32 protein-coding genes are annotated in these 57,671 nt (G+C 35.3%); 29 read left to right on the top strand and 3 right to left on the bottom strand.

Going from position 1 to position 57,671, the window contains the following annotated elements; translation table 11 throughout:
• Positions 1-76: 76 nt before the first annotated feature.
• From B0A75_RS13400 to B0A75_RS13420, 5 genes are all read left to right on the top strand, one after another.
• On the top strand, positions 77-841 hold the full coding sequence (locus B0A75_RS13400; protein ID WP_089054785.1) for an SDR family NAD(P)-dependent oxidoreductase: 765 nt from the start codon (positions 77-79) through the stop codon (positions 839-841).
• A 144-nt stretch (positions 842-985) separates the two neighbouring features.
• The gene (locus B0A75_RS13405; RefSeq protein WP_089054786.1) at positions 986-1,840 is read left to right on the top strand and encodes a fumarylacetoacetate hydrolase family protein; all 855 of its coding nucleotides are present in this window, start codon (positions 986-988) and stop codon (positions 1,838-1,840) included.
• 222 nt (positions 1,841-2,062) lie between these two features.
• Complete coding sequence (locus B0A75_RS13410; RefSeq protein WP_089054787.1) at positions 2,063-3,076, top strand: zinc-binding alcohol dehydrogenase family protein; 1,014 nt, start codon at positions 2,063-2,065, stop codon at positions 3,074-3,076.
• A 285-nt stretch (positions 3,077-3,361) separates the two neighbouring features.
• The gene (locus B0A75_RS13415) at positions 3,362-4,159 is read left to right on the top strand and encodes an SDR family oxidoreductase (protein ID WP_089054788.1); all 798 of its coding nucleotides are present in this window, start codon (positions 3,362-3,364) and stop codon (positions 4,157-4,159) included.
• Between the two features lie 6 nt (positions 4,160-4,165).
• Positions 4,166-4,996, top strand: coding sequence for an amidohydrolase family protein (locus B0A75_RS13420; RefSeq protein WP_089054789.1), 831 nt, complete (start codon positions 4,166-4,168; stop codon positions 4,994-4,996).
• A 95-nt stretch (positions 4,997-5,091) separates the two neighbouring features.
• Here the strand turns inward: B0A75_RS13420 and pelA are convergent, their stop codons facing one another.
• Both pelA and B0A75_RS13430 read right to left on the bottom strand, forming a co-directional pair.
• On the bottom strand, positions 5,092-6,279 hold the full coding sequence (gene pelA, locus B0A75_RS13425; RefSeq protein WP_089054790.1) for a pectate lyase: 1,188 nt from the start codon (positions 6,277-6,279) through the stop codon (positions 5,092-5,094).
• Positions 6,280-6,292: 13 nt separating this feature from the next.
• Positions 6,293-7,975, bottom strand: coding sequence for a glycoside hydrolase family 28 protein (locus tag B0A75_RS13430; protein ID WP_089054791.1), 1,683 nt, complete (start codon positions 7,973-7,975; stop codon positions 6,293-6,295).
• A 431-nt stretch (positions 7,976-8,406) separates the two neighbouring features.
• Here B0A75_RS13430 and B0A75_RS13435 point away from each other — a divergent pair, with 431 nt between their 5' ends.
• From B0A75_RS13435 to B0A75_RS13445, 3 genes are all read left to right on the top strand, one after another.
• Complete coding sequence (locus B0A75_RS13435) at positions 8,407-10,920, top strand: right-handed parallel beta-helix repeat-containing protein (protein WP_089054792.1); 2,514 nt, start codon at positions 8,407-8,409, stop codon at positions 10,918-10,920.
• A 129-nt stretch (positions 10,921-11,049) separates the two neighbouring features.
• On the top strand, positions 11,050-12,114 hold the full coding sequence (locus tag B0A75_RS13440) for a Gfo/Idh/MocA family protein (RefSeq protein WP_089054793.1): 1,065 nt from the start codon (positions 11,050-11,052) through the stop codon (positions 12,112-12,114).
• On the top strand, positions 12,111-13,691 hold the full coding sequence (locus tag B0A75_RS13445; RefSeq protein WP_089054794.1) for a sodium:solute symporter: 1,581 nt from the start codon (positions 12,111-12,113) through the stop codon (positions 13,689-13,691). The genes B0A75_RS13440 and B0A75_RS13445 overlap by 4 nt, the downstream gene beginning before the upstream one ends.
• 331 nt (positions 13,692-14,022) lie before the next feature.
• Here the strand turns inward: B0A75_RS13445 and B0A75_RS13450 are convergent, their stop codons facing one another.
• The gene (locus tag B0A75_RS13450) at positions 14,023-15,234 is read right to left on the bottom strand and encodes an MFS transporter (protein WP_089054795.1); all 1,212 of its coding nucleotides are present in this window, start codon (positions 15,232-15,234) and stop codon (positions 14,023-14,025) included.
• Between the two features lie 101 nt (positions 15,235-15,335).
• On the opposite strand from B0A75_RS13450, the gene B0A75_RS13455 reads away from it, so the two are divergent.
• The 21 genes from B0A75_RS13455 to B0A75_RS13555 all read left to right on the top strand — a co-directional run bounded on the left by B0A75_RS13455 (position 15,336) and on the right by B0A75_RS13555 (position 57,518).
• Positions 15,336-16,154 carry an AraC family transcriptional regulator gene (locus tag B0A75_RS13455; RefSeq protein WP_244284397.1) on the top strand — a complete coding sequence of 273 codons (819 nt, stop codon included), beginning with the start codon at positions 15,336-15,338 and terminating at the stop codon, positions 16,152-16,154.
• Positions 16,155-16,592: 438 nt separating this feature from the next.
• A complete protein-coding gene (locus B0A75_RS13460) occupies positions 16,593-18,779 on the top strand; it encodes an alpha-L-rhamnosidase-related protein (protein ID WP_089054797.1) in 2,187 nt (728 codons plus the stop codon).
• Positions 18,780-18,983: 204 nt separating this feature from the next.
• Positions 18,984-20,666: a glycoside hydrolase family protein gene (locus B0A75_RS13465; RefSeq protein WP_089054798.1), complete on the top strand. Its 1,683-nt coding sequence runs from the start codon at positions 18,984-18,986 to the stop codon at positions 20,664-20,666.
• A 138-nt stretch (positions 20,667-20,804) separates the two neighbouring features.
• Positions 20,805-21,929, top strand: a complete 1,125-nt coding sequence (locus tag B0A75_RS13470; protein ID WP_089054799.1) for a glycoside hydrolase family protein — start codon at positions 20,805-20,807, stop codon at positions 21,927-21,929.
• A gap of 122 nt (positions 21,930-22,051) precedes the next feature.
• Positions 22,052-25,396: a glycoside hydrolase family 2 TIM barrel-domain containing protein gene (locus B0A75_RS13475; protein ID WP_244284398.1), complete on the top strand. Its 3,345-nt coding sequence runs from the start codon at positions 22,052-22,054 to the stop codon at positions 25,394-25,396.
• A 392-nt stretch (positions 25,397-25,788) separates the two neighbouring features.
• Positions 25,789-29,178 (top strand): glycosyl hydrolase, encoded by a 3,390-nt coding sequence (locus B0A75_RS13480; protein ID WP_089054800.1) that lies wholly within the window; start codon positions 25,789-25,791, stop codon positions 29,176-29,178.
• Between the two features lie 157 nt (positions 29,179-29,335).
• Positions 29,336-30,760: a sialate O-acetylesterase gene (locus B0A75_RS13485; RefSeq protein ID WP_089054801.1), complete on the top strand. Its 1,425-nt coding sequence runs from the start codon at positions 29,336-29,338 to the stop codon at positions 30,758-30,760.
• A 249-nt stretch (positions 30,761-31,009) separates the two neighbouring features.
• On the top strand, positions 31,010-33,340 hold the full coding sequence (locus B0A75_RS13490; protein ID WP_089054802.1) for a DUF5703 domain-containing protein: 2,331 nt from the start codon (positions 31,010-31,012) through the stop codon (positions 33,338-33,340).
• A 15-nt stretch (positions 33,341-33,355) separates the two neighbouring features.
• Positions 33,356-35,815 (top strand): pectate lyase family protein, encoded by a 2,460-nt coding sequence (locus B0A75_RS13495; RefSeq protein ID WP_089054803.1) that lies wholly within the window; start codon positions 33,356-33,358, stop codon positions 35,813-35,815.
• A gap of 235 nt (positions 35,816-36,050) precedes the next feature.
• Positions 36,051-38,069 (top strand): aceric acid hydrolase, encoded by a 2,019-nt coding sequence (locus tag B0A75_RS13500; RefSeq protein ID WP_089054804.1) that lies wholly within the window; start codon positions 36,051-36,053, stop codon positions 38,067-38,069.
• Positions 38,070-38,234: 165 nt separating this feature from the next.
• Positions 38,235-39,221: a pectinesterase family protein gene (locus B0A75_RS13505; RefSeq protein WP_089054805.1), complete on the top strand. Its 987-nt coding sequence runs from the start codon at positions 38,235-38,237 to the stop codon at positions 39,219-39,221.
• 688 nt (positions 39,222-39,909) lie between these two features.
• Positions 39,910-43,128: a SusC/RagA family TonB-linked outer membrane protein gene (locus B0A75_RS13510; RefSeq protein ID WP_089054806.1), complete on the top strand. Its 3,219-nt coding sequence runs from the start codon at positions 39,910-39,912 to the stop codon at positions 43,126-43,128.
• A gap of 21 nt (positions 43,129-43,149) precedes the next feature.
• A complete protein-coding gene (locus tag B0A75_RS20615) occupies positions 43,150-43,359 on the top strand; it encodes a hypothetical protein (protein ID WP_208861270.1) in 210 nt (69 codons plus the stop codon).
• Between the two features lie 144 nt (positions 43,360-43,503).
• Positions 43,504-45,162, top strand: coding sequence for a RagB/SusD family nutrient uptake outer membrane protein (locus B0A75_RS13515; RefSeq protein WP_262490107.1), 1,659 nt, complete (start codon positions 43,504-43,506; stop codon positions 45,160-45,162).
• Positions 45,163-45,247: 85 nt separating this feature from the next.
• The gene (locus tag B0A75_RS13520) at positions 45,248-46,957 is read left to right on the top strand and encodes a polysaccharide lyase (RefSeq protein ID WP_089054807.1); all 1,710 of its coding nucleotides are present in this window, start codon (positions 45,248-45,250) and stop codon (positions 46,955-46,957) included.
• 127 nt (positions 46,958-47,084) lie between these two features.
• Entirely contained in the window at positions 47,085-47,771 is a 687-nt protein-coding gene (locus B0A75_RS13525; protein ID WP_244284399.1) for a DUF3826 domain-containing protein, read from the top strand.
• Positions 47,772-47,826: 55 nt separating this feature from the next.
• A complete protein-coding gene (locus B0A75_RS13530) occupies positions 47,827-49,533 on the top strand; it encodes a polysaccharide lyase (protein ID WP_089054808.1) in 1,707 nt (568 codons plus the stop codon).
• Between the two features lie 275 nt (positions 49,534-49,808).
• On the top strand, positions 49,809-52,961 hold the full coding sequence (locus B0A75_RS13535) for a DUF6298 domain-containing protein (RefSeq protein WP_244284400.1): 3,153 nt from the start codon (positions 49,809-49,811) through the stop codon (positions 52,959-52,961).
• A 266-nt stretch (positions 52,962-53,227) separates the two neighbouring features.
• Positions 53,228-54,631: a glycoside hydrolase family 140 protein gene (locus B0A75_RS13540; RefSeq protein ID WP_089054809.1), complete on the top strand. Its 1,404-nt coding sequence runs from the start codon at positions 53,228-53,230 to the stop codon at positions 54,629-54,631.
• Positions 54,632-54,952: 321 nt separating this feature from the next.
• Positions 54,953-56,521 (top strand): glycoside hydrolase family 28 protein, encoded by a 1,569-nt coding sequence (locus B0A75_RS13550; protein WP_089054811.1) that lies wholly within the window; start codon positions 54,953-54,955, stop codon positions 56,519-56,521.
• Positions 56,522-56,600: 79 nt separating this feature from the next.
• The gene (locus B0A75_RS13555) at positions 56,601-57,518 is read left to right on the top strand and encodes a glycoside hydrolase family 43 protein (RefSeq protein ID WP_089054812.1); all 918 of its coding nucleotides are present in this window, start codon (positions 56,601-56,603) and stop codon (positions 57,516-57,518) included.
• The last annotated feature ends 153 nt before the right edge of the window (positions 57,519-57,671 follow it).

The raw sequence follows: 57,671 nt of genomic DNA on the forward strand, positions 1-57,671 counted from the left end.
TTTTTTACATTTATTATTTTGCGTAAATATTTTTAATAAAAAAATACGGTTTTTATAATACTAAATAATTAAAGAGATGTTTTCATTACAAAATAAAAAAGCTGTCATAACGGGTGGCGGAAGCGGAATTGGAAGAGCAATTGCCGCTTTGTTTGCCAAGCAAGGTGCAGAAGTTCATATTATTGATTTATCTATTGAAAGTGCACAGGATGCTGTTGAAGAAATTAAAAATGCAGGAGGAAACGTATTTTCGTATGCCTGTAATGTTTCTAGTCAGGCTGATGTTAAAGCGACCTTTGAAAAAATTGGAAATATCAATATTTTAATCAATAATGCCGGAATAGCAAATGTTGGGAAAGTAGACACTACTTCTGAGGCTGATTTTGACCGTGTACTGGATGTAAACGTAAAAGGAGTTTACAACTGTTTGTTTGCCGCGATTCCGCAATTCCGACTTTCAAATGGCGGTGTGATTTTAAACATGGCGTCAATTGCGGCATGGGTTGGAATCTCGGACAGATTTGCTTATTCAACAGCAAAAGGAGCTGTAATGGCAATGACTTTATCTGTGGCAAGAGATTATTTAAGTGAAAATATCAGATGCAATTCTATTTCTCCGGCAAGGGTTCACACACCTTTTGTAGATGGATTTATCTCTAAAAATTATGCTGGAAAAGAAGAAGAAATGTTTGATAAACTTTCTAAATCACAACCAATCGGACGTATGGGAAAACCAGACGAAATAGCTGCTTTGGCTTTATACTTATGCAGCGAAGAAGCTGGATTTATCACAGGATGTGATTACCCAATTGATGGAGGATTTATTAAATTAAATAACTAGAAAAGGTACTAAGGTTCTGAGATACTAAGGCGCTAAGGGAAAAAAAACTCAGAACCTTAGAATCTTAGCAGCTTAGTACCTTATGAGAGAAAAACTTAGTACCTCAGAACCTTAGCAACTTAGTAACTTAAAAAAAAGAATACAATGAAATTAATACGTTTTGGAGAAATCGGAAAAGAAAAACCAGGAGTTTTAATTAATGAAAAAAGATATGATGTTTCTTCTATCGTTTCAGATTTTAACGAAAGTTTTTTTGAAGAAAATGGTTTAGAAAAATTACAAAAGGCATTAGACAGCAATCCTTCTTTACCAGAAGTTGATGCGAATGTTCGTTTAGGATCTCCTGTTGCGAGACCTTCAAAAATAATCTGTATTGGATTAAATTATGTAGATCACTGTAAAGAAACAAACGCACCAATTCCAACAGAGCCGATTATCTTTTTTAAATCTACAACTTCTTTGTGCGGCCCAGATGATGATGTAATTATTCCGAAAAACAGCTTGAAAACGGATTGGGAAGTGGAGTTAGCTTTTGTTGTTGGCAAAAAAGCAAGTTATGTTGAAGAAGCTGAAGCTTTAGATTACGTTGCTGGTTATGCTTTATTGAATGATTACAGCGAAAGAGAATTTCAAATTGAGCGCGGCGGACAATGGGCAAAAGGAAAAGGATGTGACACATTTGCACCGCTTGGACCATTTTTGGCTACAAAAGATGAAGTACAAGATGTTGATAATTTATCGATGTGGTTAAGTGTAAACGGTAAGAAATATCAAGACAGCAACACGTTAAATTTGGTTTTTAAAATTCCTTATTTAGTGCATTATTTAAGTCAGTTTATGACTTTGCTTCCGGGCGATATTATTAGTACAGGAACGCCTCCGGGAGTTGGTTTGGGTATTAAACCAGATCCAATTTACTTAAAAGCGGGCGATGTTGTAGAACTTGGAATTGAAGGATTAGGTACAAGTAAACAAACCGCAGTTGCTTATAAAAAGTAATTATTAACTCGTTGAGCATAATTATTTAAACACATAGAAACATAGATTTTTTCCTTTTTAAATAAAACGACTAAAATAAATGATACATCATTTACACATAGCTATGTTTGTTAATGCAAGTGAAACGCCTTTTTTTGAACGTAGAATATCTATGTTTCTATGTGTTTAAATAAAATTTTTACGAATTGTACCCTACGAGTTAGTTAAAAAAAAAAATTAAAGATGAAATATATTGTTTGCGAAAAACCGCAGGAATTTCTATTAAAGGAAACCAGTATTCCAGAACCAAAAGAAGGTGAAGTTCTCTTAAAAATAAAAAGAATCGGAATCTGTGGAACTGATATTCATGCTTTTGGCGGAACTCAGCCGTATTTTGAATATCCTAGAATTTTGGGTCACGAATTGGCTGCAGAATACGTAAAAGGAAATGCTGAAGGTTTTAAACCAGGTGATAAAGTAACTTTTATTCCGTATTTTAATTGTGGAAAATGTGTTGCCTGCCGAAACGGATTAACAAACTGCTGTGTAAATATTAAAGTTTTTGGGGTACACATTGACGGCGGAATGGCTGAATATGTTTCGATTCCAGAACAATATTTACTTCATGGGCAGGGATTAGATTATGATGAATTGGCTTTGGTTGAACCATTAGCAATTGCAGCGCACGGAGTACGGAGAGCGGCTGTGAAGTCAACGGATACGGTTTTGATAATGGGAGCAGGGCCAATTGGAATTGGATTGATTCAGTTTGCTAAAATTGCTGGAGCCAAAGTTATCGTGATGGATATCAATGATTACCGATTAAATTTCTGTAAAACCGAATTGAATGCGGATGAAACGATCAATCCGTTAAATGATGATGTAGCTGTAAAACTAGCTGAATTAACAAATGGAGATATGGCGAATGTTGTGATTGACGCAACTGGAAATCAGAAAGTAATGAACAGTGCTTTCAATTATATCTCGCATGGCGGAAGATTTGTTTTAGTTGGACTTCAAAAAGGAGAATTAAGTTTCAGTCATCCCGATTTCCACAAAAGAGAATCGACTTTAATGAGCAGCAGAAATGCTACTATTGAAGATTTTGAATATGTAATGAAATGCTTGAAAGAAGGTAAAATTGATCCTAAAAAGTACATTACACATAGAACAAGTTTTTCTGAAATGATTACTGATTTCGGACAATTAATCGATCCAAAAAACAATGTCATCAAAGCGTTAATTGAAATAGACTAAGACTAAGACTAAGATTAAGACTAAGACTAAGACTAAGACTAAGACTAAGACTAAGACTAAGACTAAGACTAAGACTAAGACTAAGACTAAGACTAAGAGTATATTGTAAAGTACTGTTTGTCATTTCGATGAAGGAGAAATCTTCGTAAGAAACTCAACAAAGATTGGCGAATTTCTTGGTGGAGCTACTCGTGGAGATTTGCTTCACCAGTTCGCTATTGCTCGGGTCTACTTCGTCGAAATGACAAAAATGAGGAAAAATATAACTTTAAATACCCACAAAGAATGGATTTAAACTTAAAAAATAAAATAGTTGTCGTTTCTGGTTCGGCTGGAAAAGAAGGCAGTATTGGAGAAACAATCATTAACCGAATTGCAGATGAAGGAGCTATTCCGGTTTTGGTTGACAGAAATGCAAGAGGGTTTGCTTATGCAGAAAATCTTCAAAAGAGAGGAATCGATTCGTTGTTTGTACAGACTGATGTTACTGATCCAGTTGAAATTGAAAATGCTGTAAAAACAATCGTGGCAAAATACGGAAGAATCGACGCTGTTATCAACAATGTTGGTGTAAATGACGGTGCAGGTTTAGACGCTTCTTACGAGGAATTTATGAATTCTTTAAAACTAAATGTGGTAAGTTATTTTTTACTGGTTAAATATGCGCTTCCATACTTAAAAGAATCAAAGGGAAATATCCTGAATATTGGTTCAAAAGTAGCTTTAACAGGACAAGGCGGAACTTCAGGTTATGCTGCTGCAAAAGGCGGCGTTTTAGGACTTACAAGAGAATGGGCAGTGGATTTAATTCAATTCGGAATCCGTTCGAATGCTATTATTATTGCTGAAAGTTATACTCCTGCATACGAAGATTGGATTAAAACGTTGGAAGACGGAGAAACTGTTTTAAAGAAAATCAATAAAAGCATTCCGTTTGAAGGCAGAATGACTAAAACAGAAGAAATTGCAGATTCAGCGCTTTTCATTATTTCTGATCGTTCTTCGCATACAACAGGACAATTTGTTTTTGTAGATGGAGGTTATGTGCATTTAGATCGTGCTTTAATCAACGATGTAAACTAATTCAAAATGAATAATCGAATTGATTCTCATCAGCATTTTTGGAAATTTGATCCCGTTAGAGACAGCTGGATTGATGAAAGTATGTCAGAAATTCAAAGAGATTTTCTGCCAGAAGATTTATTGCCATTGCTTGCAGAAAATAAGTTTTCTGGTTGTGTAGCAGTTCAGGCAAGTCAGTCTGAAGACGAAACCAATTTCCTTGTGGATTTGGCATCTAAGAATGATTTTATAAAAGGAATTGTAGGCTGGGTTGATCTTCGTGCAGATAATATTTCAGAACGTTTACGTCATTTTTCTTCGAATAAAACAATTAAAGGATTCCGACACGTTGTACAAGGCGAAGCTGATGATTTTATGTTTAGAGAAGATTTTCGTAACGGAATATTAGCTTTAAAAGAGTTTGATTTTACGTATGATATTCTGATTTTTCATCGTCAATTGCCGGCTGCGATAAGTTTGGTAAAAGATTTTCCGAATCAAAAGTTTGTAATCGATCATATTGCAAAACCAGATATCAAATCAGGAAGTATTGATTCATGGAAAAAAGGAATCGAAGAAATTGCTAAATACGACAATGTATGGTGTAAAATCTCAGGGATGGTCACCGAAGCCGATTGGGAAAACTGGACACCAGAGGATTTAAAGCCGTATTTGGATGTGATTTTTGAAAATTTCTCAACAGATAAAATACTATACGGCTCAGATTGGCCGGTTCTTAATATTGCTTCTGATTATAAAGAGGTTGTAAAAACTTTAGAGGATTATATTTCGAAGTTTTCTATCGAAGATCAAAATAAGATTTGGTTTAAAAATGCGGTTTCATTTTATAATCTGTAATAGATTTTTTGCCACAGATTAAAGGATTAAAATGATTAAAAAATCTGTGAAAATCCTGTAATCTGTGGCTAATATTTTTTATTTTTTGCGGAAAATTATTTAAAAACATCATTTCCTGAGCCCCATTTCTTCTGCCAGGATGTATATTTCTTTAATGCCTTTTCCGGTTTATCCGTATACCATGCGTAACCGCTTCTGCGTTCGCGGCTGACTTCTGCTAAAGAATACAAAAACTGGCTGTCTCTATCGCAGAATAAAGGTTTATGAGTTCCTAATTCATAATATCTCGTCCAGATTGGCGGTGCAGCAGTATCAGTTACGACACGCACATCGTTGGTAATTTTTTTGTATTTAGAATCCATTTCTGGGGCCTGAAAACTTTCAACTCTGGTATTGTATATTTTAGAATCCTGAAACCATTTTACAGCTCCCTGAATAGAGTTTATAATTTTCTCATTCGGATTATCGATTGCCATTAAAAACAATACGACATCAACACTTTCGGCATTGCAGATACTTGGCGGTTCAAACTTTCGCGCCCATGTTGGTAAAAGTGTTATTTCATCATGCTGTTGGCACCAAGCCGTAAGTTTTCCATTTTCTTTAATCTGCATTTTTAAAATACAGTCAATTCCTTTTTCGTACGATTCAGTTATTTTTTTTCTAGTTTTAGCATCAATAAATGCAAAATCAGGATCATTGTTTACGATCTTTTTCAAAAGATTCATAATGCCCATATACGCACCGTCATTAAATGTAATATGTCGGCTGTAACCTTTTTCTAAAGGAAAATATTGAGGCCAGCCTCCGTTGCCGTATTGCGCTTCCAGAATAAAATCAATTCCTTTTAACGCACCGTCTTTGTATTTAGTTTCTTTAGTCAAAGTATAAACCTGAGCTAGATAATTGACGTGCGTGTAAGTCGTTTCATTGTCAAAAGTAGTATGCAGAATCGGTTTGGTTGCAATAACTGTATCAATTTGCTTTGGAGTCAGAATTGCTTTCATATCGTAATTCTTCGGCCATCCGCCATTATTACGCTGAAAAAGCAAAATATTATCAGCAATTTTAGCATAATCCGTTTCAGCATATTGAGGCTGATTCGGAATTGGATTTACGATATTAGTTTTGTCTTTAATATGGTACCAATGATTGGTCCCATCTGTAAAAACTTTTGTGCTGATTACTGATTTTTCCTCTTTGTTAGTTTGTGCATTCGAATGTAGAAACGAGAAAACACAAAGACTTAAAACAACTGCTTTTGAACTATTGATAAATTTCATTTTGAAATTGTGATTAAAATTTTACAGCTCCTTTTGGAACATCACTTCCAAGTGTAGTTGTTTTTGAAAAATCTAAATTTTTAGAAGAAACCAATTCAATATTTGCGTTTCCTTCCCCATTTATATTTACTGCTTTAGCCGATGTAGAATTGAATTCGACATTCTTTAAAGACATATTTTTTACATTGTAAACTTCAAATACATTACTGTTTTCGATATCTAGTTTTGCATTGGTGATTTTGATTCCGTTTGCGTCAATAATCGAAAACCCTTTTTCAGCCGTAACCGTTAAGTTTGAAATTTCGATGTTCTCCAAATTCATTTCAGGAAGACCTTGTAAAAATACCGCTTGCTGAGCACCTTTAATCGTAATGTTTTTAATCGAAATATTTTTAAACTGAGGCGTTTCAACCGTTACAGGCATTGCTTTATTAATGATTTTATCTCCGCCTTCTTCTAAAGTTTCAGCTATCGATTTTCCTCCATAATACAAATTGAAAGAAATGGCCTGCGATGGAATATCAGTCATATAAACATCCGAAATAAATACGTTTTCTACAACACCGCCTCTTCCGCGTGCACTTTTAAAACGTAAGCCAACATCAGTTCCCATAAAAGTACAATTTGAAACATGCAGGTTTTTTACACCACCAGACATCTCGCTTCCAACCGTTACACCACCGTGTCCGTGATATACGATATTGTTTCTTACAATGATATTTTCGCTAGGAATACCTCTTTCGCGTCCGTCTTTATCTTTTCCTGATTTAATGCAAATGGCATCATCACCGACATCAAAACTTGAATTTTCAACCAAAACATTTTTACAGCATTCTATATCAAGACCATCTCCGTTTTGAGAATACCAAGGGTTACGAACCGTTACATTTCTAACGATTAAATCTTCCACCATAAAAGGATGAATATTCCAAGCTGGTGAATTTTGAAAAACAGGACCGTCAAATAAAACTCTTTTACTGTTTTGGATACTCACCAATACAGGTCGTAAAAAGTCATGAATTTTTTCAAAATCTTCTTTAGTTTTTAAATCAGGGCGCACATTTTGATCTGCGCCTTTAGAAGCATTCATAAAGATTTCTGATGGATACCAGCTCGTTTTTTGTGCATTTAAAACACCGCCTTTAGAAATAGCTTCTTTCCATTGGCTCTCAGTTAATTTGCTCTTTTTAATTTGTCTCCAAACTTCTCCAGAACCATCCCAAACACCATTTCCTGTAAAAGCGATGTTTTCAAGGTTTTTGCCATAAATAGGAGAGATGCATCGCCAAGTGTTTAATCCTTCAAAATTAGTTTCGATAATAGGATATAATGATTTATCTGTAGAAAATTTTATTAAAGCACCTCTTTCGGCATGTAATTCAATATTGCTTTTTAGAATAATTGGACCTGTAAGCCAGATCCCAGGAGGAATAATAACTTTTCCTCCGCCTTTTTTTGAAACCGCATCTATAGCATCGGCGAAAGCCTTAGTGTTTAAAACATAACCGCCGTTTACGGCACCAAAATCTTTTATGTTTACACTGTTTTTTGGGATAACCGGCTCTTTTATTTTGGTCATTTTAAATTCAATGTCTTTGTAAGTGTCAGATGCTTTTTGCGCCAAAACTGGTACAGAAAAACTTGCTGCCAGAATGGTCAAAGCTGTACAGAAAAGGTTAGTCAGGTTAGTTTTCATTAGAATTGTATTATGGTTAAAATTTACTTTTGATGTCGGTTAGATTTTTTATCTGCTATTTTTTTATTTGATGAATAAAAAAATCCGTTATAAACTATAATTTAATAATGTAATCGATTACACAAATCTATTAAAAAAATATTATCAAACGACAATTTTGATTTAATTATAACAGATTTTTTATGAATTTAATTTTTTTATGGGAAATTGATTAAGATTTTCATTTGGAGTTTTAGCTTAAAAGGAAGTGCAAGAATTAGATGTTTATCCTAAATTACAGGAGGGTACAGGATACCTGTCATTTTATATTCTTTTAAATTGTCCTAATTATTTGGTAAAAGTGTTAAAAATACATTTATTTGTAAAAATAATAATACTTAAAATTAATGCCTCGTAATTTTATCCCAATAAAAAAATCAATACTATAAATAATGCGTTTAATTCCTTTCAACAAATTACTAATCGTTTTTTTAACGGTATTTACAATTTTTTCAGCAAACGCTGCAGAAATTTGGGTTTCACCATCTGGAAATGATTCCAACCTCGGAACAAAATCAAATCCACTGGCAACTGTTCATATGGCAATGCGAAAAGCCAGAGAACTACGCCGATTAAAAGATCCATCAATTAAAGACGGTGTTCGTATTATAGTGATGAACGGAACGTATTATTTAAATGAACCTTTATTTGTACGACCAGAAGATTCTGGAACCGCCGAAAGTCCAACAACAATTGAAGCTGATGTAAATGCTAAACCCATTATAAGCGGTGGAATTGAAATAAAAAATTGGAAAAAAGTTAATATTTTAAATGGTAAAAAAGGAACGTTTTGGGTAGCGGATGCGCCTCAAAAAGCAGGTTCATTAATCAATTACAGACAATTGTGGGTAAACGGAAAAAAAGCCGTTAGAGCCAAAAGTACGGCAGGAAATACAATGGACAGAATTTTGTCTTGGGATCATAAATCGCAGACTTGCTGGATTCCGTTTAAAGATAAATCGGTTAAGTTTGAACCGGGAATGGAAATGTTTATCGTGCAATGGTGGTCGATTGCGAACCTCAGAATAAAAAATATTGAAGTACAGAAAGACAGCGCCAGACTTTCGTTTGAAGAGCCTGAAAGCCGAATTCAAAGTGAGCATCCTTGGCCTGCGCCGTGGATTTCTAAAAACAACGGAAATTCTGCTTTTCATTTAAACAATGCTCTTTCATTATTGAATGAACCAGGAGAATGGTTTTTAGATAAAAAAAATGCTAAAGTCTATTATATTCCACGTCAGGGGGAAGATATTAATTCGGTTAAAGTTACCGTTCCAGTTTTAGAAAATCTGGTTGAAGTAAAAGGAACGATTGATTCTCCTGTACATCATTTTCAATTTAAAGGAATTTCATTTCAATACAGCAATTGGCTTCGTCCTTCAGAACAAGGTCATGTGCCTTTGCAATCTGGTATGTATTTATTGGATGCTTATAAATTGAAACAACCGGGAACGCCAAATCAGGCGAGTTTAGAAAATCAGGCTTGGGTAGGAAGACCTCGTTCGGCGGTTGAAGTAAATTATGCCAATAATATTCAGTTTGAATCGTGTCGTTTTGAACACTTGGCTTCGACCGGTTTAGATTTAAATAAAGGAACAAATCACAATACTGTAAAAGGAAATTTATTTAAAGATATTGGCGGAAGCGCTATTAATGTTGGTGTTTTCTCTGAAGAAGCTTTTGAAGCGCATTTGCCTTTAATCATAAAAGATGAAAGAGAAATGTGTTCTGATGAAGTGATTTCAGATAATTTAATCACCAACGTAACCAATGAAGATTGGGGGACTTTAGGAATCAGTGCTGGTTTTGTTCGAAATATTACGATCGAACACAACGAAATTTCAGATGTATCGTATTCTGGAATGGCAATGGGCTGGGGTTGGACACACACGCCAAACGTAATGCAGAATAATAAAATTCTAGGAAATAAAATTCATCATTATGCAAAACATTTACATGATGTTGCCGGAATTTATACGCTTTCGGCTCAGCCAAACAGCCGAATTGAAGAAAATTATATCGACAAGGTTTACAATAGTCCTTATGCGCATGATCCGTTTTTATGGCTGTATTTGTACACCGATGAAGGAAGCGAAGGTTTTACGATTAAAAACAACTGGATTGCTGAAAAGAAAATCCTTAAAAATCATAACGGTCCAAAAGGAAATATATGGGAGTATAACGATCCATATGTGAGTGCTAAAATTAAAGATGCTGCCGGAATTAGGGTACCTTACAAAGATTTAGAAAAAGAAGTCGTAATCGATGAAAAATGGGGATTGCAGGAAATGCCAAAACCGTACGCGATCGAATTGATCGGCTCTGATTTTGATATCGCAAAAATCAAATCGACTTTAACAGGTTTTAGAATTGTCGGTCAGGAATTGTACCAATGGAAAAATCATTTGGTGATTTATGGAAAAATGAATCAGCCAGAAAGAACAAAACGAAAGCTGGCGGGAGCTTTTCCTTCTTTAGAAATTAAAATCTATGAAGATTTGGTTTACGATTTCCAAAACTTCAGAAGATGTAAAGACTCAAAACCAGCATCGGATTGGGAAAATGTGGTTTTAACAGCCAATCTTCCTGCTGATGAAAAACTACAAAAAGAATATGTAGAGTATCATAAAACGCAATTCGAAAAATGGCCAGAAGTAGCCAAAGGTTTCTGTAATGCAGATTTTCAGCAATTGCAAGTTTTCAAAAAAGACAGACAATTAATTTTGGTAATTAGTATTCCGAAAGGAGAAAGCTTGGATAAACTGAATCCGAAAACAACACAAAATAATCCGCGTGCAGACGATTGGAACGCTTTAATGAAAAAATACCAATCGGGAATTGAAGGCACAAAACCAGACGAAACCTGGATTTTCTTAAACAAAGTGAGTGTAGAGGAGAAAAAATAGAAGAAAGAACCAAGAAGAAAGAAAATCTGCTCGATCTGCATAATCTGCGTGAAAAATAAAACTAACCTCAAAGTAGGTTTCAGAAATAATCTAAAATCTAAAATCAACAATCTAAAATAACCACAACCAATGTTAAAAATAGCCATTCTGGGACTTGGAGAAGGACGAAGCACAATGTCGGCTGCAATTGAAAGTTCAAAACTAGAACTCGTTAAAATATGCGACCGAAATGAAGAATTGTGTAAACAGCGAGCAAAAGAATTCGATTTTCATTCTTATACAACCAATTACGACGATTTATTAAACGATGCATCAATTGATATTATTGCGATTTACACGCCAGATCATCTTCACGAACAACATGTAAAACAAGCTTTGTTGCATGGAAAACATGTTGTTTGCACCAAACCATTTATCGATGATTTATCAGATGCAAAAGAATTGTTAGAGTTAAGCAAATCAACTGGTAAAAAAGTTTTCATTGGGCAAAGTTCTCGTTTTTTCGAACCAGCCAAAAGACAAAGAGCCGATTACGAAGCGGGTTTAATAGGAGATTTAATTACAATCGAAGCCCAATATCATGCCGATCACAGATGGTTTTTAAAGAAAGAATGGTCGCTTTTGCAATCGTTTAAATGGTTGTACGGAGGTTTGAGTCATCCTGTAGATTTCATCAGATGGTATTTGCCGAATATTCAGGAAGTGATGGGTTATGGAATGATCAGCAGTAACGGACAAAATGCAGGATTGAAGAATGAAGATACGATGCATTTTATCTTCAAAGCAACCGATGGAAGAATTGCTCGTGTAAGTGGTGTGTATACTTCGCCTACTCAGCCTGCACAACGTGACAGCGGCATGAGTACAATTCTACGAGCAACAGAAGGAGCAAGTCAGGCCGATTATCACGAATTGCGTTATGCCGTTACAGATAAAACGGGAGAAGAAAAAGTAATTACTTGGGGCGACAGCACGATAAAATATTATTTCCGTTTTGAAGGACAAAGTCATCATGGCGGTGAATATCAGAATTATTTAGAATATTTTGTAGACAGCATTGAGCAAGGTTTTGAAGCGTATCCAAACATGGAAGAAGGAATTGGAACCGTAGCTTTATTGCAAGCAATGGATAAATCTCTGCAAACTGGAATGCCGGTTAAAATTGCCGATATTCTTAATGAATACGGACTATGAACAGTATCTACGATAAACTAACCACGCTCGATTTTGTAATTGTAGCCGGTTATTTAGTGGCTTTATTGGTCATTGGATATGTGGTAAGTATGAAACAGAGAAAGAAAAATGAAACGCTTTTTCTGGCCGGAAATTCATTAAACTGGTACAGCATCGGGTTTAATATGTGGGGAACCAATGTTGGACCTTCGTCATTACTGGCTTTTGCAAGTATTGGTTACGCTACGGGAATTGTAGCAGGAAATTTTGAATGGTATGCTTTTGTGTTTTTACTGCTTTTGGCAATGTTTTTTGCGCCAAGATATATTGCGAGTAAAGTAAGTACAATGCCCGAATATATGGGAAAACGCTACGGCGACAGCACTCAGAATATTTTAGCTTGGTATGCTTTGGTAAAAATATTGGTAAGCTGGTTGTCTTTAGGATTATTCAGCGGAGGCGTTTTAGTACGTCAGATTTTGGGAATTCCGATGTGGCAGAGTGTTACGGTTTTAGTGATTTTCTCTGGAATATTTACGTTTGCCGGAGGATTAAAAGCAATTGCTAAAGTGAATGTTTTTCAGATGATTCTGTTGATTGTAGTTTCATTGACGCTTTCATTTTTAGGTTTGCAAAAACTAGGGGGAATCGATGTTTTAATTGCCAAAACACCTTCAAACTTTTGGAATTTAGTACGTCCTTCAGATGATGCACATTATCCTTGGCCTGCTATTTTATTAGGATATCCTGTTGCGGCAGTTGCTTTTTTCTGTACCGATCAATCGATGGTGCAGAGTGTTTTAGGAGCGAAAAACCTAGAGCAAGGGCAATTAGGAGTTAACTTCATTGGATGGTTAAAAGTTATGGCTTTGCCGTTGTTTATTTTGCCAGGAATTTTGTGTTATGCGTTATATCCAGAATTAGGAAGCAATTCTGATTTAGCTTATATGACAATGGTTACGAATCTTTTTCCGAGCGGAATGAACGGTTTGGTAATTTGTGTTATGATTGCGGTTTTGGTGGGAACAATTGGTTCTTCATTAAATGCTTTGAGCACCGTTTTTACGAATGATATTTATGTAAAGAAAATCAACCCGACGGCGACGATTCAGGATCAAATTAGGATTGGTCGATTAACAATTGCTGCGGGATGTGTTTTTGCTATTCTGATTGCCGTTGCGATTGACAATATCAAAGGACAGAATTTATTCAACATTTTTCAGGCGGTTTTAGGTTTCTTGGCGCCTTCGTTATCTGTTGTTTTTCTTTTGAGTGTTTTCTGGAAACGCACGACTAAAAAAGCCGTAAATGCAACTCTTTCTTGGGGTTCTGCCTTTAGTTTGTTTGTTGGGGTTTTATATCTTTGGATTTTCCCTGCCGATAAATATCCAGTTTGGCCTCACTTTTTATTGATTTCGTTTTACATTTTTGCTGTGCTTTTAATTACAGCTGTTATTATTTCTTTGACCGATAAAAATCCAGAAGTTAATGTTTCAGATGAAACGGATATTCCTAAAACTAGTAAAAAGGTTAAGCTTTTATTTGGGTTATTGGGATTGACAATTTTGGCTTTGTATTTGGTTTTTAATGGACATTAATAAAAATTAAAGAATTTCAAATGTGCCCCGTGGTTTCAACTACGGGGCACATATATAACATTCCGTTTATCAAAATACGTTTCCCGTGGTTGAAAGCACGGGCTATGTTTTGAAAAAGATTGTAAATAATAAAGCGAAGCTATTTTCAATTGCCTCCAGTTTTAACTGGAGGTATATTTAAAAAGAATAGAAAAGGCTTTAGCCAAATTATAGATATTTTGGCTAAAGCCTTTTGAGCTTCCTAATTAATTTGTCATCCAGCTAAAGCTGGACGCAATTAAAACTTAAAAAAAAAACTTTGCGCCTTAGCGACTTTGTGGCATAAAAAAAATTACTCAACCTTCTTTTTCTTCTCCAAATTCGGTAAGAACCCAGTAATAACCCCAATCAAAGGCAGAAACGCACAAATCTTAAATACATATTCAATACTAGTAGCATCGGCAATTTTTCCTAAAATAGCAGAACCTAAACCACCCATTCCGAAAGCAAATCCGAAGAAAAGACCCGCTACAAGTCCGACTTTTCCAGGCATTAATTCAGTTGCATAAACTAGAATCGCTGAGAATGCCGAAGAAAGAATCAATCCGATAATTACAGATAAAGTTCCAACCCAGAATAAAGAAACGTAAGGTAACATCAAAGTAAACGGAGCAACACCAAGAATTGAAACCCAGATTACATATTTTCTTCCATATCTATCTCCAATTGGTCCTCCAATTAAAGTACCTGCCGCAACAGCACCCGAGAATAAAAATAAATAGACTTGTGATTGCTGAATCGTAATATGAAATTTATCAATAAGGAAGAAAGTATAATAACTCGTAATACTGCTCATGTAGAAATATTTAGAGAAAATAAGAACCAAAAGAATAATCAACGAACCAATTACTCGGTTTTTAGACAAATGATGCGTCTCGATTTGGTGAGAAGCTTTATTAGCATTTCTTTCCGATAAATGTGCCGTGTACCAAATCGCAATTTTATACAAAGCAAAAACACCAACTAACGCAATAATACAAAACCAAGCGATATAAGATTGTCCATGCGGAATAACGATAAAAGCAGCTAATAAAGGTCCAATTGCACTTCCTGCATTTCCTCCCAATTGAAAAATAGACTGCGCCAAACCTCTTTTTCCGCCCGAAGCTAAATGTGCCACACGAGAAGATTCAGGATGAAAAATTGAAGATCCAATTCCGATTAAACTAACTGATAGTAATAAATAAGTAAAACTTGAGGCAATTGAAACTAAAAAAAGTCCAATCATTGTAAAACACATTCCAACAATTAGGGAATAAGGTTTAGAATTTTTATCAGTATACATGCCCACAAATGGTTGTAAAATAGACGCCACCATTTGGTAAGTTAAAGTGATAATACCAATTTGAGTAAAACTTAGATTAAAATTTTCTTTCAAAAGTGGATATATTGAAGGAACTAGAGCCTGTAAAAGATCATTAATTAAATGAGAAAAACTTATAATGAATAAGATCGAGTAGGTTGTTTTTTTAACTATGTCAGGATTTGCTTTGATAGTGTCCATGCGTTATCTTTTTTTAATTTTAATTAGTGTTAAAACAACAATTGTGTTATTTTTTGCAAAGATTAAAAGAATACCAATGTCAGAATTGCTATATTTGGACAATGAATAACCAGATTCGGACATATCGAATGGCGCAGGAGCATGGATACAGAGTAGATCCATCAATTCCTGTTATTGGCTATACCGAAATGGTAACCAACGAAATGTGTATTTCGCACTCACATCCAAGAGGTCAGTTAATCTATGCTACACGTGGCGTGATGAACGTTGTCGTGGGAAATAATATTTGGGTTGTGAATCCGCTGCAGGGCTTGTGGCTTCCAGGCGGAGTGGAACATCAAGTTACTTTTCAGAAAGACGTTAATTATTACAGCGTTTTTATTGATCCGTCTGCAATGGAAGGACTGCCAACAAATAGTTTTTCTTTTGATATTCCGATGTTTTTAAAGCAATTGGTTTTCAAAATTATTTCTTTTGGAATAGAAGGAAATCTAACTCCGCCACAAAAAAGAATCATTGCAGTTTTCTTAGACGAATTAGCTTTAATTGAGCCAAGTGCAACCTTTTTGCCAACAACCAATCACGAAAGACTTCAAAAAGTAGTCGAGCTTTTAATGGAAGATATTGCCAGCAAAAACACGATAGAATACTACGCCGAAATTTCTTTTATGAGCACTAGAACTTTATCCCGCTTATTTATTAAAGAACTGGGAATGAATTTCAGCGACTGGCGAACGCGTTTAAAATTGTTAGAAGCCATAAAACGTTTGGGCGAAAAGCAATCCATTAAAGAAATTGCCTTCAATTTAGGTTACGAAACTACAAGCGCCTTTATTTATATGTTTAAAAAGCATTTAGGCAAAACACCTTCTAATTATATTTTAGAAGATGAAAATGAATCTGATAGAATGATTGCTTAGCTTCTTAGTCTAAATTAGAACGCGGATTAAACGGGTTTGCTATAGCGAAGACACGGATTTGCGCAGATTTTTTCTTTTAGTTATATCCAAAATAACCGCAATCATTGTCATTTCGACGAAGGAGAAATCACACTAGAAGCTCCATGAAGTATGTTTTCAATCTTTGTCGAATCTCACGTGTGATTTCTCCTTCGTCGAAATGACAAAAAATACGCAAAACAAAAAATCCGTTTCAATCAGTGTCTTTACGAAGTAAATCCGTCTCATCAGCGTCCTCTAAAATTGTAACATCATTTTTTTTAGTACTAAAAAAGTGATAACTCGTAATTTTTCCCTTAAAAAATTATCAAACATTGCAATTTTTTATGAAATAACAGGATACTACAGGTTGTGAAATGTAAAAATAACACTTATCTTTAGTCCCTAAATATACTAACTATGCTAAACCGCTTTTCTATTTTTAGGACTTTACTTCTTTTTGTTGCCTTTTTATTCTGTTCTCTGTCATCTGCACAGGAGAAAACAAAAGAAGCAACATGGATCTGGTATCCAGGTGATTTCGAAGTTTGGTTAAGCAATAAAATGCAAGTAAGACGTACAGAACGTGAAGCGGTATTCCCTCCGCTTTGGCAATATTACAGTCCGTACGCTTTGGTTACTTTTCAAACAGAAGTAGATATTCCAAAGTCAGACGAAGTGAAAATTTACTCAGAAGGACCTTTTCAATTGCTTCTAGATGGCGTTCAGATTTACGGACAGCCAAAATCAATCGCAATTCCTGCCGGAAAACACAAAATTTCTTTTAAAGTTTACAATCAGGAAGTGTTGCCGGCTATTTATATTGCTGGTAATTATGTTAAATCTGATGCATCTTGGAAAGTAACCAATGAAGATAAACTTTGGATTGATGAAACTGGAAAAGCACAACAATCTGGTACGCCATGGGTTCCTGTTGGTTCTTGGAATTTTAATTCTCCAGAAAATAAACCTTCTCAGTTTAAACTAACAACCAAACCTTTAAGCGCTAAAAAAACAGAAAAAATAGGAGCTGGTCAACTAGTAGATTTTGGTAAAGAAACTTTTGGTTACATTAAAATTCATGGTTTAAAAGGAAAAGGTAAATTAGCATTGTATTATGGCGAATCTCGTGAAGAAGCTTTAGATTCTGCCAAATGCGAAACTTTAGATCATTTATCTTTTGATGGAAAACAATCTGAAACTTATACACATGATGGTTCGAAAGCATTCCGCTATGTTCAGGTACAAGCAGATGCAGGTGTAAAATATGATTCGATTTCGATGCTTTATGAATATCTGCCACTGGACTATCGTGGTGCATTCAAATCTTCTGATGAACAATTGAATAAAATTTGGGATGTGTCGGCTTACACGATGCATTTAACGTCTCGTGAATTTTTTATTGACGGAATCAAACGTGATCGCTGGGTTTGGTCTGGTGATGCTTATCAAAGTTATTTAATGAATTATTATTTGTTTTTTGATTCGGCTTCGGTAGAACGAACTATGTTAGCACTTCGCGGAAAAGATCCTGTAACTGCTCACGTCAATATCATAATGGATTATTCGCTGTATTGGTTTGTAGGTGTTTACGATTACTATTTGCATACGGGCGATACAAAATTTATCAAGACTTTTTATCCAAGAATGAAATCACTTATGGATTTCTGTTTAGAAAGAAGAAACAAAAACGGATTCCTAGAACCTTTAGAAGGCGATTGGGTTTTTATTGACTGGGCAGACGGATTGCCAAAAACAGGCGAAGTTAGTTTTGAGCAAATGCTTTTAGCGAGAAGTCTTGAAGCTATGTCAGTGAGTGCTGAAATTGCGGGGAAAAGTGAAGACCAAAAACAATATCAAAAATTAGGTAATGATTTAAAAACGAAATTATTTGATGTGTTTTGGGATAAAAAGGAAAACGTAATGAAGCATCAGCGTATTGATGGAAAAATTCAAAGCATTGTAACCAGATACGCTAATATGTTCGGTATTTTCTTTAATTATTTTACTGAAGAGCAAAAACAAAGCGTAAAAAATAAAGTACTCTTGAATAAAGATGTTCTTCAAATCACAACTCCATATATGCGTTTTTACGAGTTGGAAGCATTATGTGCGATGGGCGAACAGAATTATGTTTTAAAAGAAATGAAAGATTATTGGGGCGGAATGTTAAATGAAGGCGCAACCTCTTTCTGGGAAGAATACAATCCGAACAAAAAGGGAACGGAGCATTTAACGATGTACGGTCGCCCTTATGGAAAAAGCCTTTGCCACGCTTGGGGCGCAAGTCCGATTTACTTATTAGGGAAATATTATTTGGGTGTAAAACCAACTGCTCCAGGTTATTCAGAATATGAAATTAAACCAAATTTAGGAGGTTTAAAATGGATGGAAGGAAAAGTGCCAACACCAAACGGAGAAGTTGCCGTGTATTGTAGTACCAAAGAAATTAAAGTGAAAGCAGGCGAAGGAGAAGGGAAATTGATTTTTGAAAGTGCCAGCAAACCTAAAACAAACTCTGGAACGATTACAGAATTAGCAAAAAATAAATATCAATTGATTGTAAAACCTAATGTGGAGTATAAAGTGAGTTATAAGGCTATTTGAGTTCTTAGTCCTTAGTAATGTAATTAGTTTAGTGTGTTACGTTTAGTTTGTCATTTCGAGGAACGAGAAATCTTCGCAAGTAGCTCCACAAAGATTGATATGCAAAGCGTGTTCAGCAAACGAAGATTTCTCCTTCGTCGAAATGACAAGATTTGGGGGAAATGCATAAGAAAGAATAAAAGCCAATAAAAAAATAAAAAACCAATGTTTTCAAAAAACACAAAATACAGCTTCAAATTAAAAACAGCATTCTTAATGCTATTAACCGTCTGCATTCAAGCCACAGCACAAACCACCGCATGGAAACCAGCATCATTTGAGATTGTAAAATCAAATTACAAAACTTTCAAAACCACACAATACGCTCATGTGTTTTCAGGAAGCAAACACAATATTGTTCGTTTAGCTCCAGAATTACAAGGTTTGCAAGGCGTTGAACTTCCTTTAGACAAATATAAAAATGGAACGAATGCTCCGTTACAATTAAAATTTAAGGAACCAGTAACTGTTTTGATTGGTGTTTTTCAGGATAAAAATGCTAAGTATCTTCAAGCCGATAAACTTCAAAATGCTAAATTAATTTTAGAAAGTGGGGTTACTATAACAGGATTGCCTTCAGTTAATGTTTATGCGGTTTCCTTTTCAAAAGGAACACAAACATTAAATTTTGGAAAAGGATTATTTGCTTTTTTAGGAGTTGTAAAAGCTTCTGAAAAACTAAACGAAAGAAATGCCAATTTCCCAGACGGAAAACTTTGGAATCCAACTTTTATCGTTGAAGGATTTTCAGATGAAAAACCGCTTTTCGAAATTATCGGTGGAGAGAACAAACCCGTTATTGATGAAAGAATGTCTGGAACAGAAGAAATCCAAGGCGGTTTTGAGGGTGGACGTGTGGTAAAAGTCGGAGATATCTATCATATGTTTCCAACCGAAAGAGCGGGCGAAAAAGGCGTAGATTATTATTACGATCGTGTAAAAACCAAAATTGGACATTGGACAAGCAAAGATGCAATCCATTGGAAAAGAGAATCTACAATCTACCAAGCGAGTGGAACTTACGCTGTAACGGAAGATGATAATCCAATGAACGATCGTCGTGCTGCTATTTGGTCGTATATGCCTGTTTTTAATGAAAAAGCAAACAAATGGTACGGCTATTATTTGGCTTATACGGTAAGTAAAGAAATAGAACCAAATCACTCTTTCGGAAGAATTTGGCGTTGTGAATCAATGGTTGAAGGAATCAACGGAATTGGCGGACCATATAAAGATATGGGAATCATTATGGAACCGGGATTAGATTCTCAGCCTTGGGAAGGACGTCAGGGAGTTGCTTCGTTTTTTCCGTATCAAGTAGGCGACAAATATTTCGGATTTTACAGCGGTGCGTATCCATTCAATTCATGGGCAGATTATCCGAAGAAATCAGGAAAAGGCTGGTTTGTAGCTTTAGCCGAATCCAAAAGTTTAGAAGGTCCTTGGTTGAGAATGAACAAAGGCTTGGAACCCATTAAAACCATGCATCCACAGTTTGTTGAAAATCCAATTGTTAGTCAATTACCAAACGGTCTGTACATTGCTATTTTCGACGGAGGTCCAGACGGCTGGGGGCACCATTTACCCAACATGATTGCATATTCGTTATCAGCAGACGGAATTAATTGGGCAGAAGCACATTATTTACCAATCGAAACTAAAGTCGATAAATGGTGGGATATTATGAGAACGCCATTATGTTTAATCCCGGAAGGAAACGATGTTTATACTATAGTGTATAATGCCATCGATTTAAAAAGGAGATTTCACCCAACCGGAATGGTAAAAGTCAAACTGAATAAAGATGTAATGGAATCCAAATTAAAAGAATTGAAAAAAATAAATTAAAGTTTCCCGCAGATTTTGCAGATCAGGCAAATAAAAAAAAATCAGCTAAATCTGCAAAATCTGCGAGAGAAAAATAAGAAAAAACTTAGTCCCGATAGCCATCGGGATAGCGCCTAAAAGGCAAAAAAAAACATAAAAATGAAAATTAAATACCTAATCTTAACCATTTCAGCATTTGCCATAACAAGCTGTGCAACTAAATATAAGAAAAGAGAAATCAACGAAACAGTAATGCAGGAGATTTATGAAGAAATCAAAACGCCTTATAAATACGGTTTGGTAATGGTTCCTACCGACAACTCATACAAAATGGATTGTCCGAGTGTGTTTAGAAAAGACGGGAAATGGTATATGACCTATTTAATTTACGATGGACGAGGTTATGAAACTTGGTTAGCAGAAAGTGATAATTTGTTAGACTGGAAACATTTGGGAAAAGTAATGTCTTTTTCAGAAAATGAAAAACATTGGGATGTAAACCAAAAAGCAGGATATATTTCGTTGCAAGACCTTACTTGGGGCGGAAGTTACGAATGGGAAAAGTATGATGATAAATACTGGATGAGTTATTTTGGCGGAGACAGCAAAGGTTACGAAGCAGGGGTTTTATCAATCGGAATGGCATATACAAAAGAAGCGCCGACAAAACCACACGAATTCCAAAGATTAGAAAATCCAGTTTTAACGCCAAAAGACAAAGACGCCAGATGGTGGGATAATAGTACGATGTACAAAAACAGTGTAATCCGTGATAAAGATAAACTGACAGGACACAATTTTATCATGTATTATAATGCCCGTGGCGATAGTATAAATCCTGCTAAAGGTGCTGAGCGTATTGCTATGGCAGTATCAAATGATATGAAAACTTGGAAACGTTATGGCGATAAACCTTTAATCAATCATCATAAAGGAATTTCGGGAGATGCTTATATTCAGCGTATTAATGATACTTGGGTAATGTTCTATTTTGGAGCTTTCTGGACGGGATGGGATCAAGGTGCGTTTAACCGGTTTGCCGTTTCGAATGATTTGGTAAACTGGACGGACTGGAAAGGTGACGATTTAGTTAAATCTTCTGAACCTTATGATGATATGTTTGCTCATAAATCATTTGTTGTAAAACATGATGGCGTTGTCTATCATTTTTACTGTGCCGTTAACAAAGCAGAACAAAGAGGAATTGCCATTGCAACGTCTAAAGATTTAGGGAAAAGCAAATTGAATTTTGTGGCACCGCCGGAGAAAAAGACGAAGAAATAGTTATGAGTTATGAAATACCTTAATACTCCCAACTGAAATGACTCCGTTAGGAGCCTCTCGTCGGTAGAAAAGAAATAGCACAGAGAAAATTTGTCCCTTAGGGACAATTGAATCAAATAATAATGAAAAATAATATAAAGCCAATGTTTACATCAAAATCAAAATACAATAATCCATTTTTACGATTACGATTTTTGACGTATACATTTTACATTTTACTATTCACATCTTACGGAATAAACGCCCAATCCGTAACAGGAGAACCAGCGGGAGTTCCGGAATTACATAAAAAATACGAATTTGCTCCGTGGGAAGATCCAACAATTACAAGCATCAACAGACAGCCATCAAGAGCAACTTCATATTCATACACTTCTGTTGAAGACGCACTAAAAGGCGACAGAACCAAAAGCCGAATCCAGATGCTAAATGGCGATTGGGATTTCAAATATGCTGTAAATTTAAAAGAAGCTTCAAAAGATTTCTATAAAAATACTGTTTCAGGTTGGGATAAAATAGAAGTGCCTTCGAATTGGGAAATGAAAGGGTATGACAATCCAATTTACAAAAGTGCTGTATATCCGTTTCGACCAATAAATCCGCCATATATCCCGAAAGATTATAACGGAGTTGGTTCTTATCAAAGAAGTTTTACTGTTCCTGAAAATTGGAAAGATATGACCGTGACTTTGCATTTTGGAGCCGTAAGTTCAGGTTTTGAAGTTTGGTTAAACGGAGAATTTTTAGGTTATGGAGAAGACAGTTTTCTGCCATCAGAATTTGATATTACGCCTTATTTAAAAACAGGGGAAAATGTAGTTTCAGTTCGTGTCATTCGTTGGACGGATGGTTCTTATTTAGAAGATCAGGATCATTGGCGTATGAGCGGCATCCAGCGTGAAGTTTTCATTATGGCAGAGCCGAAATTACGTATTCAGGATTTCTTTGTTCAGACGAAATTAGACAAACAATATACAGATGCGATCTTTAAACTGCGCCCAAAAGTAGAAAATCTTACAGGAGAAAAAGTCAAAGATTATACGATGAATGTACAGTTATATGATGCCAATAATACTGCAATGTTCAAAGAACCACTTCAAAGACCAGTAATTGATTTAATTAACGAAAGTTATCCTCGTTTGGATAATGTTCGTTTTGGATTCTTTCAGGAAACGATCAAAAATCCGAAGAAATGGAGTTCAGAGGAACCTAATTTATACACAATGGTTATTTCCATAAAAGATAAAAATGGCAATGTTACTGAGGCGAAAAGCTGTAAAATAGGTTTCCGTTCAATTGAATTTTCGAAAGAGAATGGAAAAATGCTCATCAACGGAAAAGAAACTTACGTTTATGGCGTAAACCGTCACGATCATCATCCGACAAGAGGAAAAGCGGTTACGAGAGAAGATATCAAACAAGATATTACCACGATTAAAAAGTTCAATTTCAACTTTATACGTACGAGCCATTATCCAAACGATCCTTATTTCTACGAATTATGCGATCAATACGGAATCATGGTTATGGACGAAGCGAATCAGGAAACACACGGAATTGGCGGTAAATTAAGCAATGACCCACTTTGGACGAATGCTTATATGGAACGAATGATTCGAATGGTCGAAAGAGATAAAAACCATCCGTCGGTTGTGATGTGGAGTTTAGGAAATGAGGGCGGAAAAGGGCCAAATCATGCTGCAATGTCAGGTTGGGTTCACGATTTCGATATTACACGTCCAGTTCATTACGAACCTGCGCAGGGAAATGCCAAATTAGACGGATATATTGATCCGCTTGATCCAAGATATCCAAAAACAATCGATCACGCTTATCGATTCGAAAATCCGCAGGATGATTCGTATGTTGATATGGTCAGTCGTTTTTATCCGGGCGTTTTTACACCGAAATTTTTAGTAGATCAAAAGAAAGATACTCGTCCGATTATTTTTGTGGAATATTCGCATGCAATGGGGAATTCAGTTGGAAATTTAAAAGAATTATGGGATGAATTCCGTTCGCTTCCAAGAGTGATCGGAGGTTGTATTTGGGAATTTAAAGATCAGGGAATCGTGAAATTTGATTCCAGATCTGGTCAGAATTATTTTGCTCACGGAGGAGATTTTGGCGAGAAATACCATGACGGAAACTTCAATACAAAAGGAATTGTAGATTCTAACGGAAAACCAAAAGGTTCTATTTTTGAGAATAAATGGGTGTATCAGCCAGCGATTTCGACTTTAAACGGAAATCAATTAGAAATTAAAAATCGTCAGGCTGTTAAATCATTAGAAAGTTATATTCCGGTTTTAAAAGTTTTGGAAAACGGAAATGTAATTAAAACTCAAATTTTAAAACCATTAAAAGTAGAAGCAGGACAATCAACAACTTTAGATATCAGTTCTTATCTTCCAAAAATGAAAGCCGATGCCGAATATATTTTAAATATAGAATTCCAGCTTTCAAAAGATGAATTTTGGACTTCAAAAGGTTACGCTGTTGCGGAAGATCAGTTTATATTGAAAAAGAAAGAAGTCGTTTCTCCAGAATCTAAAAAAGAAATTTTAAACGTTTCAGAATCTGATTCCGATTTCAAAATCAAAGGAAAAACTTTTGATATTACAATTGGAAAAATAAACGGAGCTTTAAGTTCTTATATTTTTAACGGAGAAGAGCAAGTTTTTGCGCCGTTGCTTCCGAACTTCGTAAGACCACTTACAGACAATGACAAACGTGGATGGAAATCGCAAAAGTTGTTGAAACAATGGTATAAAGCAAAACCAAAATTGGTTAATATTTCAATTGACAAATCAGCTTCAGAAATCAAAATTACAAGCGATTACGAAGTAATAAAAGACAGTGCGAGTGTAAACGTAGTCTATAACATTTTACCAAACGGATTAATAAAAGTAGATTACAGTTTAAAAGCTTCAGACAAACTACCAAACATTCCAAAAATTGGAATGCAGATGGGAGTTCAGAGAAAATTCGATCAGATTTCATGGTACGGAAAAGGAGAACTAGAAAATTACAGCGACAGAAGTTTCGGTTCGTTTGTTGGGAAATATTCGCTTCCAATTAATGATTTTATCGAACATTATCCAAAACCGCAAGAAAACGGAAACAGATGTGATGTAAGATGGATGGCTTTGACTACTCCGCAAAAAAACAACGGATTTTTAGTAGTAAACGATACCAAAGTTTTAAGTATGAGCGCATGGCCATATACACAAGAAAACTTGAGTTCATCTGGTCATACATATGATTTAAAAGATCCTGGATTCTTGACTGTAAACATCGATTTAATCCAAATGGGAGTAGGAGGAAACGACAGCTGGACATTGGTTGCACAGCCTTTAGAACAATATCAGATTAAGTCTGGAAATTATGAGTATAGTTTTTATTTGACGCCTTTCAGGGGTTCAAAAAATCAATTGGAAAATAGTTTGAAGAAATTTAAATATTAGTAATTGATAATTAAAAATTAAGAATTAAAAGTTACAGTTTGTCATTTCGACGTAAGGAGAAATCTTCGCAAGAAACTCCACAAAGATAGGATTTTCGTTACGGAGCTACTTGTGGAGATTTCTCCTTACGTCGAAATGACAAAAAAGACGAAAAAAAGTAAAAAATCTGCCAAATCAGCCAAATCTGCGAGAGAAAATTTTTCCCGCAGATTTAGCAGATCAAACAGATCATCAAACATAGCCCGAGGTTTAAACCTCTGGAAACGTATTGTTTAATCACGTTACGTCCCAATGGTTGAAACCATTGGCTATGTTTTTAATAACAAATAATACATCAAACCCGACAGGTTTCAAAAACCTGTCGGGTTTACAAACAAAATAAAAACAATAAAATGTTTCAAAAAAAACACCTCTTTTTTATCCTCCTTTTAGCAAGCTTCGTCTCTGCACAGGAAGTCCATAAAAAAGAAACCAACTTTCAGCCAACATTAGAATCCTCAAGACCTTGGGTATATTGGTATTGGATGAAATCGGCGTATTCTAAACCTGGAATTACGGCCGATTTAGAAGCTATGAAACAAGCGGGAATTGCGGGTGCTTATTTAATGACTATCAAAGGGCCAGCCAATCCACCATTGATAGATCCGCCGGTTTTGCAGTTGAGTCCGGAGTTTTGGGATATGATTCATTGGGCTTTTAAAGAAGCAGATCGTTTAGGTTTGAAACTAGCTTTTCACGGAGCAGACGGATTTGCCGTTGCAGGCGGGCCATGGATTACACCAGAAATGTCGATGCAGAAAGTAGTTTGGTCGACGACTGAAATTTTAGGCGGAAAAAAAGTTACGTCAAAACTACCAGTTCCAGCGCATTACAAAGACTATTATAAAGACATTGCCACTTTTGCGATTCCGATTAAAGAATACCAAATTACGTCGCAGGTGCAATTGCCAAAAGTAACCACATCAAACAATACAGATGCATTGTTTTTGGCGGATCCTAAAAAAGACGAAAACTTCAAGTTTGTAGATGCAGGATGGATTCAATACGAATTTGCGCAGCCTTTTACCTGCAAATCAATTGTCATTGAAACCAAAGGAAGGGATTTTCAGGCACAACGTCTAATTGTGGAAGTGAGCGATGACGGCGTTCATTTTAGATTTCACGAAAGACTGATTGCACCGCGTCATGGCTGGCAGGATATGGATTTCCCAAATACACATACCATTACGCCAGTTACAGCAAAATATTTCAGATTTGTTTACGATCCAAAAGGGACAGAACCCGGAGCAGAAGATTTGGATTTTGCGAAGTGGAAACAAAACCTGAAAGTGAGTAAAATTACACTTTCGAATCAGTCGCTAATTAATAATTACGAAGGAAAATCAGGAGCAATTTGGCGTTTGACTCCACAGACTACTGAAAAAGAAATTCCAAATTCTGATGCATTCAAAAAATCAGAATTCATCAATATTTCCAATTTTGTTGATGCTGATGGAAATTTGAATTGGAAAGCACCAAAAGGAAAGTGGAAAATTATCCGAATGGGACATACTTCTACAGGGCATGAAAATGCAACTGGCGGAGCAGGAAAAGGACTGGAAGTTGACAAATTTAATCCTGAATTAATTCGTTTTCAATTGGATCATTGGTTTGGAGAAGCCGTTCGTTCTGCTGGATCAGAATTGGCTTCAAAAGTTTTAGAAATCCTTCATTTTGACAGTTGGGAATGCGGAAGTCAAAATTGGTCTTCGGTTTTTCAGGCTGAATTTAAAAAGAGACGCGGTTACGATATTGTAGAATATTTGCCTGTAATGGCTGGAATTCCGATAGAAAGTGCCGATTTCTCAGAGAAAGTTTTATACGATATTAGAAAAACAATTGCCGATTTAGTGTCCGATAATTTCTATGGAACTGTAGCACAGATTGCGAAAGAATATAACGTTAAGTTAAGTTCAGAAAACGTTGCACCAACAATGATGAGCGATGCATTGTTACATTATAAATATGTTGATTATCCGGGTGGAGAATTTTGGCTGAAAAGCCCAACACATGACAAACCTTTCGATATGGTTGATGCCATTTCGGGCGGACATATTTATGGAAAAGATATTATTCAGGCAGAATCTTTTACCGCTTTACGAATGGATTGGGACGAACATCCCGGAAATCTAAAAACAACAGCAGACCTCAATTATGCTTTAGGAATCAACCGTTTATTCTATCACGTTTTTGTCCATAATCCGTGGACGGACAGAAAACCCGGAATGACTCTGGACGACATTGGAACCTTTTTCCAAAGAGACCAAACTTGGTGGAAGCCTGGGCAAGCTTGGTTTGATTATTGTCAAAGAGTGCAGTTTCAATTGCAAAAAGGAAAACCTGTAATTGATCTGGCAGTTTTTATTGGCGAAGATTTTCCTTCCCGTTCTTTTGTTCCAGATCGTTTGGTTCCTTTTATTCCGAATGTTTTCGGAAAAGAAAGATTGGAAAGCGAGAAAATCCGTTTAGAAAATGAAGGTCAGCCAACGGCAAAAATGCCAAAAGAAGTCACCTATTCTAAAAACATAACTGATTTATCACAATGGATTAATCCGCTAAATGGTTATCAATATGATTCTTTCAACGCTGATGTTTTAATTAATCGTGCGAAAGTGGTAAACGGAAAAATCTCATTTGATGGCGGAATTGAATATGGAGCTTTATTCTTTCCGGGAAGTCATAAAATGGCACCAAATAAGATTTTGTCTTTGGCTTCCGCCGAAAAAATATTGCAATTACTAAAAGACGGTGCAACGATTTTTGTAGATGAAAAACCGAATCTTCAGCCAGGAATTCAATCAGAAACCGATCAAAAGAAATGGCAGGATATAATTGATGAAATCTGGAATAATTCCAATTCATCAACATGGAAAATCGGAAAAGGAACGGTTGTTAAATTACCGTATTTAGGAAATGATTTTACTTCCATCGGAATTACTCAGGATATTTATTTTCGTAATCTAAAGCGTTTGGAAGCCGAAACATTGGCTTGGACACATCGTAAATCGGATACTGAAGATATTTATTTCATTTCCAATCAAAAAGGAGAAAAAAGAATATTTGATGCTTCTTTCAGAATAGCAGGAAAAGTGCCGCAATGGTATAATCCCGTAATAGATCAAACTTCGGATTTAGCGAATTGGAAAATTGAAAACGGAAGAACAATTGTTTCGATAGCTTTAGAGGCCAACGAGTCTGGTTTTGTGATTTTTAAAGGAGAAACGAAAGAAGTTTTAGCACAAGGAAAGTCTTCTGAATTGGAGAAAGTTCAGACTTTAGGTGAAAACTGGGAATTGCAGTTTGATCCTGAATTTAAAGGCCCAAAAGAGGTTGTAAAAACAAATAAGCTTTTTGATTGGAGCACTTCCGAAAATGATCAGATTAAGTATTATTCGGGAACTGTAATCTATAGAAAAGATTTTGTCTGGAAAGGAAAAAGCACAGATAAAATTTGGTTGGATTTAGGGGAAATCTCAAATATTGCCGAAATCAAAATCAATGGAAAAGACTGTGGAACGCTTTGGACTTTCCCTTTCAAAACAGACATTTCAAAAGCTTTACAAAAAGGAAAAAATTCAATAGAAATTAAAGTCACAAATACTTGGGCAAATAGATTAATCGGCGATCAAAAATTGCCAAAAGAAGAAAGATTAACGTGGACAACAGCGCCATTTCGATTAGAAGGGGAACCGTTGTTGAAAGCTGGATTATTAGGGCCAGTTATAATTTTACAGGAGAAATAAATGTTAGCCACAGGTTAAAATGATTATTTGGATTGTCACCCTGAGCGAAGTCGAAGGGCGCTTCAATTAGAATCGGGCTTCGACTTCGCTCAGCCTGACATAACTAAAACTAATAATCCTTTTTAATCCTTTAATCTGTGGCAAAAAAACAAAAAAAATGAAAAAATCAATTATTGCATTATTAACGATTTTAGCAAGTTTTCAAATCAATGCCAAAATCAAACTGCCAGCATTGTTTACAAACAACATGATGTTACAGCAAAAATCCAACGCGCCAATTTGGGGCTGGGCAGAAAAAAACGCCAATGTGGTAATCAAAACTTCTTGGGATTCTAAAATCTATAAAACAAAAGCAGACAATTCTGGAAAATGGAAAACGGATTTAAAAACTGTTTCTTTTGGTGGACCATATACAATTGAAGTTTCAGAAGGAACTGAAAAAGTAACCATCAAAAATGTTTTATTGGGCGAAGTTTGGCTTTGTTCGGGGCAATCGAATATGGAAATGCCTTTGAAAGGATTTCAAGGACAACCCGTTAAAAACGGAAATGAAATTATCGTAAGATCAACCAATAAAAACATTCGTTTAATTACAATTCCAAGAGCAACTGTTCTAGAACCTTTGCAAGATTTTGAAGGGAAATGGGAAGAAGCTTCTCCAAAATCAACATCCAATTTTAGTGCAACTGCTTGGTATTTTGGATCGCTTTTACAGGAAGTTTTAAATGTTCCTGTGGGATTGATTCATGTTTCTTACGGCGGTTCAAGCATGGAAGCTTGGATGAATAAAGAAATGCTGAAAGATTTTGCAAGCGCTAAAATTCCGACCACAAAAGAAGAATTAGCAAAAGATCCAAATCGTGTTCCGACGACTTTGTTTAACGGAATGCTTTCGCCTGTAATTGGTTACGGAATCAAAGGCTGTATCTGGTATCAGGGCGAATCGAATTACGAAAGAGCAAGTGAATATACCGCTTTGATGAAGAAAATGGTTTCAAGTTGGAGAACGTTATGGAATCAGGGAGATTTTCCTTTTTATTTCGCTCAGATTGCGCCGTTTAATTATGCTTCTTTTCATCCAAAAGATTATTTGGAAAAATACAATTCAGCATATATAAGAGAAGCGCAGTTTAAGGCTTCGAAGGAAATTCCGAATTCTGGAATGGCGGTTTTAATGGATGTAGGAGAAGAAAATAACATTCATCCAATGGATAAAGAAAAAGGCGGAAACCGTTTGGCTTTTCAGGCTTTGGCAAGAACTTACGGAATCGAAGGTTTCGAATTCGAAAGTCCGAAATACAAATCAATGGAAATAAAAGATGGCGCTTTAACAGTTTCTTTTGATGATGTTACCAATGGAATTACGTCTTATGATAAAGAAGTTTTAGGTTTTGAAATAGCAGGAGAAGATAAAGTTTTCTATCCTTCTAAAACGGTTGTTAGAAGAAAATCAGTAGTTCTAACTTCTGATAAAGTAAAAAATCCAGTTGCTGTTCGTTATTTATGGAAAGATTTCGCAAAAGCGGAATTGTTTAGTGCAGGCGGTTTACCGGTTTCTTCCTTTAGAACAGACGAATGGTAATTATGAATTGTGAATGATGAGTTATGAGTTTGGCGTCTAGTTTGTCATTTCGACGAAGGAGAAATCTTCGCAAGTAACTCGACAAAGATTTGGATCTACTATAATGATTTTTAAGAAGCTTAATTTATAATTCTCGCAGATTTGGCAGATTTAGGAGATAAAAATAAATCTGCTTAATCAGCTAAATCTGCGAGAGAAAATAAAAAAATATACCTACAAGGTTTTCAAAACCTTGCAGGAAAGAAAACGATGAAAAATAAATTACTGATAATACTTTTCCTTACCACGCTTTGCCTTAAAGCGCAAATTCCTACGCTCGATAATTACAATCAGGTTTGGACAACGCAAAGCAATAATTCATCAGAATCGATGCCTTTGGGAGGCGGAGATATTGGTATGAATGTCTGGGTAGAGAAAGGCGATTTGTATTTCTATTTTTCACGAAGCGGGACTTTTGATGAGCATAATACGTTATTGAAATTAGGAAGAGTAAAAGTGAGTTTGAGTCCTAATCCATTTGAAGGAAAAGAAGGTTTTCATCAGGAATTAAAATTAAAAGAAGGTTACGTTTTAGTCGGGCAAAATGATACTAAAATCAAACTTTGGGTTGATGTTTTTAAACCGATTATTCATGTTGATTTAGAAAGTAAAAATCCGTTAAAAATGTCAGCTTCTTATGAAAGTTGGCGTTATCAAAACCGTTATCCGAAAGGAAAAGAGAACAATGCTAATTCCTATAAATGGGTGCCTCAGGGAGAACTTATTACTTATAAAGATTCTATTTCGTTTGAAAATAACGGCATCAAGTTTTATCACAGAAATAGAGAAAATACTGTTTTTGATGTAGCGGTTAAACAGCAGAAAATGGAATCGGTAAAAGATCAAATGCTGAACCCAATTGCGAATCTGACTTTCGGCGGATTCATTGCAGGAAATAATCTAAAACCAAGCGGAACGTATTTAGGAAAATATCAGTCAACAGATTTTAAAGGTTTCAATTTATCAAGTATAAAACCATCCAAAAAACATTCATTAGAAATATATTTAAATACCAATCAATCTGATTTTTCTACTTGGAATAACGGATTGAAAAGTTTGGTTTCTGCAAATAAAAATACAGCTAAACAAGCAGAAAAAAACACTCAAAAATGGTGGAATAATTTCTGGAATCGCAGTTTTATTTTCACTCAAAAAAATCAATCGACTGTCAAAGATTCGGTTTATCAAATTGGACAGAATTATCAGTTGTTTAGATATATGCTTGGGTGCAATGCGTACGGAAAATATCCAACAAAATTCAACGGCGGACTTTTTACAGTTGATCCTGTTCATACTAATAAGGACCTGAATTTTACACCCGATTTCAGAAATTGGGGAGGCGGAACGATGACAGCTCAAAATCAGCGATTGGTTTATTTCCCGATGGTAAAAAGCGGGGATTTTGATATGATGAAATCGCAGTTGGATTATTATGTAAGTCTTCAAAAAAATGCGGAATTGCGTTCGCAGGTTTATTGGAAACATAACGGTGCTTCATTCACAGAACAATTAGAAAACTTCGGTTTACCAAATCCTGCTGAATACGAATGGAAACGTCCCGCAGACTACGATCCAGGAATGGAATATAACGCTTGGCTGGAATACGAATGGGATACGGTTTTTGAATTCTGCCAAATGATGTTGCAACAGAAAGAATATGCTGGAGAAGACATTCAAAAATACAATCAATTCATTATAAGCTGTCTTCGATTTTTCGATGAGCATTATCAATATTTAGCTAAACAAAGAGGAAGAAAAGCTTTAGATGGAAACGGAAAATTAGTTCTTTTTCCAGGTTCAGCTGCTGAAACTTATAAAATGGCGAATAATGCTAATAGCACGATTTCGGCTTTGCAAGTTATTACTGAAAATCTTTTAAACCTTTCTGGGAATCAATTATCCAAAGAAGATTCAGAATATTTAAAAGCATTTCAAACCAGAATTCCGCCTTTAAATTTCGGGCAGATTGAAAATCATAAAGTTTTACTTCCTGCCAAAACATGGGAACGAGTTAATAATTCGGAGGTTCCGCAATTGTATCCCGTTTATCCGTGGGGAATTTACGGCATTGGAAAACCTGATTTAGAAACGGCTTTAAATACATGGAAATACGATTCTGATGCTATAAAATTTAGAAGTCATATTGGCTGGAAACAAGACAATATTTTCTCAGCTCGTTTGGGTTTAACCGAAGACGCAGCAAAATATAATACAATGAAAATGGCCAATTCAGAGAGACGTTTTCCAGCATTCTGGGGGCCAGGTTTTGACTGGGTTCCAGATCATAATTGGGGCGGATCAGGAATGATTGGCATGCAAGAAATGCTTTTGCAGGAAGCAGATGGAAAGATTTATCTTTTCTCAGCGTGGCCAAAAGATTGGAACGTTCATTTTAAATTACACGCTAAACAAAATACTACGATTGAAGTCGAACTCCTAAATGGAGAGTTAAAGGTTTTAAAAGTAATTCCAGAAGAAAGAAAAAAAGACATTATAAATCTGTTAGGAAAATCCGAAGCAGAGAAAACGAAATTAAACTAACTATTGCCAATCAAAATGATAAAGAAATTAATAAGTGGTGCTGTTTTGTCCATGCTTTTGACCACAAATGGACAAGCACAATCAGTTCAAAATACTGATAAACAAATTGTAAAAGTCGACTTTGATTTTTTTCAAAGAAGACTAGAAGAAGTTCATGATCCGAGTTATGATTCGTGGGTAATTAATGAAGGAAAAGAAGCGGAGAAATCATTTAATAATATGTCTTTTAAGTTAAAAGGAAACTTTACTTCAAAGTGGTACAAAGTGGGCATGAGCGCTCCATTTTATAATAGATTAGGAAGTGATGGTTTGGTTACGGCTGAAAATTTAGAATTAAAAATCAGTGGATTGAAAGCAGGAAAACATACACTTTTGACATTTCATAACGCCTTTGATGTGATTACAGGAAAAACTTTTTCTCCAATCAAAATCTATGTAAACGGAAAACTTAAGGAAACAGTAAATGCAAGTCAGAGAGCCAATGCTAAAGTTGATGCTTCAATGGCTTACATTTCTTTTAATGCTGAAAAAGGCAAAGATGTAATTGTTCGTTTTGAAATTGATCCGACTTCAAATCCTGATATTGTAAAACAGATTGTAATCAATGGCTTCGAAATTGATACGCCAAATTTGATGAATCAGGCTCGTACTCCACAACCAAAAAATAGAGATGAACATGTTGAAGTGGGGAAAACTTTAACTTTAAAATGGGACGCTGTAAAAAATGTGGCTTCTCATAAAATATATTTCGGTGAAGATAAAAATGCAGTAGAAAATGCAACAGAGGCTTCGAAAGAATTTAAAGGAAAACTAACGGAGAAATCTTTTACAGTTTCTGATTTATACAGTGGTACAACTTACTATTGGAGAATCGATGAAGTGGATAATAATGGCGCAGTGACTTTAGGAAATGTTTGGTCGTTCAAACCTGCTCAATTAGCTTTTCCAGGTGCAGAAGGTTACGGTCGTTATGCTGTTGGAGGTCGTGGCGGAAAAGTAATTGAAGTGACCAATTTAAATGATGACGGACCGGGAAGTTTACGTGATGCTATCAATCAGGAAATTGGACCAAGAACGATTGTTTTTAATGTTTCGGGAAATATAAAACTGGCTTCGAGATTAGTAGCAAATCAGCCTTATATTACTATTGCAGGACAAACCGCACCAGGCGAAGGAATTACGATTAGCAGAGCGCCAATTGGATTGACAGGAAATGATGGAGTGATTCGTTTTCTAAAAGTAAGAATCGGAGGCGGAACTACTTTTGACGGAATGGGATTAACTGGTGCAGATTACAGTATTATTGATCATTGTTCTATCAGCTGGACAATTGATGAATCGTTTAGCTCACGTGGTGCGCATCATATTTCGTTGCAAAGAACTTTAATTTCAGAAGCTTTAAATGTGGCAGGACATGATAAATATCCTGCTGGAAAAATGCACGGTTTTGCTGCGACTATTGGCGGTGATATCGGTAGTTTTCATCATAATTTACTAGCGCATAATCAAGGTCGAAACTGGAGTATTGGTGGTGGTTTAAACGGTGACGGTTATTACACAGGAAGACTGGATATCACAAACAATGTGGTTTACAACTGGGGAGGAAGAACAACTGACGGAGGAGCTAACGAAGTGAATTTTGTCAATAATTTTTACAAGCCAGGTGCTTCAACTACCATATTTGTGGCATTAAATGCACAGCATGAAGGTGTTGGAAAAGGAATGCAACGTTATTATTTTAACGGAAATATTATGCCTGGTTACTTTGATGAGAAATCTCAGGATAAAGGCAGAAAATCGACTGTAACAAATAGAGAAAAAGTGGAATATGAAACTTTTGTAGATAAACCATTTTTTCCTTCTTATGTAGAAACACAATCAGCGAAAGCGGCCTATAAAAATGTACTTTCTGATGTTGGTGCTAATCAGCCGTTTTTTGACAAACATGATAACCGAATCATAGATGAGACTTTAAAAGGAACTTTTACTTACAAAGGAAGTAAAAGCGGTTTAGGCGGTATGATTGATAACGAACAAGATGCAGGAGGATGGCCAAATTTTGCATCAGAAACTCGTCCTGCAGATTGGGATACTGATCATGACGGTTTGCCAAACTGGTGGGAAAAAGCTTTTGGATTAAATGAAAACTCGGCTTCAGGAGATTTCTCAGATGCTAATTCAGATACTGATAAAGACGGATTTACTCAGTTGGATAATTATTTAGATTGGCTGGCTCAGCCTCATTATTTTGTGAATTTAAAAGATAAAAAAGTTTTAAACGTAGCAGATTATTTCAAAGGTTTTGAAAACAAACCAGTTTACACTTTCTCTGATGTTAAAAATGGAAAAGCCAATTTAAAAGGAAAAGAAATTCAGTTTACGGCTTCAGATAAAGGTTTCGCTTCTTTCATCGTTACTGTAAAAGATGCGGATGGAGATTCAATGAGCAGAACGATTAATTTCTTTATTAAGTAAAGAGATTTCACGCAGATTTAGCTGATTTAGGCAGATCTACGCAGATTTTATTTTAAAGAGTAAAAATCAAAAAAAATCTGCTAAAATCTGCTGAATCTGCGTGAAAAAAAAGCTTCAGATTAGGAGATTATAATAGATTAAAAGAAAAAATAAATCAGCACAATCTGCTAAATCTGCGAGAAAAATTTAAACTCTCGCAGATTTGGCAGATAAAGCAGATTAAATTTATATCAAAATGAAAAAGAACATCATCATATCCTCTTTATTTCTTTCAACGGTAATCTTTGCCCAGAACAAAGGTTTGGTTGCGAATTCAGAAAGTCCGTATTCGAAATTACAGAGTGTAGGCTTGCAAGACGTAAAATGGACAAACGGTTTCTGGAAAGAACAATTTGATGTAGAAACCAAAAATACCTTGCCGTATATGTGGGATTTGTATCATAACGATGAGATTTCGCATGCTTACAAAAACTTCGAAATTGCAGCAGGATTAAGCAAAGGAGCTTTTAAAGGCCCTTCTTTTCATGATGGAGATTTTTATAAAATTTTTGAAGGAATGGCTGCGACTTATGCCGTTACAAAAGATAAAAAACTCGATGCCGAAATGGATAAAGCTATTGCGCTTTTCGCTAAAGTACAGCGTAAAGACGGTTATATTCACACGCCGGTTTTAATTGACGAACGCTGGGGAACTTTAGGCCCAGAAGAAGTTAAAAAACAACTGGGTTTCGAAAAATATAATATGGGGCATTTAATGACCGCAGCCTGCATTCATTATCGTGCCACTGGAAAAACAAATTTCCTAAATATTGCAAAAGGTGTTGCCGATTTCTTATATGATTTCTACAAAAAAGCTTCGCCAGAATTGGCTCGAAATGCAATTTGTCCGTCACATTATATGGGAATTGTCGAAATGTACAGAACGACTAAAAATCCGAAATATTTGGAATTAGCTAATAATCTAATTGACATTCGTGGTACTACAAATGACGGAACCGATGATAATCAGGATCGAATTCCGTTTAGAGAGCAGACTACTGCAATGGGTCACGCTGTAAGAGCCAATTACCTTTACGCCGGAGTAGCCGATTTATATGCCGAAACTGGAGAAAAGAAACTATTAGATAACTTAGAATCCATTTGGGATGATGTAACGTATCGTAAAATGTATATTACTGGCGGCTGTGGATCTTTATATGATGGTGTTTCGCCAGACGGAACTTCTTATGATCCAACAGTGGTTCAGAAAATTCATCAGGCTTACGGAAGACCTTTTCAACTGCCAAATGCAACAGCTCATACCGAAACCTGTGCCAATATTGGAAATGTGTTATGGAACTGGAGAATGCTTCAAATTACGGGAGATGCCAAATATGCTGACGTTGTAGAATTGGCATTGTACAATAGTGTTCTTTCTGGAATGGATTTAGAAGGTGAAAAATTCCTGTATAATAATCCATTAAATGTTTCTAACGATTTGCCATTTCATCAAAGGTGGGGAAATGAACGTGAAGGTTATATTGCCTTATCAAACTGTTGTGCACCCAACGTAACCAGAACCATTGCCGAAGTTGGAAATTATGCTTACAATATTTCAAAAGAAGGTTTGTATGTAAATTTATACGGAAGTAATCAATTGAAAACAAAATTTTTAAACGGAGAAGAAATTGAAATAGAACAGCAAACCAATTATCCTTGGGACGGAAAAATCACTTTGAAAATTGTAAAAGCTCCTAAAGATTTGCAGAATTTCTTTTTAAGAATTCCGGGTTGGAGTCAGAATGCTTCGATTTCAGTTAATAATGCCAAGATTAATGATAAAATCATTTCGGGAAGTTATTTGAAATTAAATCAAAAATGGAAAAAAGGAGATATCATTGAACTAAATCTCCCGATGCCGGTTGAGTTGATGGAAGCCAATCCATTAGTTGAAGAAGTTAAAAATCAGGTTGCTGTAAAAAGAGGTCCTTTGGTTTACTGCTTAGAATCAGATCAGCTTCCTGCTAAAATAAGCGTTAATGATGTGGCTTTGAATTTGAAATCGAAATTTGCAACTAACAATTTCACATTGAGTAACAGAAATTTAGTAAGTATTGATGCAGAAGCCATTATAAATTCGAATAATTCTTGGAATAAGACTTTATACAAACCGCTTTCTTCTAAAAATGAAAATACTGTACAAGTAAAATTGATTCCGTATTTTGCATGGGGAAATAAAGGAAAAGGCGAAATGACGGTTTGGATGTCGCATTAGAATGATTTCAGTAAACTTGGAAAAAGTTGTTACGTTCAGTTTGTCATTTCGACGAAGGAGAAATCTTCGCAAGCAACTCTACAAATATTGAGAATTTAGATTGCAGAGTTTCTAGTGTGATTCCTCGTTCCTCGGAATGACAAAAAACAAGATAAATAAAAACTTATGAAATACATTCTAACCTTACTTTTAATAACAACACTTTCTCTATCAGCCCAAACGCTCGATAACAAATTAGCATTAAACGTTGCGCAAGATGGTTCGGGCGATTTTAAAACTATTCAGGAAGCAATTAATAATGTCAAAGACAATTCGGAAAAAAGAGTTGTAATTACAATAAAGCCAGGTAAATATGTCGAGAAATTAGAAATTCCTGTTTCAAAACCCTTCATTACTTTAAAAGGAGCTGACAGAAATAAAACCATTATTTCATTTGACGATTATTCGGGAAAACCGCTTCGAGAAGCAGATCCGTCTGGAAAAAAGGAATTTGGAACAGGAACTTCATATTCTTTCTTGATTAAAGGAAACGATTGTACACTCGAAAATCTTACTGTTGAAAATACCGCAGGAAGAATAGGGCAGGCGGTGGCACTTCATATTAAAAGCGATCGTGTTATTGTGAAAAACTGCAATCTTTTAGGGAATCAGGATACGCTTTATTTATCAGAAGGAAATACTCGAACTTATTTTGAAAACTGTTTTATTAACGGAACAACTGATTTTATTTTTGGTGCTGCAACAGCTTATTTTTATAAATGCACGATAGAAAGTTTAACGAATTCTTATATTACAGCTGCGTCAACTCCGCAAGGTCAAACTTATGGTTTTGTTTTTGTTGATTGTAAGCTTACGGCAAAAGACAAATCTGTAGATAAAGTCTTTTTAGGAAGACCTTGGCGGCCATACGCTCAAACAGTTTTCATTAATACTTATATTGGTTCTCATATTACACCAGAAGGCTGGAATGCGTGGATTGATACCAGATTTCCTGATAAGGATAAAACGGCGTATTATGCTGAATTGGGAAGTAAAGGTTCAAGTGCAAAAGATTTGTCTCAAAGAGTTGCATGGTCACATCAGCTAAAAAAAGCAGATGGTAAAAAATACACTAGGGATTTAGTTCTAAACGGATGGAATCCTAGTAAATAAACTTTGACCGTGACAAAAAAACTTCCTTTTTCTACAAAATTTGATTATTCTGCCAATGTAATAGATTTTTAAGGAAACTATTTTTGATGCAAATCCTTAATATTTGTTTGTTTTGCACTTATAAAAAGTATTGGTCAGAATTTACGTTTAAAAAAAAAATTTTTTTTGTGAAATTTTTAAGGAATATTCAAAACACTTAAGTTGTAGTATTTGTAGGTTTTATTAGGCTAATATGTACTATTAAAGCTAAGTAAAAACCTCTTATTAGAATTATAAGTGTAAAGTTAACGCTTTAAAATTCAGAGCGTCACAGTGTAATTTTACAAAATTAACAGCTAATTTTTAGTTTTGATGAAGATACTGCTGCATTTCTTAAAATTGCGATCTTTCTATTTAATTATGCGTAAACATATTGCCTAAATTTTCGATATCGCACACATATTCTTTCTATTTTTTATTAATATTGTTTTTTTGAGTTGCTTTTTTTTAGATAATGCCATTAAAGCAGGATAGTGCAGGACGGTTGTAATGTATCATCGTTATATTTTTGGGATACAAAAAAATAAATGTGTTTTTAACATTTAATTTTATCGCTTTAAGTTTTCATTAGAATCTTAGAGAAATAAAGAGGCACATTTACCATGACTAACTAACATTAAATAATAACCTAACCAAAACAAAAACATTTATGAAACAAGCACTTATAAAAAGATGTAGTTTTCTTTTGTTTACACTGATGAGTGTGCTGAGTTATGCTCAAACAACAAACAGTCAAGGAACTGTAACCGTGACAGGAACGGTTACAGATAATTCAGGAGGAGTAATGCCTGGAGTAAACGTAACTGAAAAGTCTACAAAAAATACTGTTACTACAGATTTTAATGGGCAGTATCAAATTAAAGTAAAAGCTGGAGGAACATTAGTTTTTTCTTTTATTGGAATGAAAAAGAAAGAATTACCTCTTTCAGGAAGAACAGTGATTGATGCAAAACTAGAAGAAGATTCAAATCAATTAGAAAATATTGTAGTTGTAGGATATGCAAGTCAAAAGAAAAGTCATCTTACAGGTTCAGTAGTGACCGCTAAGATGAGTGAAATTTCAGACCTGCCTGTTGGTGATTTAGGAACTGCTTTGCAAGGACGAGTTTTAGGAGTTGGAGTATCAGGAGGATCAACAAGACCTGGAGCAAAATCTAATTTAACGATTCGTCAGCCTTATTCATTAGCAAAAGATGGTGGAAATCTTAATCCATTATATGTAATTGATGGTGTATTACAGATTGACGCACAAGGTTTAAACGACAGTACTTTGTTTGATAACTTAGACGCATCTGAGGTTGAAAGTATCTCGTTTTTGAAAGATGCTGCTGCCGCTATTTATGGAGCTCGTTCTGCTCAAGGTGTTGTTTTAGTAACAACTAAAAGAGGAACAAAAGGTGATCCAAAATTTACTTATAGTGGTTCTTACGGTACCAACGACAAAACGTACCAGACAAAAACGTTAAATGCATATGAGTTTGGAAAGTACGTGAATATAATGAATGGACCTAATGGTTACAATCAGCCTGTAACAGATCCTCAGTATTTCTTTTCAGATGATGAATTGGAATATTTTAAGACTTTAAAGAACACCTATTTGGATGATGAATGGAAACCTTCTTTTAATTTAAGACAAAATTTAAATGTGAGTGGTGGAACAGATAAAGCAACTTATTTTGCAGGAGTTTCTTACTATAAACAAAATGGTAACTTAAGTACTCTAGATTATGAAAAGTGGAATTTTAGAGCAGGTACTGATATTAAGTTATCTAGTAATTGGAAAGCTGGAATTCAATTGTCTGGTTTTTACTCAGATCAAACTAAAACATTTAATAAAATTGGAGGAGAGGTTGAAGAGAATGATTACAATAAATTATTGATGCACGTTCCGTATATTCCAAATTATGTAAATGGACTTCCAATGGAGCTTCCTAACAATAATGACGGTAATCAGCGTTATCACTATAACGAAATTAAGCGTTTAAATAATCTTGCTGAAACTACAGCTACTACAATGACCATAAATATGTACACAGAGTACAAATTTCCTTTCGTAAAAGGATTAATGGCTAGAGGAGCATATGCTAGAACGATGGGCAGTGGCAGAGGAACTCAAGTGGGTACGGGATACACATTGTATCAATTTACAGGTTTGGGAACTAATGGTCATATTTATAATGATGATATTACAACACCACCGCTTAGATCAAAATTTTATGATAACGGAAATCGTTTGTATTTTTCAAATACAACAAATTTATCTCAACAGTATAATTTAAACTTTTCTTACGATCGTACTTTTGGAAAACATAACGTAAGTGGTTTATTTGCAATAGAAAGATCTGAAGCAACATCTAATAATGAAGTTGTTTTTAAATCAAACGTTCTAGAAGGTACAAATGGGCAGTTTAATACAGCGACTGGGCCAATTGATGGTTCTACTACAAAAAGTGAATCAGGATCTTTATCATATGTTGGAAGGGTAAATTATGCATATGATGACAAATATTTAGCAGAGTTCTTATTTAGATCTGATGCTTCTACAAAATTTGCTCCTGCAAACTATTGGGGTAATTTTTATTCAGCTTCTGTTGGATGGGTAATGTCAAAAGAAGACTTTTTTAAATCTTCTGTTATAGATTTTCTTAAAGTAAGATATTCTGTTGGTCTTTTAGGAAAAGATGATACTAAGGCTTGGTTATGGAGACAACGTTATACTTTCCAAGGTTACAAAGGTGGTGTTTTTGGAGGAAATTCAGACCTGACAAATGGATGGAAAATGGAGGCTTCTCCAAATCCTGACGCAACTTGGAGTGATGAACTTAAAATGAATTTTGGTGTTGATGCTAGATTTTTGAACAATAGATTAAGCGTTACAGCAGAATCGTATTATAATGTAGGAACTAATTTGCTTTTAAACAAAACAGGAAATCTTCCTTTTACTATTGGAGGAACAGTAGCTGCGCAAAACTATGGCTCTGTTGATACATATGGTTATGAATTATCTGTTGGCTGGTCTGATAAAATTGGTAAAGACACAAGTTATGGAATTGATTTACGTTTTGGCTGGTCAGGAGATAAGGTTATTAAAGGAGATTTTAATGACGAGGACATCTTAAAACCATGGAATCCTAAGCCTGGATATTCATCAGATAATGGAGTTTGGGGATATGATTACATTGGTATGTTCAAAACTCAAGAGGATATAAATGCATATGTGAGTAAGTATAATATTACTTCAGTATTTGGAACAGCAGTAGCAAACCTTAAACCAGGAATGTTGTATTACTCAGATGTAAGAGGTGCGTATTTAGGAAATGGAAAATTTGCTGCTCCAGATGGTATTATAGATGTAAACGATCAAGTACAGCTGGCTTCAAAAGCAAATACTCAATATTCTATAGGAACTACTTTGCGTTTTGCTTATAAATCATTTAGTTTGAATACAGTTGTAAATGCTTCGTTTGGAAATGGATGGAGCGACATTGGAAGCCAAGCAAGAAAATCTTTAAAAACTAAAATTCCGCAAATAGTAGATAATACAGTTTCAATTTGGAATGATATATACGATCCAACAGTTAATCCAAACGGATCAATGCCAAATCCAGCTTTTGAATCTATAAACTCAGTTGCATCTAAATTTTGGGAAGTTGATTCTTTTAGAATCGCTTGTAGAAACATAACACTAAGTTATGCATTGCCGGAAAATGCTTTAAAGGCTCTTAAAATGAATAGCTGTAAGGTAAATCTTGTGGCACTTAATCCTTTTAATCTTTATAATCCATATAGTTTTCAGGAAGCTAACGGTAGTTATTTAGATTATCCTACTTTACGAACAATTTCTTTGGGACTTAATTTAGGATTCTAATAACTCATAAAATACGATATTATGAAAATAAAATATATAAAAATAGTAGGTTTAACTACAGTTTTAGCAGCTTTATCTTTGGCTAGCTGTAATGATGATTTTCTTGAAGAGAAAAAAGATTTTAACGGTGTAAATGAAGATGTATTTAAAGTTCCTTCATTAGCTACTGGATATGTTGATTATGTTTATGGATTGTTTTTGCCAGGAAATAATGCAGCAGTTAATACATAGGATTTAGCAGCTGGAGGAAATGACGATTTTTCGCAGACAACCGAAGAGTTAACAGGCGAAGTAAATTGGAATAAAATTTGGGCAACTATTTCTCCAAACAATGCAAACTGTCTTCCTTATATTGGAAGCAGAGTCTCTTCGAGTATTGCAAACAATACATGGACGAGATTAAGACAGATTAATATCTTCTTAGAGCAAATTGATAAAAATGGAATGGCCGATGCAGATAAAAATCCGTTAAAAGGACAGATGTATTTCTGGAGAGCCTATCAATATTATGAAATGGTAAAACTGTATGGTGGTGTGCCAATTGTTTTAACAGCTCAAAATCCTATTATCGATGAAGGATCTACCGTTTCTCAAATTCCTAGAAGCCCAACATCAGTATGTATCGAACAAATTGTATCAGATTTAGATAAGTCAAAAGAGTTATTGAAAGATGTAAAATGGACTACTGCAAACTGGGGTAGAATTACAGCAGGAGCGGCAGCTGCTTTTAAAGGAAGAGTATTATTAACATGGGCAAGTCCGCTTTTTAATCCAACAGATGATGCACAAAGATGGAAACGTGCCTATGACGCAAATCTTGAAGCAAAAACGCTGTTAGAAGCAGATGGAAAAGGACTTTTTTCAGTTGGAGGAACAGCAAATGGAACTGCATGGGGAAATATGTGGCTTGCAGAAGTAGGAAATCCTGAGGCAGTTATCGTTTTTGGATTTAACAATTCTACAATAGTAAATGCTCAAAAAAATAATGGATGGGAAAGAGCAGTAAGATCTAAAGCATCAGGAGGAAATGGAGCTATTTCACCTACCAAACAAATGGTTGATGTTTTTCCTATGGCAGATGGTAAAAGTATAGTTGGAAATCCAGCTTACAATCCTGTATTATTCTATAAAAATAGAGATCCTAGATTTTATAAAACTTTTGCATATAATGGTGCAACTTGGAAATATGCTGAAAATACAGCATTTAAACAATGGACATATAGTTGGTATAGTAAAGCGCCAACTACTGCAGCACCAAATCCTGATAAATTTACAGAGACATTAGGAGCTAACTCAAGTGGAATTTATCTTAGAAAAGCAACAAATGAAGCATCAAGCAGTTCTGCAGGATATTTGAACAGCGGAACTGATTATATGGAAATGCGTTTTGCTGAAGTTGTTTTGAATTTGGCTGAAAGTGCAATTGGTATTGGTAGTTTGGCAGAAGGAAAAACTTTGATCGAATCAGTTAGAGCTCGTGCAGGAATTACAAACGGTGACGGACATTATGGTTTGGCTGCGGTAAGTTCAAGAGATCAGCATTTTGCAGCAGTATTAAACGAAAGAACAATTGAGTTTGCATACGAAAATAAGCGTTTTTATGATTTAAGACGTTGGAAACTTTTTGATGCTGGTGCAACTGCATCAAGACTTGGAGTTAAGCCATTGAATGGAACAAGAAGAACCGCTTACTACATTGTAGCGAAAAAAGCTGATGGTACAAATTACATCGGAACTGCTGATCCATTTTATGTAGCAACGGGTAATGCACCTGTGCTTAATAGAGAACCAGCTTCGTTTCCTGTAACAATAAACGGAACGACATTGGCAAATTTTGATGCGTATTTAGATTATATGTATACCAATTATTTTAAAATTGTAGAAAGAGATAATTTAGATCCTACAACAAATAATTGGAAGTTTACATGGTATAATGAATACTATTTCTTCGGAATTTATCAATCATTATTAGACTCTTCTCCATATTTAGAGCAAACTCAAGGATGGGGCGGATCATTTGACCCACTTAAATAATAGTTTATAATACAAAAAACAGTCACCTGTATTTCAAGAATACAGGTGATTTGTTTAAAAAGAATTACCATAATTAAAAAATAACATGAAAAATTCCGCATTATTTATCACAGCTCTGCTTTTTTTGGGAAGTGCAAAATGTTTTGCCCAATATCCAAAGATAAGTCCGGAAGTTCAAGCGCAGGAAAAAGCAATTAAAGAAGAAGCCCAAAAACTTTCTGATGAAGCTTGGGAAAAAGCTTTAGTTATTATTGAAGAAGAAGCAAAACATGGAAAACCTTATATTCCGTGGGCAGCAAGACCAACCGATTTACCACAGGCAGAAATTCCTGCTTTCCCGGGTGCTGAAGGAGGCGGAATGTTTACTTTCGGTGGTCGAGGCGGAAACGTTTACACTGTAACAAGTCTAGAAGACCGCGGACCTGGAACATTGCGTGAAGCATGTGAAAAAGGAGGAGCAAGAATAGTGGTATTTAATGTTGCTGGAATTATCAGATTGAAAAGCCCGTTAATTATCCGTGCACCTTACATTACAATTGCAGGACAGACAGCTCCTGGTGATGGTATTTGTATTGCAGGAGAATCAACTTGGATCGATACGCATGATGTAATTATCAGACACGTACGTTTCCGTCGTGGAGAAACTTTCGTAGGCCGTCGTGATGATGCTATCGGAGGAAATCCTGTTGGAAATATCATGATCGATCACGTTTCTGCAACTTGGGGATTAGACGAAAATATGTCAATCTACAGACATATGTATAATCCAGGACCAGGTTACCCGGATATTAAAGTTGGAACGGTAAATATTACAATCCAAAACAGTTTGTTTGGAGAAGCATTAGATACGTACAACCACGCTTTCGGAAGTACTTTGGGTGGAGAAAACTGCTCTTTCATGAGAAATATGTGGGCGAACAATGCAGGAAGAAACCCTTCTATCGGCTGGAACGGAATTTTCAACTTCGTGAATAACGTAGTTTTCAACTGGTACAACAGATCTACAGATGGCGGAGATTATACAGCAAACTACAACATCATCAACAACTTTTACAAACCAGGTCCAGTTACTGATTTGACACAGCCAATCAGCTATAGAATTTTAAAGCCAGAATCTGGAAGAAGCAAATTACCATACATGGTTTTTGGTAGAGCATATGTAAACGGAAATGTTGTTAATGGTAACGATAAAGTGACTAAAGATAACTGGGATGGCGGAATTCAGTTAGAGAATAAAAAAGGGGAATTAATGACGTATGATGAAGCAAAGGAGTATTTCGCTAAAATGAAAACAGATAAACCTTTCCCAATGCCATGGTTCAACAAATTTATGACTGCAGAAGAGTCTTATGAGTTTGTTCTTAAAAACGTTGGAGCAACTCTTCCAATTAGAGACAAAGTAGATGAAAGAATCGTAAGAACTGTAAAAACGGGAGTTCCAGAATATGCAAAAGGATTAGAGAAAAAACAGTTCTACCAATTCGAACATAGACGTTTACCGATGGATTCTTATAAAAAAGGAATTATCACTGATATTTCTCAAGTAGGAGGATATCCAGAATACAAAGGAAAACCTTATGTAGACAGTGACAAAGATGGTATGCCGGATGCATGGGAGAAAAAATACGGTTTAAATCCAAACGATCCATCAGATGCAAAAGGAGATTTAAACGGAGATGGTTACTCTAATATTGAAGATTACATCAACGGTGTAAATCCTGCAATAAAAGTAAATTGGAAAGACTTGGCTAATAATAAAGAAACATTAGTTAGACCTTTATTAGATTTAAAATAAGAATCGGTTAGATTAGAAACAGCAGAATAAAAATCTGCAAATCTGCTAAATCTGCGAGAGAAAAAATTAGCCCGAAGATTTAGCAGATTAAGCAGATTAAATATTGTAATTCATAAAATTTATTAAGATGAAATTAATAAAAAGTATAGGTGTTTTAATGATGTTTTTAGTGTTTGGGAGTAATATCGCACAACAACATTTAGATCCTGAATATGTAAAAGTTACTAATGAAAGAGCAGCAAAAATCGTTACCAAATTAGATTTGAAAAACGAAGCAAAAGAAAAAGCAGTTTCGAACATAATCGCTCAGCAATTTAGAGATTTAACTGAAATTCAAGATGGAAGAGATGCTGAAATCAAAAAAGTAAAAGAAGATACGAGTTTAGCTAAAGAAAAGCAAAACGAGAAAATTGATAAACTAAAAGCAAAAGCCGACGAGTCAATTGCAAAATTGCACAAATCGTATATCAAAAAATTAAGTAAAGAATTATCAGAAGATAAAATCACAGAAGTTAAAGACGGAATGACTTACGGTGTACTTCCTATTACTGTCGCAGGTTACAACGATATGCTTCCAAATTTAACAGCAGAGCAAAAAGACTACATCTACAAAGCTTTAGTTGAAGCTAGAGAACATGCAATGGACGGTGGTTCATCTAAAGAAAAACACGGCTGGTTTGGTAAATACAAAGGAAGAATCAATAACTATTTATCAAAACAAGGTTACGATTTAAATAAAGAAAGCGCTGACTGGCATAAACGTGTTGAAGAAAGAGAAAAGAATAAAGTAAAAGATTCTACTGCAAAAGAATAATTTTCTGTTTAAAAACTTGCACCAAAAACTATTAACTACAACCACATACAATTCAATGCAAAATTTTTTCCCAAACCACACTTTAAAAAGAACATTTATGGCATTGTCATTTTGTTCGCTTGTGTCATCGGCTTATGCACAATACCCCGTAATTCCTAAACCTGTTCAAGAAAAAGCAGATGCTCTTTTAGCAGATGAAGAAAAAAGGCTGAACGAAATTTGGAATACCAATTACCACATTATTAAAGAAGAAGCAAAACAAGGAAAACCTTATTTACCTTGGGCTTCGTATCCAAAAGATTTTGTAGTAGCAGATATTCCTGCTTTTCCCGGAGCTGAAGGAGGTGGAGCATACACACAAGGTGGTCGTGGCGGAAAAATATTTGTGGTTACGAGTCTGGAAGACAGTGGAAAAGGAACTTTTCGTGAAGCTTGTGAAGCCGTTGGAGCGAGAACTATTGTTTTTAATGTTTCGGGAATCATTCAATTGAAAAAAAGAATCAGCATGCGTGCGCCATACGTTACGATTGCGGGACAAACCGCTCCAGGCGATGGAATTTGTATTGCAGGAGAAACTTTAGAAATAGATACACATGATGTTATTATCCGTCACATGCGTTTCAGACGTGGTGCAACCGAAGTAACAAGAAGAGATGATGCTTTGGGAGGAAATGTAATTGGAAATACTATAATTGATCACTGTTCTGTAAGCTGGGGATTAGACGAAAATATTTCACTTTACAGACATCAGTTTGCAGCTAATGCAAAATCAAAACTAGAAAAATTACCAGCTTGTAATATCACAATTCAAAACACTATTTCATCAGAAGGTTTAGATACTTATAATCATGCTTTTGGAAGTACAATTGGCGGATTAAATAGTACGTTTATGCGTAATTTATGGGCAGACAATATTTCTCGAAATGCTTCTATCGGAATGCATGGCGATTTTAATTTTGTGAATAACGTAGTATTTAATTGGTGGAATCGTACTCTCGATGGAGGAGATTATCGTTCGATGTTGAACATCATCAACAACTATTTTAAACCAGGTCCGGTAACGCCGGAAAATGAACCTATTGCGTATAGAATAGTAAAACCTGAATCAGGATATATTGAACCAAAACAATACGGAAGAGCTTATGTTTCAGGAAATTTTATCGTAGGTTCTCCAGAAGTAACTGCTGATAACTGGAATGGCGGAGTACAATTAGAAAGCCTTCCTGAAGCTGAAACTAAAGAGTTTTTAGCCGCAATCAAACAGCCAAAACCGTTTTCAATGCCTGCATTTAAAATTATGAAAGCAGAAGAAGCATATGAATATGTTTTGACCAATGTTGGTGCGACAATTCCGAAAAGAGATGCTGTTGACGAAAGAATTTTAAAACAAGTTAGAACAGGAAAAATCGAAGTTAAAGACGGTTTAGAAAACAATATCGGAAAAGAATTTATTAAAAGAAGATTACCAGCAGACTCTTATAAAAAAGGAATCATTACGCATCCAGATCAAGTTGGCGGATATCCAACTTACAAAGGAAAAGCCTATAAAGATTCGGATAATGACGGAATTCCAGATGCTTGGGAAAAGAAATATGGTTTAAATCCGAATGATGCTTCAGATGCCAATAAAGATGCAAACGGAGACGGATATACTAACATCGAGAAATATTTTAACGGTATCGATCCAAACAGTAAAACAGATTGGACGAAAATTGAAAATAATACGGATACATTGGCAAAATTAAAGTCTTTATTACAATAATGATTTTAATCAGTTAAATATTCTAAACACCAACCTGACAGGTTTTCAAAGCCTTTCAGGTTTCAGTACAAAAAGAATATCCATCTAGTTTGTCATTTCGACGAAGGAGAAATCACACGAGTAATTCGACAAAGATTGGCGATTTTCAGAGTGGAGTTTCTAGTGCGATTTCTCCTTCGTCGAAATGACAAGATTATGGAAAAAGACAAACCTAAAAATTATATGAGCTTATATTACTCATATGGTTTAATTTTAAAGTCTAAAAAAATATTAAGGTGAATTTTATCCAGTTAAAAAATACAATCTCCCTTCAAAAAGATAAAATAGTTTTGTCTGGTTTGGCGATGCTTTTCAGTATAAACATCACAGCCCAAAACAATTTCCCAGATATCATCAAAACCAAAGAAGGAAAACTTTCTTTCACAACAGATAATCTAGGAAACCAAATTCCAGATTTTTCTTTTGCAGGATATAAAAACTCTGAAGTTGCCCTTCCAAATCTGGAGAACAAAATTTTTGTTTCTAAACAAGAAGAATATGCAACGCAGAAAATCCAAAACGCAATTGATTATGTAAGTGCATTAAAACCAGATAAATCAGGATTTCGTGGAGCTGTTTTATTGGACAAAGGAACTTTCAAAATCAGCGGAACATTATACATTAGAAAATCAGGAGTTGTTTTAAGAGGAAGTGGCAATTCGGAAAACGGAACCGTACTTTTAGGAACCGGATTAGAAAGAGAAGCTCTAATTAGAATTTTAGGTGAAAATGATAAAGCGTATAAAGACTCATTTGAATTTGCGAATGCTTATACACCACTTGGAACTCAGAAAGTCCAATTAAAAAACACATCAAAATTAAAAGTTGGAGACGAGATCGAAATTAGTAAACCCTTAACGGATAACTTCATTAAAGAAGTTAAGATGCAGGATTTCGGCGGAGAAACTTCTTGGATTGGCTGGAAAAAAGGAGACTGGATTACAACTTGGAATCGTGTCGTAACTAAGATCAACGGAAACGAAGTAACCGTAAATGCTCCAATCACAATGTCTTTGGATGATGTTTTCGGAACTTCAAAAGTAACCGTTTACTCATGGGCAGGAAGAATTGAAAATAACGGAGTTGAAAACATATTAATAAAATCAACTTACAATCCTTCAAACTTAAAAGACGAAGAACATAGATGGCAGGCAATCAGCATTGAAAACACCAGAAATGCTTGGGTAAAACAAGTTAATTTCAAACACTTTGCAGGAGGAGCCGTTACGATTTTAAAAACAAGTCAGCAGATTACAGTTGAAGATTGTATTGCAACAGAACCGATTTCTGAAATTGCTTCTTTTAGAAGACATACTTTTTATACCGAAGGTCAGCAGACTTTATTTCAACGTTGTTATTCAGAATTTGGATATCATGATTTTGCCGTTGGCGGATTTGGGACAACAGGTCCAAATGCTTTCGTGCAATGCGAATCACATTTACCATTCGAAAACAGCGGCGCAATTGGAAGCTGGGCAACAGGAGTTTTATTTGACATCGCTAATATCGACGGAAAAGCGTTAAGCTACAACAACAGAGAACAAGGCGGAAGAGGCGCTGGATGGACAGCCGCTAATTCTGTAATCTGGGAATCATCAGCATCAAAAGTAGAATGTTATAGTCCGCCAACAGCACAAAACTGGGCTTTTGGAGTTTGGGGACAATTTGGAGGAAACGGACATTGGAAAGACGTAAATGGACATATAAGCCCAAGAAGTTTATTCTACACACAGTTAGAAGCCAGATTAGGAAAACTTCCAGTGCAGCCTTTTATCTACGATTTAGGTTCAGAACCCTCTTCAAGTCCGAGTATAGAAGTGGCTGCAGAATTGACTAAAAATTCAGCAACAACCGCAAAAAGTTTACAAGAATGGATTGCAGAAGCTTCAAAAGCAAATCCGATTAATACAGACAGTAAAGGTTTAAAAAATGCAAACGATTTAAAAGCTGCATCAAATAAAACTGAAAAATCAACTTCTAAAATAACCACAGAAAATGGCTGGTTAACTTTTGACGGAAAAGTAATTGCTGGAAAAGAAACCAATGTAGCTTGGTGGAGAGGTGATTTAACCGATGATTTCGTAAATAAATCAACACCACACATCACTCGTTTTGTTCCGGGAAGAACAGGAAACGGATTAACAGATAAAGTACAGGAAACGGTAGATTATTTGACTAAAAACAATATCGTTGCTTTAGAACATAATTACGGTTTATGGTACGACAGAAGAATGGATGATCACGAACGTGTTCGTCGAATTGATGACGATGTTTGGCCTCCGTTTTATGAACAGCCTTTCGCAAGAAGCGGAAAAGAGTTAGCTTGGGATCATCTAAGTAAATATGATTTGACAAAGTTCAACGATTGGTACTGGAGCCGTTTAGCTCAGTTTGCAACGCTGGCAGAACCAAACGGAGAATTGTTAATCAATCAGCAATATTTTCAGCACAACATTTTAGAAGCTGGAGCGCATTGGGCAAGTTCGCCTTGGCGTTCAGCAAATAATATCAACAGCACAGGATTTCCGGAGCCACCGCCTTACGCAGGAGACAAACGTATTTTTATGGCGGAGCAGTTTTATGATATTACCAATGCTCAAAGAAGAAAATTACACGAAGGGTTTATTAGAAAATCATTTGAGAACTTTCAGGAAAACAGTAACGTAATTCAGTTAACAAGTGCCGAATATACAGGTCCGTTGCATTTTATGGAATTCTGGCTAGACCAAGCCCAAAAATGGAAGGATGAAACTGGTAAAAAAGGTTTGATTGGTTTAAGCGCTACAAAAGATGTGCAAGATGCCATTTTAGATGACACCAAAAGAGTAAAAACCGTTGATGTAATCGACATTCGTTATTGGTATTATAAAGAAGATGGTTTTGCTTATGCACCGCAAGGAGGCGTAAACTTAGCACCAAGACAACATGCAAGAAAACTGAAAACAGGAAAAGAAACGGATAATCAGGTGTATCGTGCTGTTCGTGAATACCGAGAAAAATATCCTGATAAAGTCATTTTATATTCAACAGACGGTTCTTCAAGATTTGGATGGCCGGCTTTAATGGCGGGTGCTTCATTGCCAAACATTCCGAAAATCGAATTGCCTCAGTTTTATGATGCTTTAAGCGAAATGAAATTAGTTGACGGAAATATGTTTTCAGACAATCTTTGGAAGTTAGAAAATAAAGGGAAAAGTTATCTTTTTTACTTGAAAAATGACCAAGATATCACAATCGATTTATCAAATGAAAAGGGAACATTTGAAGTATTTGCAATCAATGCAGCAACAGGAAATATAACAAAAAAAGCTAACATCAGCGGAGGAAAACAAGTGACAATCCCACAAGCTGAAATAAAAGAAAAAGTGCTTTTTGTAATGAAAAAGTAAAAAAGGGGTTTGCCACGAATTCACGAATTAATCAGATTAAATAGAGAATAAAATCTGCTGAATCTGCTCAAATCTGCGAGAGAAAAATTTCACACAGATTTAAAAAAGATTTAAGCAGATTTAGCATATTTTTTTAAATTTTAATCTGCACAAATCTGCCAAAATCAGCAGAATCTACGTGAAATAAAACACAAAGATTATAAAAAAATAATTCGTGAATTCGTGGCAACCAAACCAAAAAAACATAAATTCAAAAACAAACCAAAATGGATCTGAAAATTAAATCTTTATACGCTCTTAGTATAGGCTTTCTGTTAACAGCACAAAGCGGATTTTCGCAATCTGCTAAAACAAAAGCATCTCTGCCTGAAATCAAAGTTTCTAAAAATCAGCATTATTTTGTTACCGAAAACGAAAAACCATTTTTCTGGCTTGGCGACACAGGCTGGCTGGCATTCGGTAAATTGGATAGAGCTGGAATTGATCTATATTTTAAAGACAGAAAAGAAAAAGGATTCAACGTTGTTCAGGTAATGGTTTTGCATAATATAAATGCAGTTAACATTTATGGCGATGCCGCTTTAATTAACGAGGATGTTTCAAAACCATTGACTACATCAGGAAATGATTTCAAAGATGCAAAGCAATACGACTACTGGGATCACGTAGATTACACTTTAGACGTGGCTCAGAAAAACGGAATTTATGTAGCAATGGTTCCAGTTTGGGGAACCAACGTTTCAAAAGGAAATAAAGTAAGTAAAGAACAAGCAATTGTTTACGCTAAGTTCTTGGCTGACAGATATAAAAATAGAACCAATATAATTTGGTTAAACGGAGGAGATACACACGGAAATGAGTTTATGGATATCTGGAATGCTATCGGAAATACTTTAAAAACCAACAATCCAAACCAATTAGTAACTTTCCACCCTTTCGGTAGAACTGATTCTTCCGAGAATTATCATAATGAAAAATGGTTAGATTTTAATATGTTCCAATCAGGACACAGAAGATACGATCAGGATTCAGTCAAAACGAATTTCAAAGAAGACAATTACAAATTTGTTCTCAGAGATTTCGAATTAAAACCAACAAAACCTACACTTGACGGAGAACCATCTTACGAAGGAATTCCACACGGTTTACACGACACACTTCAGCCAAAATGGACCGCAAACGATGTTCGCCGTTACGGATATTGGTCGGTTTTATCTGGTGGTGCAGGTTATACGTACGGACATAACGCTGTAATGCAAATGTTCAGAAAAGGCGATAAACCAGCTTACGGAAACAAAGAATTATGGACATCAGCCATCAATGCACCTGGAGCAAAACAAATGGTTTATATTAAGAAATTAATGGAAGAAGTGCCATTCTTAGAAGGAGTTCCAGATGTTTCTTTAGTGGTGAATCAAGGCGAGAAATACGATTATATTCCAGCCGTAAGAGGAGAAAAATACGCTTTATTATACACTTACAACGGAAGAATAATAGAAGTAAAACTTGGAAAAATTTCTGGAGATAAATTCGAAGCGACTTGGTACAATCCAAGAAATGGCAAGAAAACAAAAATTGGAACATTTGATAATAAAGGAACTCAAAATTTTCAACCAGAAGGGAAAAAAGAAGATGGTAATGACTGGGTTTTGATTTTGAGATCAAAGTAAGATAAGAGTTTAGAAACCTGACAGGTTTTTAAAACCTGTCAGGTTTAAACAATAGCATTTACACACAATCTTGTCATTTCGATGAAGGAGAAATCTCTGTTAGTAGCTCGACAAAGATTGGAGATTCACTTTATGGAGTTTCTTGCGAGGATTTCTCCTTACGTCGAAATGACAAAAAATGCGAATAATAAAACTCTCGCAGATTTTACAGATAAAGCAGATAAAATCATTTTAATCTGTGATCCCGATAGCTATCGGGAGTGGTAAAAAATAAATCTGCACAATCTGCCAAATCTGCGAGAGAACAAAAAAAACACAACTATGAAAAACATACTAATAATACTCTGCTTCATAACGGGATTAAACACCACTTTCGCAAACGACGGCTGGCTAAACATCTTAAATGAAGGCGGAAACAACAAAGGAATAAAATGCACCCAAGCCATTCAGAATGCTATTGAAAAAGCATCTAAAAATGGCGGAGGAACCATCTTTTTCCCTGCTGGACAATACTTAACTGGAGCTTTAACATTAAGAAGCAACATCACGATTCACTTAGATTCAGGAGCACTTTTAAAATTTTCAGAGAACTTCGATGATTTTCTTCCTTACGTAGAAATGCGTTACGAAGGAATTGTAATGAAAAGTTTCCAACCGTTATTTTATGCAAAAGATGTAGAAAATATCACAATCACAGGAAGAGGTGTAATCGACGGACAAGGAAAAGCATGGTGGAACGAAGTCTACAGAATCGAAACGGCCAAAGAACCACTTCCTCCAACAAAATACCAAACGATGTGGGAAGAACAAAATAAAGGTCTTTACACAGAACCCTATTACAAAAGAACGGTTGATAAGAAATTCTTCAGACCTTCTTTTTTTCAGGCTTACAACTGCAAAAATATTTTAATTGAAGGCGTAACTTTTCAAAACTCGCCTTTTTGGACAATCAATCCTGAATTTTGCGATAATGTAACCGTTACTGGAATCTCAATTTTTAATCCACATTCGCCAAATACAGACGGAATTAATCCTTCTTCTTGTACCAATGTTCACATTTCAAATTGCCATATCAGCGTTGGCGACGATTGCATCACAATCAAATCAGGAAGAGATGGCGACGGACGTAAATACGGAAAAGCAACAGAAAATGTTACGATTACCAATTGCACCATGTTAAGTGGTCACGGTGGCGTTGTTATTGGAAGCGAAATGTCGGGCGGAATCAAGAAAATCACAATATCCAACTGTGTTTTTGACGGAACAGACCGTGGAATCCGTATTAAAGCGGCACGTGGAAGAGGCGGAGTTGTAGAAGATATTCGTGTTGACAATATTGTCATGAAAAACATTAAAGAAGAAGCTATTGTTTTGAGTCTTTTTTATGATAAAGGAACGCAAGTTGAACCCGTAACCGAAAAAACGCCTATTTTCAGAAACATTCACATGAGCAATATTACGGCTTCAAACGTAAACAAAGCGGGGCAGATACTTGGAATTACTGAAATGCCAATTCAAAATATCACGTTCTCTAACATCAATATGGACGGAAAAGAAGGTTTTACAGTAAGTACAGCGACAGATGTTGAATTTCATGATGTAAAAGTGAATGCAACAATTGGTTCTTCTTTCAAAATATCAGATTCTAAAAATGTGATTTTAGACAATGTTGGATCTTCAACGCCAATAAAAGATGTTCCGGTTATTAAATTAGAAAATGTTTCAAATGTGCTGATCAACAATAATTTTCCATTTAATCCAACCGATATTTTTATCGAAGCGGATGGAAAAGACACTAAAAACATTTTCCTAAAAAATAATGTTTTAAACAACGTAACAACGAAAATAAAAAAAGGAGCTTCTTTAGATAAAAAAGCAATTACAGAATAGATTATAATAACAGAGATTTCACGAATTTACACCAATTTGGTTTGTGATAATTCATGAAATTAGTGTTCAATTTTATATCATGAAAAAAATATTCACCATACTGACCCTTTCGCTTTTTGCGATTAGTTATTCACAGAAAAAGAAAGACTTATATCTTTTTACGTCGTTTAGAGAACCCGCAACTGAAGGTTTGTATTTAGCATACAGCGAAGACGGTTACAATTGGAAAGGGTTAGAAGGCTCATTTTTAAAACCCGAAATCGGTGCCAGTAAAATCATGCGTGATCCGTCGATGACAAAAGGAGCAGACGGAACCTATCACATGGTTTGGACAACCGACTGGAAAGGCGGAAACGGTTTTGGTTACGCAAGCTCAAAAGACTTGATTCATTGGTCAGAACAGCAATATATTCCTGTGATGAAGAATGAGCCAGAAGTTGTAAACGTTTGGGCGCCTGAAATTTTTTATGATGATGTAAAAAAAGAATACATTATTATTTGGGCATCAACAATCCCATTCCGATTTGAAAAAGGAGTTGAAGAAGAGAAAAACAATCACCGAATGTATTATGTAACGACGAAAGATTTCAAGACTTTTTCAGATACAAAATTATATTACGAACCAGGTTTCAGCGTAATCGATTGTGTGATTGTCAAAAAAGGAAAAAAAGACTATGTTTTGGTTTTGAAAGACAACACAAGACCCATGCGTAACATAAAAGTAGCTTTCGGAAAATCGCCTTTAGGTCCGTTTGAAAAACCTTCAAAACCTTTAACCGAATATTTATCAGAAGGACCAACGGTGGTGAAAGTCGGTAAAAACTGGCTCTTATATTATGACAATTATGGTTCAAAAAATTATAAAGCGTTAAGCACAACAGATTTTGTTGATTTCGAAGACGTTTCATCAAAAATAAACCTTCCCGAAGGACATAAACACGGAACGATTACAACAATCTCTACAGACGTTTTAAAAGGATTAATAGAAAGAAAATAAAAGATAATGCCACTCCCGATAGCTATCGGGATTCACAGATTAAAATGATTTTTTATAATATTTAATAATTTTAAAAAAAAATCTGCGTAATCTGCAAAATCTGCGAGAGTAATTTTTCTTTCCCGCAGATTTTGCAGATCAAGCAGAAAAATA

The sequence above is a fragment of the Flavobacterium oncorhynchi genome, from assembly GCF_002217355.1.
Taxonomy (GTDB): domain Bacteria; phylum Bacteroidota; class Bacteroidia; order Flavobacteriales; family Flavobacteriaceae; genus Flavobacterium; species Flavobacterium oncorhynchi.

Coding starts and splice junctions, on each gene's coding strand:
- B0A75_RS13400 (WP_089054785.1), top strand. CDS start 77: ATGTTTTCATTACAAAATAAAAAAGCTGTCATAACGGGTGGCGGAAGC.
- B0A75_RS13405 (WP_089054786.1), top strand. CDS start 986: ATGAAATTAATACGTTTTGGAGAAATCGGAAAAGAAAAACCAGGAGTT.
- B0A75_RS13410 (WP_089054787.1), top strand. CDS start 2,063: ATGAAATATATTGTTTGCGAAAAACCGCAGGAATTTCTATTAAAGGAA.
- B0A75_RS13415 (WP_089054788.1), top strand. CDS start 3,362: ATGGATTTAAACTTAAAAAATAAAATAGTTGTCGTTTCTGGTTCGGCT.
- B0A75_RS13420 (WP_089054789.1), top strand. CDS start 4,166: ATGAATAATCGAATTGATTCTCATCAGCATTTTTGGAAATTTGATCCC.
- pelA (WP_089054790.1), bottom strand. CDS start 6,279: ATGAAATTTATCAATAGTTCAAAAGCAGTTGTTTTAAGTCTTTGTGTT.
- B0A75_RS13430 (WP_089054791.1), bottom strand. CDS start 7,975: ATGAAAACTAACCTGACTAACCTTTTCTGTACAGCTTTGACCATTCTG.
- B0A75_RS13435 (WP_089054792.1), top strand. CDS start 8,407: ATGCGTTTAATTCCTTTCAACAAATTACTAATCGTTTTTTTAACGGTA.
- B0A75_RS13440 (WP_089054793.1), top strand. CDS start 11,050: ATGTTAAAAATAGCCATTCTGGGACTTGGAGAAGGACGAAGCACAATG.
- B0A75_RS13445 (WP_089054794.1), top strand. CDS start 12,111: ATGAACAGTATCTACGATAAACTAACCACGCTCGATTTTGTAATTGTA.
- B0A75_RS13450 (WP_089054795.1), bottom strand. CDS start 15,234: ATGGACACTATCAAAGCAAATCCTGACATAGTTAAAAAAACAACCTAC.
- B0A75_RS13455 (WP_244284397.1), top strand. CDS start 15,336: ATGAATAACCAGATTCGGACATATCGAATGGCGCAGGAGCATGGATAC.
- B0A75_RS13460 (WP_089054797.1), top strand. CDS start 16,593: ATGCTAAACCGCTTTTCTATTTTTAGGACTTTACTTCTTTTTGTTGCC.
- B0A75_RS13465 (WP_089054798.1), top strand. CDS start 18,984: ATGTTTTCAAAAAACACAAAATACAGCTTCAAATTAAAAACAGCATTC.
- B0A75_RS13470 (WP_089054799.1), top strand. CDS start 20,805: ATGAAAATTAAATACCTAATCTTAACCATTTCAGCATTTGCCATAACA.
- B0A75_RS13475 (WP_244284398.1), top strand. CDS start 22,052: ATGAAAAATAATATAAAGCCAATGTTTACATCAAAATCAAAATACAAT.
- B0A75_RS13480 (WP_089054800.1), top strand. CDS start 25,789: ATGTTTCAAAAAAAACACCTCTTTTTTATCCTCCTTTTAGCAAGCTTC.
- B0A75_RS13485 (WP_089054801.1), top strand. CDS start 29,336: ATGAAAAAATCAATTATTGCATTATTAACGATTTTAGCAAGTTTTCAA.
- B0A75_RS13490 (WP_089054802.1), top strand. CDS start 31,010: ATGAAAAATAAATTACTGATAATACTTTTCCTTACCACGCTTTGCCTT.
- B0A75_RS13495 (WP_089054803.1), top strand. CDS start 33,356: ATGATAAAGAAATTAATAAGTGGTGCTGTTTTGTCCATGCTTTTGACC.
- B0A75_RS13500 (WP_089054804.1), top strand. CDS start 36,051: ATGAAAAAGAACATCATCATATCCTCTTTATTTCTTTCAACGGTAATC.
- B0A75_RS13505 (WP_089054805.1), top strand. CDS start 38,235: ATGAAATACATTCTAACCTTACTTTTAATAACAACACTTTCTCTATCA.
- B0A75_RS13510 (WP_089054806.1), top strand. CDS start 39,910: ATGAAACAAGCACTTATAAAAAGATGTAGTTTTCTTTTGTTTACACTG.
- B0A75_RS20615 (WP_208861270.1), top strand. CDS start 43,150: ATGAAAATAAAATATATAAAAATAGTAGGTTTAACTACAGTTTTAGCA.
- B0A75_RS13520 (WP_089054807.1), top strand. CDS start 45,248: ATGAAAAATTCCGCATTATTTATCACAGCTCTGCTTTTTTTGGGAAGT.
- B0A75_RS13525 (WP_244284399.1), top strand. CDS start 47,085: ATGAAATTAATAAAAAGTATAGGTGTTTTAATGATGTTTTTAGTGTTT.
- B0A75_RS13530 (WP_089054808.1), top strand. CDS start 47,827: ATGCAAAATTTTTTCCCAAACCACACTTTAAAAAGAACATTTATGGCA.
- B0A75_RS13540 (WP_089054809.1), top strand. CDS start 53,228: ATGGATCTGAAAATTAAATCTTTATACGCTCTTAGTATAGGCTTTCTG.
- B0A75_RS13550 (WP_089054811.1), top strand. CDS start 54,953: ATGAAAAACATACTAATAATACTCTGCTTCATAACGGGATTAAACACC.
- B0A75_RS13555 (WP_089054812.1), top strand. CDS start 56,601: ATGAAAAAAATATTCACCATACTGACCCTTTCGCTTTTTGCGATTAGT.